This is a genomic window from Leifsonia sp. Leaf336 (assembly GCF_001423695.1).
In the GTDB taxonomy this organism is placed as follows: domain Bacteria; phylum Actinomycetota; class Actinomycetes; order Actinomycetales; family Microbacteriaceae; genus Leifsonia.
The window spans coordinates 1748232-1803172 of record NZ_LMOZ01000001.1 but is presented as its reverse complement, the minus strand read 5'-3'; the positions used below and the strand labels follow the sequence as shown (position 1 = coordinate 1803172).

Genomic DNA, 54941 nt, shown 5'->3' with positions numbered 1-54941 from the left:
GCGTCAGCGCGGGCACGAACGAGGTGAGCAGCGCGGCCACGCTGTAGGCCACCGAGAGCGCGCTGTAGCGGATCGGGCTCGGGAACAGATCGGACATGAGCCCGCCGAGTCCCGCCCAGGAGAGCGTCGGAAGGATGCCGCCGATGATCATGCTGGCGACGAGCACACCGAAGGATGCCGACTGCAACACGAAATACATCGGGAAGGCGACGACCAGCGTTCCGATCGCTCCGATCGCGACCACGCGCGCCGAACCGATCTTCGTGGCCCAGAGCCCGAACAGCGGGATGGTGACCAGCTGCAGCAGGCCGCCGATGGTGGTGGCCACCAGGAGGTCCTGGAACTTGAACCCGAGCACCGCGGTGCCGTAGTCGACCATGTAGGTGTTCATCAGCGAGTACGAGCCGATGCCGAGCACCGCGGCGCCGATCGCGATCACGAAGGCGGTCGGGGCCTTTCTGAACACGTCGATGACCGGGAAGCGGTCGCGCCGGCCGGTCTCGACGAGCTTGCGGAACACCGGCGTCTCGTCGATCGACCAGCGCAGGTAGAGCGAGACCAGGAGCAGTGGGAACGCCGTCAGGAACGGGATGCGCCATCCCCACGCCGCGATGTCGGCCTGCGACATCGTGAGTGTCAGCACGATGAACACGACGGCGCTGAGGATGGAGCCGACCGGCGAGCCGAGCTGGGGGAGGGCGGCGTAGAAACCGCGGCGCTTCGGGTTGGCGTACTCGGTCGCGAGCAGGATCGAGCCTCCCCACTCGCCGCCGAGCGAGAGTCCCTGCACGAGCCGGAGCAGCACGAGGACGACGCCGCCGAACCAGCCGGCCGCCGCGTAGGTCGGCAGGACGCCGACCAGTCCGGTGCTGATGCCCATCAGCAGGATCGTCATGAGGAGGACGGGACGCCGTCCGATGCGGTCTCCCAGGTGGCCGAAGACCACGGCGCCGACCGGGCGGATGACGAACCCGGCCGCGATCGCGAGGAAGCCGGCGAGCACACCGCCGAACGCGCCGAGCGGCGTGAAGAACAGCGGGCCGACGAAGAACGCGGCGAAGTACGCGTAGAGGTAGAAGTCGTACGATTCGAGGGAAGTTCCGACGAACGAAGCGATGGCGACGCGGCGAGCCGTGCCCGGGGTGATCCCGGGGCGGTCGGTCTCGCTTGCGGCGAGCGTGGGGGTGGAGGTCACGGGTGTCCTTCTGACAGGGGTATCTGAACCGGGTCCAATATTAGGCGTGAGGAGACAACGCACGATGACACCCCGTCATTCCAGCGGCCACGGCACCGCCGGATCGGGGCGCCCGCGCGCCTCGTCTCGCGGCATGCTCGCGGAGGCCGCGGGCGAGCTCTTCCTCGAGCAGACGTACGCGGGCACCACCGTCGACGACATCGCTCGCAGGGCCGGAGTGAGCCGGGCGACTTTCTTCAACTACTTCTCCTCCAAGAGCGACCTGCTCTGGCTGGAGGTCGACGAGTCGCTGGCGGCGTTCCCCGCCATGCTCGCCGCGGCGGGCGACGACGTGGAGCCCATGACGGCCGTGCTCGCCGCCGTCGTGCGGCTGGCCGACGGCTTCGGCCCTGAGCGGCTTCCGCTCGCGGTGACGCAGGTCGAGCTGATGGGCACCGACGGCGAGCTCCAGGCGTCCGCCCTCCCGCGCTTCCTGACAGTGGTGCGCCAGGTGGAGGCCGCGATCGCCCGGCGGACGGGCGACGACCCCGGCGGGCTCCTCCCGCGGGCGGCGGCGACCGCGGTCGTCGGCGCAGCGGTGGCCGCGGCGGGCGTCTGGGCCCGCGCGGGCGTGGGCCGTGGCCCCCTCACCCCGGTGATGCGCGACGCTGTCGAGCCGGTCTGCGCGGGCTTCGCGACCGTGCTCGCCAACCGATAGACTGGTGCGAACGACGTCGACCCGGCTATCACCGGCGAGTCTTCGGAAGAACGGCGGGCACTCGCCCGCTCAGTAGAACCGAACGGGGCAGGCCCGTCACAGCCGCAGACGAGTGGTTCTCTTCGGCGCCGGAGGCGGAGGGGGCAAGCGGGGTGGTACCGCGGCGGGCGCAAGCGTCCGGCGTCCTCGTGCAGAGTCGAGAACTGCCAGGAGAGAGATGCCGTACCCCAAGTCCGCACCGGATGGTCCCGCCGAGCCCGGGCGCGAGCCGCGTCAGGATGTCACGCCGTCGCCGGTGTTCCCGGAGATCGAGACGGACGTCCTCGCTTTCTGGGCCGAGGACGGCACGTTCCGCGCCTCAGTCGAGAACCGCGAGGGCGCTCCCGAGTGGGTCTTCTACGACGGTCCTCCGTTCGCGAACGGCCTCCCGCACTACGGTCACCTGCTGACCGGGTACGCGAAGGACGTCTTCCCGCGCTTCCAGACCATGCGCGGCAAGAAGGTCGAGCGCCGGTTCGGCTGGGACACGCACGGTCTCCCCGCCGAGCTGGAGGCCGAGCGGCAGCTGGGCATCACCGACAAGAGCCAGATCGAGGAGATGGGGCTCGCGGCGTTCAACCAGGCCGCGAAGGACTCCGTGCTGCGTTACACGCGCGAGTGGCAGGAGTACGTCACCCGCCAGGCGCGCTGGGTCGACTTCGACAACGACTACAAGACCCTCGACACCTCGTACATGGAGTCGGTGATCTGGGCGTTCAAGCAGCTGCACGAGAAGGGCCTCGCCTACGAGGGCCACCGCGTGCTGCCGTACTGCTGGCGCGACCAGACCCCGCTGTCGAACCACGAGCTGCGCATGGACGACGACGTCTACAAGATGCGCCAGGACCAGACCGTCACCGTGACGTTCCCGCTCACCGGCGCCAAGGCGGAGGCTCTGGGCCTCACCGGTGTCCGCGCCCTCGCCTGGACGACGACACCGTGGACGCTGCCCACCAACCTCGCGCTGGTGGTCGGCCCCGACATCCGGTACGCCGTCGTCCCCGCCGGTCCGAACGGCGCTGCGGACGTGCACGGACGCGCGAGCGGCCGGCACGGCGCCGGCCTTCAGGAGGAGTCGCTGAGCGGCGAGTACCTGCTGGCGGTCGACCTGGTCGGCAACTACGCGAAAGAGCTGGGCTACGGCTCCCCGGAGTCGGCGCGCGAGGCGGTCACCCGCACCATCGTCGGCCGCGAGCTGGAGGGCGTCACCTACGACCGGCTCTGGGACTACTACGCCGACACCGAGAAGTACGGCACGCAGAACGCGTGGCAGATCCTCGTCGACGACTACGTGACGACGGAGGACGGCACCGGCATCGTGCACCAGGCGCCCGCCTACGGCGAGGACGACCAGCGGGTCTGTGAAGCCGCGGGCATCCCGGTGATCATCTCCGTGGACGACGGCGCGCGCTTCCTCCCGGAGGTGCAGGACGTCGCCGGCCTGCAGGTGTTCGAAGCCAACAAGCCGCTCACGACGCTGCTGCGCGAGGAGGGCCGCCTGCTGCGTCAGGCGAGCTACGAGCACTCGTACCCCCACTGCTGGCGCTGCCGCAACCCGCTGATCTACAAGGCGGTGTCGAGCTGGTTCGTGCGCGTCACCGAGTTCCGCGACCGCATGGTCGAGCTGAACCAGGGCATCAACTGGGTGCCCGAGAACGTCAAGGACGGCCAGTTCGGCAAGTGGCTCGCCGGCGCCCGCGACTGGTCGGTGTCGCGCAACCGTTACTTCGGCTCGCCGATCCCGGTGTGGAAGAGCGACGACCCCGCATACCCCCGAGTCGACGTCTACGGATCGCTGGAGGAGCTCGAGCGCGACTTCGGGAGGTTGCCGGTCAACGCCGCGGGCGAGCCCGACCTCCACCGCCCGTTCATCGACGAGCTCGCCCGGCCCAACCCCGACGACCCGTCGGGCCGGTCGACGATGCGCCGCATACCCGACGTGCTCGACGTGTGGTTCGACTCGGGGTCGATGCCGTTCGCCCAGGTGCACTACCCGTTCGAGAACCACGACTGGTTCGACAGCCACAACCCCGCGGACTTCATCGTCGAGTACATCGGCCAGACCCGCGGCTGGTTCTACCTGCTGCACACGCTCGGCACGGCGCTGTTCGATCGGGCGGCGTTCAAGAACGTGATCTCGCACGGCATCGTGCTGGGCAGCGACGGGCAGAAGATGTCCAAGTCGCTGCGCAACTATCCCGACGTCAACGAGGTCTTCGACCGCGACGGCTCCGACGCGATGCGCTGGTTCCTGATGTCGAGCCCCGTTCTGCGCGGCGGCAACCTGATCGTGACGGAGGAGGGCATCCGAGAGGGCGTCCGCCAGGTGCTGCTGCCGCTGTGGAGCACGTGGTACTTCTTCTCGCTGTACGCCAACGCGACGGGCTACGAGGCGAAGCACTCCACCGCCTCCACCGACGTGCTCGACCGGTACCTGCTCGCCAAGACGCGCGACCTGGTGGAGGCCGTGACCGTCGACCTCGAGGGTCTCGACTCCACGCTCGCCGCGGCGAAGCTCCGCGACTTCGCCGACGTGCTCACCAACTGGTACGTGCGCCGCTCTCGCGACCGGTTCTGGGTCGGCGTCTCGGAGGACGGAGCCGGCACAGAGGCCTTCGACACGCTGTACACGGTGCTCGAGACGATGACGCGGGTTGCGGCTCCACTGCTCCCCCTGGTCTCCGAGCGCATCTGGAAGGACCTCACCGGCGGGCGCAGCGTCCACCTCACCGACTGGCCGGAGGCCGACGTGTTCCCCGCTGACGACGCGCTCGTCGACGCGATGGACCGCATCCGCGCGATCAGCTCGACCACGCTCTCGCTGCGCAAGCAATCGGGGCGCCGGGTGCGCCTCCCGCTGGCGTCGCTCACGGTGGTCGCCGCCGACGCGGACGCCCTGCGTCCGTTCGAGGCGATCCTCCGCGACGAGCTGAACGTCAAGGCCGTCGAACTGGTCGAGCTCGCCGACGACAGCGCGGCCTCCTACGGCATCACGAGCCGGCTGACGGTCAACGCGCGCGCGGCCGGCCCGCGGCTCGGCAAGCAGGTGCAGCAGGTCATCCAGGCGGCGCGCTCCGGTGACTGGTCGGAGCACGACGGAGTGGTTACCGTGGGCGGCGTGGAGCTCGTCGAGGGCGAGTACGAGCTGGTCCTGGAGACCGCTCAGACCGACGAGGACGCCTCGTCGGCCCTGGCGCTGCTCCCGGGCGGAGGCTTCATCCTGCTCGACACCGCCACGACGCCCGAACTCGAGGCCGAGGGCCTGGCCCGCGACGTCATCCGCGCGGTGCAGGACACGCGCAAGGCGGCCGGGCTCGACGTCAGCGACCGGATCGAGCTGAGCGTCGCGTTCGAGCACGACGACGACGCCCGGGCGATCGCTCTCGCCGGCGACGCCGTCGACATCGCGGCCGAAACCCTGGCTCTGGAGTTCGCGTTCGCGTCGGCGAGCGACGTCCTCGACGACGACGGAGACGGGTTCGTGAAGGAGTTCGGCGCTGGCCAGTTTGCGAATGCGGGCCGGTTCACCGTCGGGGTGACGAAGGTGGAGGAGACCCGATGACCGACGACGAGGAGCTGCGAGAGGAAGCGGAGGCCGTCTACCAGGCGCTGCTCGCGCGCGTCGGCGAGGGCGCTCCGGAGCGTCGGCTGGACGCCACCCGCCGGGCCGTCGAGCTGCTGGGGGACCCGCAGCGGGCGTACCCGATCATCCACATCACCGGCACCAACGGCAAGACGTCGACCAGCCGCATCGCCGAGAGCCTCCTGCGCGCCTACGGACTGCGCACCGGTCTGCTCACGAGCCCGCACCTGGTGCGCTTCAACGAGCGGATCACGATCGACGGCCAGCCGATCTCCGACGAGGCGCTCGTGCGCAACTGGGAGGACGTGCGTCCGTACCTGGAGATCGTGGACTCCGAGCTGGAGGCCCAAGGCAAAGCGCCGCTGACGTTCTTCGAGGCGCTGACGGCACTCGCGTTCGCCGCCTTCGCCGACGCCCCCGTCGACGTCGCGGTGATCGAGGTCGGCATGGGCGGCGAGTGGGACTCCACCAACGTCGGAGACGGGCAGGTGGCGGTCTTCACGCCGATCTCGCTCGACCACACCCGGCAGCTGGGCGACACGGTCCGCGAGATCGCCCGCACCAAGTCGGGCATCATCAAGCCCTCCGCCGACGTCGTCACCTCGGCCCAGGTGCCGGAGGCCATGGCCGAGCTGGAGGAGGCGGCCCGGCTCACCGAGTCGACCCTGGCCGCGCAGCCGCAGGCGTTCGACGTCGTCGACACGCGGGTCGCGGTCGGAGGCCAGCTCGTGACCGTGCGCGGTCGCGCGGCGACGTACGAAGACGTCTTCCTCCCGCTGTACGGCGACCACCAGGCGCAGAACGCGGCCGTGGCCGTCGCGGCGGTGGAGACGTTCCTGGGCCGCGGCAGCCAGCCGCTCAACGCCGAGCTGGTCGAAGAGGGCTTCGCCACGTCGAACTCGCCCGGGCGGCTGCAGCTCATCGGCGTCGAGCCGACCATCCTGGTCGACGCCGCCCACAACCCGGCGGGCGCGTCGACGCTCGCCGAGGCGGTGCGCCGCTACTTCGATTTCGACGAGCTCACCTTCGTGCTCGGCAGCCTCGCCGACAAGGACGCGCGCGGCGTGGTCCGGGCGCTCACCCCCGCGGCCGCTCAGTTCTTCGTGACGGAGCCGGCCTCCGACCGCGCGCTGGCGGCCGACGAGCTCGGCGACATCGTCCGCGAGGAGGCGGGGGACGAGGCGACCATCGTCTACTCCGACGCGCTCGACGCGTTGGAGGCCGCCCGTGAGTGGGCGGGCGAGGAGCCCCGGCGCGCCGTGGTCGTCACCGGCTCGATCGTTCTGGTGGGCGCCGCGATGGCCTACGCCGACGAGCAGGGCTGGAAGGACGCGACCGCGTGACCGGCGAGACCCCTGCCGGCCCGGACGAGCCCGCCAAGCCTCCACGTGCCCGGCGGCAGCGGACGCTGCGCGAGAGCCTCGGCTCGATCGTGCTGGGCTTCGAGCTCATCGTCGTCTTCCTGGGAGCCCTCGTGCTCTTCGGGCTCAAGAGCCTGCCCGCGTGGATCGCGCTGGGCGGGGGAGCGGTGGTCGTCGTCCTGATGATCGTCGCCATCGGGCTGATGCGGAACCGCGTCGGTGTCGTCCTGGGCTGGATCGTGCAGCTCGTCGTCGTCGCCGCCGGTTTCCTCGTGCCCGCCTTCTTCATCGTGGGGGCGATCTTCACGGCCATGTGGACCTACTGCATGATCGCCGCCTCCCGCATCGACCGCAACAACCGAACGGAGACCAGATGACCACCGCTGTCGAAGAGACCCTCGTCCTCGTCAAGCCCGACGGAGTCGCCCGCAACCTCACGGGCGAGATCCTGCGTCGCATCGAGGCGAAGGGCTACTCGCTCGTCGACGTGCGCATGCTGCAGGCCGATCGCGAGCTGCTCGCGAAGCACTACGCCGAGCACGAGGGCAAGCCGTTCTACGAGCCCCTCGTCGAGTTCATGGAGTCGGGGCCGATCGTCGCCCTGCGCGTCGCAGGCAACCGCGTGATCGAGGGCTTCCGCTCGCTCGCCGGTGCGACCGACCCGACGACGGCCGCACCCGGCACGATCCGCGGCGACCTGGCTCGCGACTGGGGTCTCAAGGTGCAGCAGAACCTGGTGCACGGCTCCGACTCGCCCGAGTCGGCGCAGCGCGAGCTCGCGCTCTGGTTCGGCTGAGCGCGCGCTCTCCCACACCAGAAGGGCTCCCGACCATCCGGTCGGGAGCCCTTCTGCTGTGTTCGGGCGGCTCAGACGAACGCGCGGTGGATCCAGTCGAGCTGGATCTGCGCCAGGATCGCCACGATCGCGTAGCTGACGATCGTGATCAGGGGCACCCAGCTGTAGAGCGTGCCGAAGAGCTTCCTCGCACGCTCGGGCAGCGGGATGTTGCCCTCCTTGAGGTTGTAGAGCGTCACGGCCCAGAAAGTCGGGATCGTCACCGTCCAGGTGACCATGCACCAGGGGCACAGCACGTTGAGCACGGTGATCGACTGGGTGATCAGGAAGATGACGAGCACGAGGGCGAGCACGACGCCGACGTTGAAGGCGATCCAGTACCAGCGGGCGAAGCGGCCGGCGGCGAAGAGCCCGACGCCGACGGCGATCGTCGCTGTCCAGCCGCCGAGGCCGAGGATCGGGTTCGGGAAGCCGAGCAGGGAGCCCTGCCACGAGTTGAGGTTCTTGCTGCACCCGACCAGGACGTTGAAGTTGCACGAGAGCTGAGCGTTCGCGTTCTCGAGCAGGTCGAATTTGTCCACCGTGAGCATCCAGGCCGCCCAGAGGCCGATCACGCCGGCGACGATCAGGAAGATCGCGAGTGCGGTCGGACGACGGTACGGCGCGGGTGCGGGTTCGGTCGTCGGTGCGGTGGGCGCGGTCTTCGAGGCAGGCACAGTCGGATTATGGCATGACGCGGCGCGGCGCTTCTGTGAACGCGGGTCGCACCGGTCCAAAGCTCCCGACATGCGATAATCATTGGATAAGTCGTGCCGACAGCTCGTCGGCCGACACTGAAGAAGGCTTAGGGCGCCAAGTGCGTCCGAATGAACAGCCGGTCGCTCACGACCGGCACGAGACAAGTGAAGCCGGACGGACGGTGCCACGAGCACCCGCCGTCCGATCAAGGATTACGGAAGGGCCGCATGCGGCGCCTCCGACGGAGAGTACCCGGCGAGCGGGTTGCCGCAGCCGGTCGAGGAGTGCACCAGCGATGGTGGAAAACGAGAATATCGACAACACGAACAGCAACGATCAGAGCTCAGGAGGACGCAGGCGTCGCAGCATCTTCGGCGGCAGGCGGGTCACCAGACCGGCCGGCACGGCGGAGACTCCTGTGTTCGCCGAGGAGCGCGAGGTCGCGGCCGAGCAGGTCGCCGTCGAGCAGGCTCCAGACGAGGAGCAGGTCGCCGCAGTCACCGCTGAGACCCCGGACGCGACGATCGCGCTGACCGAGGAGCAGGCCGTCGCGGTGGTCGCCACCGCCGACGGTCACGAGCCTCCGGCACTGCCCGACCGCTACGGCGACCAGCCGGAGGCCGCCGCCGCGTACGTCCCGGGCCTCCCGCCGACGACGTTGCTGTTCCAGGCCCCCGACGTCCTGCCGCTGCCGCCGCTCCCCGACGAGGAGCCGACGGGCTCGGTCCGCCGTCGTTCGCGCCGGCGTGCGGGCGAGAACGGCCGCAACGAGGCGAACGACCCGGCGAACACCGTCGTCAAGGTCCGCACCCCGCGCGAGCCCGAGCTGATCACCGAGCCGCAGAAGGTCAAGGGCTCGACGCGGCTGGAGGCCAAAAAGCAGCGCCGTCGCGATGGCCGCGATGCGGGCCGTCGCCGCCCCGTGATCACCGAAGCCGAGTTCCTCGCGCGCCGCGAGTCGGTCGACCGCCAGATGATCGTCCGTTCGAAGGGCGGCCGCATCCAGATCGGCGTCCTGGAGGACAAGGTCCTGGTCGAGCACTACGTCGCCCGGTCGCAGGAGGCCTCCCTCATCGGCAACGTCTACCTCGGTCGCGTGCAGAACGTGCTGCCGAGCATGGAGGCCGCCTTCGTCGACATCGGCCGCGGCCGCAACGCCGTGCTGTACTCCGGCGAGGTCGACTGGGACGCCGTCGAGACGGGCAACCAGCCGCGCCGTATCGAGCTCGCTCTGAAGGCCGGCGACCGCGTGCTCGTGCAAGTGACGAAGGACCCGGTCGGTCACAAGGGCGCCCGGCTCACCAGCCAGATCTCGCTGCCGGGCCGCTACCTGGTCTACGTGCCCAACGGCTCCATGAACGGCATCAGCCGCAAGCTCCCCGACACCGAGCGTTCGCGCCTCAAGAAGATCCTCAAAGAGGTGCTTCCCGAGAACGCCGGCGTGATCGTGCGCACGGCCGCCGAAGGTGCGACCGAAGAGCAGCTCACCCTCGACGTCACGCGTCTGACGGCGCAGTGGGCCGACATCAGCCGGCAGGTCGAGACGCAGCAGGCGCCCGCGCTCCTGCACAGCGAGCCCGACCTGCTCATCAAGATCATCCGCGACGTCTTCAACGAGGACTTCCAGAAGCTGGTCATCGCCGGCGACGACGCGCGCCAGACAATCGAGAGCTACCTCCGCCAGGTCGCTCCGGACCTGATCGACCGCGTGGAGGCCTACACCGGCGACCGCGACGCCTTCGACGAGTTCCGCATCACCGAGCAGATCGAGAAGGCGCTGGAGCGCAAGGTCTGGCTGCCCTCGGGCGGCTCGCTGGTCATCGACCGCACCGAGGCGATGACCGTCGTCGACGTCAACACCGGAAAGTTCGTGGGCTCCGGCGGCAACCTCGAGGAGACCGTCACCAAGAACAACCTGGAGGCCGCGGAGGAGATCGTCCGCCAGCTCCGGCTGCGCGACATCGGCGGCATCATCGTCGTCGACTTCATCGACATGGTGCTGGAGTCCAACCGCGACCTCGTGCTGCGCCGCCTCATCGAGTGCCTGAGCCGCGACCGGACCAAGCACCAGGTGGCAGAGGTCACTTCGCTCGGCCTGGTGCAGATGACCCGCAAGAAGCTCGGCCTCGGCCTGCTGGAGACCTTCAGCGAGGCCTGCGAGGTCTGCGCCGGCCGTGGCGTGATCGTGCACCACGACCCGGTCGTGAAGCACCGTCAGCCGCAGCAGCAGCCGCAGAGCGAGCGCCGCCGCGGTCGCGGAGGCAACGGCGGTGGCCAGGCCCCGTCGACCGCCCAGCACAGCGGCAACGGCACGCACGCCATCACCGACGACGCCAAGAACGCCCTCGCGCAGATCGCGGCCTCCACGCTGCACCTGCACCACGAGGGCGAGGACGCCCCCGCCGGTGATGCTCAGGCACCCGCCGCCGACGACGCACGGACCGCGCAGGCGGCGCCCGCCGCGGACGCCGCGCCCAAGAAGCGCCGGCGCAAGAGCAAGAGCCAGCGCGACGAGCAGCGCAGCGAGACCCCGGAACAGCAGGCCGAGCCGGCAGCGAACGAGGCCGACGCACCGGCTGCAGACGCCGCAGCCGAGCCGGAGGCCGCCTCGGCTGTCGACCTCCCGCTGATCGACCTGCCCGCGCCGACCGAGCAGCACGCTCCTGCGGCCTCCGCCGTGGAGACCGAGCTCCTGCTCGACTCCGTGCTCGACGCCCTCCCGCACCCGAAGGCGGCCGGTCAGGGGCGCAGCCGCGGCCGTCGTGCCAGCACCGCTGTCATCACGGGCGGTGAGCTCGCGGGCGACCAGCGCGACGCCTGATCACCGACCCCAACGCGTCCGCCGTCGCACCTCAGTGACGGCGGACGCGGTCGCGTGCGCGCACGCGGAGGCCGCTGGCGATGAGCCGGGTCACCAGCTCTTTGCCGTCGACCGGCACGGCTCCCGCGGCGACGAGCTCGTCGTAACGGCGGTCGGGCACGTCGTAATGGTCCAGGTCGAACGCGCGCGCCGGTACCTCCGCCGCCGCGGCGAACGCGTGCAGCTCGTCGAGCGAGGAATCGCTGACCAGGTGCGACCACAACATGCCGTGGGCGGGCCATGCCGGGGGATCGATCAGGACCGTCATACAATGATTGTAGGAACCGGCCCCGTCCAGGGTGCCGGACGGTCTCGACGCCCCCTCGCTGAATTGACGGGTCGTGTGACGTCGGGTAAAGTTGACCGTTGGTGTGTGCCGGTAGGCCGGTGCACCTCCGCGGTTTTCTGAGAGCCACCCGTCGCCATCGATGGGCGAGAGCTCACCAGTAACTCCCTGAACAAACAAGAGCAGGACAGGTCCACGGCTTCGCCGGGAGCTGCTCCCCGACGAAAAGGTACGTGAAAGTGGTTTACGCAGTTGTGCGCGCCGGTGGCCGGCAGGAGAAGGTCGAGGTCGGCACCATCGTGACGATGGACCGCATCAAGGCCGACAAGGACGGCAACGTCGAGCTGGCCGCTGTCCTGCTCGTCGATGGTGACAAGATCACCTCCGACGCGAAGTCCCTCGCCAAGGTGAAGGTGACCGCCGAGGTCCTCGGCGACCTGCGCGGCCCGAAGATCGTCATCCAGAAGTTCAAGAACAAGACCGGCTACAAGAAGCGCCAGGGCCACCGTCAGGAGCTCACGCGCGTCAAGATCACCGGCATCAAGTAGCCGACAGAGAACCTCTCGAGGAGAAGAAGACATGGCACACAAAAAGGGCGCGAGCTCCACTCGCAACGGTCGTGACTCCAACGCGCAGCGCCTCGGCGTGAAGCGCTTCGGCGGCCAGACCGTCAACGCCGGCGAGATCCTGGTCCGCCAGCGCGGCACGCACTTCCACCCGGGCGTCAACGTCGGCCGTGGTGGCGACGACACCCTGTTCGCCCTTGCGGCGGGCTCGGTCGAGTTCGGCAACAAGGGCGGCCGCAAGGTCGTCAACATCGTGGCCGTCGAGGCCTGAGCCTCACCCACGACTGCACTTCACGGATGGGCGGGCTTCGGCCCGCCCATCCGTCGTTTCACCTAGATCTGAGGAGCACCATGGCCACGTTCGTAGACCGCGTGACGCTTCACCTGCGCGCGGGGAACGGCGGCAACGGGTGCGTCTCGGTCCGTCGCGAGAAGTTCAAGCCGCTGGCCGGCCCCGACGGCGGCAACGGTGGCAATGGAGGCGACATCGTCCTCGTCGCCGACCCGCAGGTCACCACGCTGCTGGGCTATCACCGGCACCCGCACCGCTCGAGCGACAACGGCGGCTTCGGCATGGGCGACCACCGCAGCGGCCACACCGGCGGCGAGTTGGAGCTCCCCGTGCCCGTCGGCACCGTCGTCAAGTCGGCCGACGGCGAAGAGCTCGCCGACCTGGACGAGCCGGGCATGCGCTTCGTCGCGGCCGCCGGCGGCCTCGGCGGCCTGGGCAACGCGGCCCTCGCCACGACGAAGCGCAAGGCGCCGGGCTTCGCGCTCCTCGGCACTCCCGGCTGGGAGGGCGACGTCCTCCTCGAGCTGAAGACCGTCGCCGACGTCGCGCTCGTCGGTTATCCGTCGGCCGGCAAGTCGAGCCTCATCGCCGCTCTGTCTGCTGCAAAGCCGAAGATCGCCGACTACCCGTTCACGACATTGCACCCCAACCTCGGCGTGGTGCAGGCCGGCGACGTGCGCTACACCGTCGCCGACGTCCCTGGTCTCATCGAAGGCGCGAGCGAAGGTCGCGGCCTCGGCCTCGAGTTCCTGCGGCACGTCGAGCGCTGCTCCGCGCTGCTGCACGTGCTCGACTGCGCGACCCTCGAGCCCGGGCGCGACCCGCTGACCGACCTCGAGGTCATCCTCGGCGAGCTCGCGGCCTATCCGGTGCCCGAGGGCCAGGTGCCGCTGCTGGAGCGTCCGCAGCTGATCGCGCTCAACAAGATCGACGTGCCCGACGCCCGCGAACTCGCCGACTTCGTCCGTCCCGACCTGGAGGCGCGTGGCTACCGCGTGTTCGAGATCTCCACGGTCAGCCACGAGGGCCTCCGAGCGCTCTCGTTCGCCCTCGCCGAGCTGGTGGAGGACGCTAGGAAGGCCGAGGCCGCCGAGGCCGAGGTGCGCCCGCGGATCGTGATCCGCCCGAAGGCCGTCGACGATTCCGGGTTCACCGTGAAGGTCGAGGGCGGCTCCGACGGCCCGGTGTACCGCATCCTGGGCGCCAAGCCCGAGCGCTGGGTCGCCCAGACCGACTTCGCCAACGACGAGGCCGTCGGCTACCTCGCCGACCGGCTCGCCAAGCTCGGCGTCGAGGACCGCCTGTTCACCGCCGGCGCGGTCGCAGGGTCCACGGTCGTGATCGGCCGCGACAACGGCGTGGTCTTCGACTGGGAGCCCACGCTGACCTCCACCGCCGAGCTGATCGCCTCACCGCGTGGAACCGACGTGCGCATCGACGCGAGCCACCGCCCGACCAGGGCGCAGCGCCGCGAGGAGTACTTCGACCGGATGGACGGCAAGGCCGAGGCCCGCGCCGAACTGCTCCGCGAGAAGGAGGCCGGCCTCTGGCAGGACGACGACTACGACGACTACGACGGCCAGGACTCCGGTTCCCGGAGTGAGGCGGAAGGCGGGACGGGCAGGGAATGACGATCGACGAGCGCGCCCAGGTCCCGACCGCCCGACGGATCGTCGTGAAGGTCGGCTCGTCTTCGATCAGCGGCGAGAACGCCGGGCAGATCGGCCCGCTCGTCGACGCCCTCGCCGAGGCGCACGGCCGGGGGACCCAGGTCATCCTCGTGTCCTCCGGCGCCATCGCGACCGGCATCCCGTACCTGTCGCTCGACGGACGCCCGACCGACCTCGCGACGCAGCAGGCCGCCGCCGCGGTCGGCCAGAACGTCCTCATCTACCGCTACCAGGACAGCCTCGACCGCTACGAGATCGTCGCGGGCCAGGTGCTGCTGACCGCGGGCGACATGGAGAACCCCACCCACCGCAGCAATGCCAAGCGCGCGATGGAGCGACTGCTCGACCTGCGCATCCTCCCCATCGTCAACGAGAACGACACCGTCGCCACCCATGAGATCCGTTTCGGCGACAACGACCGGCTCGCGGCGCTCGTGGCGCTGCTGGTGGAGGCCGACCTGCTCGTCCTCCTCTCCGATGTCGACGCGCTGTACACCAAGCCTCCGCAGGAGGAGGGCGCGGAGCGCATCGAGGTGGTCGGCTGGGGCGACGAGCTCGCCGGCGTGGTGATCGGGTCGACGGGCCTCTCCGGCGTCGGCACCGGGGGAGCGCTGACCAAGGTGTCCGCTGCCCGCCAGGCGGCGGAGCAGGGCACGGCGGTGATCCTGACCGCGACGACGCTCGTCGCGGACGCCCTGCGCGGGGAACCCGTCGGCACCTGGTTCGCGCCCGCGCCGAGCACGGACGACATCGCGGCGGCCCGAGCCGGGTGGCCGGCGGACGCCACGGCCTAGACTTGACCCATGTCTTCGACCATCGCCGTCCCGGTCTCGCTCACCGATCGCCTCACCGCGGCCAAGGCCTCCTCGCTGGCTCTCGCGACGGCGACGACGGATCAGAAGAACGCCGCTCTGCGCGCCATCGCCTCCGGCGTCCTCGCTGCTGAGCAGAGCATCCTCGCGGCGAACGAACTCGACCTCGCGAACGGCCGTGAGAACGGTCTCTCCGCCGGCCTCCTCGACCGTCTGACGCTGACGCCCGCGCGCCTCCAGAGCCTGGCGGACGCGGTGCTGGAGGTCGTGGGCCTGACCGACCCGGTCGGCCAGGTGGTGCGCGGCAGCGACCTCCCGAACGGCGTGAAGATCGCGCAGACGCGTGTGCCGTTCGGCGTCGTCGGGGCCATCTACGAGGCGCGTCCCAACGTCACCATCGACATCGCGTCGCTCGCGATCAAGAGCGGCAATGCCGTCGTCCTCCGCGGAGGCACGGCCGCACTCAACACGAACCAGGTGCTGGTCGGCGTCGTGAGGGAGGCCCTTGCCGGCGCCGGTCTGCCGGCCGACGCCGCCCAGACCATCGACGAGTTCGGGCGCGACGGGGCGAACGAGCTGATGCGGGCGCGTGGACTGGTCGACGTGCTGATCCCACGCGGAAGCGCGGATCTCATCCAGACCGTGGTGACCCAGTCGAGCGTGCCGGTCATCGAGACCGGCGCCGGCGTCGTGCACATCGTGCTCGACGAGAGCGCCCGTGAAGACTGGTCGGTCGACATCGTCCGCAACGCCAAGGTGCAGCGTCCGAGCGTGTGCAATGCGGTCGAGACGCTGCTGGTGCACCGGGCGGCGGCCGAGCGACTGCTCCCCGCCGTGCTCGGCTCGCTCGCCGAGGCCGGGGTCACCATCCACGCCGACGAGACGGCTCTGCCGTACGCCCCGGGCGGCGTGCCGGTGACCGACGAGGACTACGCCACCGAGCACATGAGCCTCGACATCTCGGTGCGGGTCGTCGACGACCTCGACGCCGCGATCGCGCACATCCGCCGCTATTCGACCCAGCACACCGAAGCGATCGTCACGAACGATCTCGGCAACGCCGACCGCTTCCTCGCGGAGGTCGACTCCGCAGTCGTGATGGTCAACGCGTCGACGCGGTTCACCGACGGGGGAGAGTTCGGCTTCGGTGCCGAAGTCGGCATCTCCACCCAGAAGCTGCACGCACGCGGCCCGATGGGGCTGCCGGAGCTGACGAGCACCAAGTGGATCGTCCGCGGGTCCGGCCAGATCCGCGGGTGACCGACCACTAGACTGAACAACGGCCACGCGCCACAGCGCCCCGAAAGGAACACCACCGATGTCCCACTTGACGACCATCCTCGCCGCAGCGGAGACCCACGTCGAGCTGCCGATGCCCACCTGGGCGTACGGCACGATCGCCATCGTCATCTTCCTGGCGCTGCTCGGTGTCCTCTTCAGCTACCGCGACGTCGCGAACCGCCACAGCCACCGGTCGGCGTCGGATGCCGCGTCGCACGCGGGCGCGCCGGGTGCCACGCACCACGGCACCGGCCACCCGACCCAGGGGCACTGAGCCGCCTCCCGGCATGGAGCTGACCGAGAAGAGCCGCCCGCGCATCGGCGTGATGGGCGGCACGTTCGATCCGATCCATCACGGCCACCTGGTCGCCGCGAGCGAGGTCGCGCAGTCGTTCGACCTCGACGAGGTCGTGTTCGTCCCGACCGGTCGGCCCTGGCAGAAGGGGGAGGTCACTCCCGCTGAGCACCGTTATCTCATGACGGTGATCGCGACGGCCTCCAACCCGCGGTTCACGGTGAGCCGCGTCGATGTCGACCGGGTCGGGCCGACGTACACCATCGACACCCTGCGCGATCTTCGCGATGAGCGCCCGGACGCCGAGCTGTTCTTCATCACCGGTGCGGATGCGATCGCCCAGATCCTGAGCTGGCGCGACATCGACGAGCTCTGGAAGCTCGCGCACTTCGTGGCTGTGAGTCGTCCGGGACATGACCTCAATATTTCTGGATTGCCGAAACAAGACGTAAGCTTGTTGGAAGTTCCGGCCCTGGCGATCTCGTCCACCGACTGCCGGAGCCGGGTGAGCAGGGGATTCCCCGTCTGGTACCTCGTCCCCGACGGGGTGGTCCAGTACATCTCCAAACATCACTTGTATCGGAGCGTGGCATGACGTCTTGGCCTGAAGAGCCAGCGGAAGCGAGCCAGCCGCCGCAGACACGGCGACAGGCCAGGGAGAACGAGCGTACCGCCGCGCGCCAAGCGTCGCGTCGTGCAGGTACCTCCGAGACGACTCCTGCGGGTCAGATCCCCGAGATGTCGACCACTCCGGGAGCCGCGCAGGCCGAGGAGTCGCCCGCGATTCCGGCCTCCGCGTTCGCCGAGCCGGGCGTGTCGTCGCCGTCGGGCTCGGGCAGCTTCGACAGCCTCCTCTTCAGCGTCCCGCAGCGCGCTGATGCCGACGCCGGCTCCGATGCCTCCGCGTTCGACCTGTTCCGGCAGGCGCCCGATCCGTCGAAGCCCGAGCCCGTGACGCAGCCGATGGCGGTCGTGTCCGCTTCGGCTTCCAACCCGGCCTCGTTCGCCGGTGCGGAGGCTCAGGACTCCGACGATGCGAGCGAGTCGACGGGGGAGCGCACGCTGACCCGTCGCGAGCTGCGAGCGATGCTGCAGGCCCAGGCGGCGAACCAGCAGGCGAACCACTCGCCGACGATCGCCGACCCGGTGTTCCCGGTGACCTTCACGCAAGACGCGGATGCGGCGCCGGCCGAGCCTCGCACGGCTTCGCCGAGTGCACGCACGTCCGAGTCGACGCCCGACACCGACGTGAGTTCGTCCCCGACGTCCGTCTTCACGGCGTTCGGCGCCCCCACGGCGTCGGCGCCCGTGGCCGCCGCTCCTGCTGCCGCTCCGGCTGCTCAGCCGGTGCCGGTGGAGGTCGGCGACACCGACGAGGACGTCTCGGCGCAGGAGCGCCGCCCGTTCACGCCGCCGACCGGGCACTGGTCGACCGCGGCCGAGCTGGAGGACGGCTCGGAGCCGATCACGTCCCGCAACGTCGGGCACTCCACGGCGGCCACCACGACCAACGCCCTGATCCTCCCTTCGCTCCCGCAGGCCGACGCGACCGGCCCGCTGACCAGCACGGGCGAGATCCTGGTGACGGGCTCGATCGACCTCCCGCGCACGCTCGGTTCGACGGGCGCCCACGACCGCATCGACTCGTCCGACATCGACCGTCTGCTGGACGGCGAGGAGAACGAGTTCAACACCTCCGAGGTCGCGCCCGTGCGCGCCTCGCGTGCCATCAGCACGCACACGTCGACGCGTGGAGTGATCGCGCCGCCGAAGAAGCGAGGCAACACGCTTCCGGTCGTGCTCATGGTCACGGCGGGTGTGCTCGCGGTCGGCGTGATCGGTCTCCTGATCGCGGCCTACGTGCTCAACGTGTTCTGATGACGCGTCTTCCGATGACCCGCTCGACGTCGTCTCGCTCTACAATGAAGGACTCTCTGTGACCGCCTCCCCGCACGCCCGGGACATCCTGCAGATCGCGGCAGCCGCCGCCGACGCGAAGGGGGGCATCGATCTCGTCGCGCTCGACGTGTCGGGCCCGCTCCCGTTGACGGATGCCTTCCTGCTGGTCTCCGGCTCGGTGGAGCGCAACGTCATCGCGATCGCTTCCGAGGTGGAGGATCGCCTCAACGACGCGGGCGTGCGCACGCTGCGTCGCGAGGGCAAGTCGGAGGGCCGCTGGATCCTGCTCGACTTCGGCGACCTCGTCGTGCACGTGTTCCACGAGGAGGACCGCATGTACTACGCGCTCGAGCGCCTGTGGAAGGACTGCCCGGTGCTCCCGCTCGAGCTGCCGGTGCACACCGCGGAGTAGCCACGCCCGGGCTGCGCGTCCGATTTTCGTTGCGCAGCTCGCGTGTAGTACGCTGAATGAGTTGCCCGGGGAGCCTCGGGAAGCACGGAATGAACTGAATACGGGTCTGTGGCGCAGCTGGTAGCGCACCTGCATGGCATGCAGGGGGTCAGGGGTTCGAGTCCCCTCAGATCCACCGAACGAACACGAGAGCCCCGGTCCGCCGGGGCTTTTTGCTGTGCTCGGCGCACCCTCATCGGTGTTCGCATCTTCCTCCCTCGCCGACGCCGCCGCTACGATCGGCGCGGAGGGACAATGCGGCGGAGGGGGAGTGCGGGCGTGCTCGCGGTGGCCGTGGCCGTGGCCGTGGCGACCGTCCTGTCCGGGTGCAGCGGCTTCGGCGCGATCACCCTGCGGACGTGCTTGCCGGCCCGGCTCCACGTCGCGCCCGCGATCGCCGCTCCGGGCGGGGCGGTCACCGTGTCGAGCGGGCCTGCGGATTGCGATCTCGGCTACCAGGACGGACACGTCTACACGCTCAGCATCGTGGTGCCACGGCACCGGTCCCCGGCGGAGACCGTCACCGTCGACGCCAGCGGCAGGTTCACCGCCACTCTGACGGTCCCCGCAGAGTTCCCGGAGGGAGACGCAGCCGTCGTCGTCGACGGCAGCCCGTACGACCACTGCGACGACACGGGCGCCTCGTGCGCCGGGTACACGGCAGCGCTCGCGATCCGTCGCAGCTCCGACTGACGTTCGCACAGCGACGTGGGCGCCGGAGCTAGAGGGTACGGGCGGAAACCAATGGTGCCCGGCGGGTGTCCAGCTCGAGCGCCGCACGATTCTGGCGCGCGAACGCCGGGTTCACGGGTGCGGCGGCGAGGGCGAGAGCCCGCAGGACCGGCCGCGGAACGTGACGGAGGGAGCCGTGCCAGTCGCGTTGCTCCTGCAGCTCTCGCGCGAGACCGTTCATCGTCATCGGTTCCCCGTGTACCTCGAGGGTCCGCCCACGAAGAGTCGTGTCGGTCGCCGCGGCGACCACGACATCGGCGACCTCGGCGGCGCGCGCGAAGGGAATCGGCTGATCGCCGCGGCCGAACACGACGGGGCGACCGGATGAGCCCGCTGTCTCGGCCAGGATGGTGAGCCAGGTCTCGAGGTACGCGGGCGCACGGACGATCGTCCAGGGCGTGCTGCTCGACCGGAGGTACTGCTCCGCCGCGTACTTCGCCCGAAAGAGGTCGACGGGGTGATCCGGCGCCGCGCCGCAGACGGACGTCAGAACGAACCGCGCCCCGGTCGCCCCGGCGGCGTCGATGAGGTTCACGTTGCCCCAGTGGTCGACATCGATCGGGCCGGCGCCTCGCCCGCCGAGGAAGCCGTGCACGGCGGATATGACGCAGTCCGCTCCGGCAACGGCGCCGGCCAGTCCCTCGCGGCGGCGCACGTCACCGCCCACGACGGCTACGGCTGATCCGAGCGCCGACCGGGCGCGATCGGCATCCCGCACCAGGACGACCACGCGCTCCTCGAGCGAGAGGAGGCGATCCACCACCAGCCGGCCGAGCAGTCCACTGCCGCCCACGACGACGATCATCGTGGATCGCCCGCGTGCACTTGGGCGGACACCGCTTGGCCGACCGTCGACTCCGCATCGTCGACGGGCTCGAGATAGAAGCGAGCGGCGTTGGCGCGATCTCCCTCGAGGGTGAAGATGATCACTCCACGCATGAGATGGAGGCTCCCGTCGAGACGCCTGCCGCGCATCTCCCACTCCGACCAGATCGCGTTGCCATCGACAGCGTCGCGGACGACGGTCGTCTCGATGTCCGGGACGAAGGCGAAGATCTGGGTCCAGTTGTCGCGCACCTGTGCGGTGCCTTCGAAATCGCGACCCGGATGGACGGGTGTCTCGTTCCGGTAGTCCGGCGCGAAGCAGTCGACGAGGGCGTCGAGATCGTGGCGGTTCGTCGCGGCCTGGAGCCGCTGGAGGAACGGATGGACAGCTCTGGACATTGCGGCCTCGATTTCGTTACAGTCATCTGTAACTATTAATTCGAGTATGGAGCGCAGGGTGACGGGCGTCAAGCGGCAATATGACGGGGAGGCCCGCCGCGCGCGGGCGGAGCAGGTGCGCCTCCGCATCCTCGAGGAGGCCAGGGAGATCCTTCTCCGCGACGGTTACGCCGGTCTGACCATTCCCGGCGTCGCCGGGGCGTGCGAAATCTCCGCCGAGTCGGTCTACAAGCGGTTCGCCGGTCGGGCTGCGCTCACTCGGGCGGTGGTCGAGCACGCGTTGCTCGGCCTCGGGCCCGTGGCCGCCGAAACGCGCTCGGATGCCCTTCCGTCCGACGACCTGAAGACGCTCCTCGATGGATGGGGACGCCTCACGGCCGAAGTCGCTCCCCGCGTGGCGCCCATCCTCCTGCTCCTGGAGGCGGCCGCCGGCCACGACGCCGAACTCGCCGCACTCGATCGTGGGCTCGCCGATGAGCGGCGTCGTCGGATGCGACAGAACGCACGTCGTCTCTCGAGCGGAGGTCACCTCCCCGCGGGTGTCTCCATCGAGCGCGCGACCGACGTCCTGCTCGTCCACAGCTCGCCGCAGCTGTACGAGATGCTGGTGGTCGATGGCGGGTGGGGGCTGGAGGAGTACGCCCGCTTCGTCAGCGTCGGGATCGCAGCTCAGTTGTCCGCCGATGCGGGGTGCGCGGACCGTGCGCGCCCCGCAGCCTCCGAATAGTCACCATCGTTTAGGATTCTGGCAGCCACGTATTCGACCGCCGGGGGTTCCCTCATGACCGATCTGCCTCGCCGCCATCAGCGCGCGCGCGGACCGGCGCCGGTCCGGCACGGCAGGCTGCCGCGGCGGCGGGTCGGCATTTCGGCGGTCAAGCTGTTCGCGGGCGTCGTGGCCGTCGTCCTGGTGAGCAGCGTCTCCGTGGCCGCGTACGCGGTGTGGGACGTGGCCCGTTCGGTCAAGCCGGGCGTTCACCTGGCGGCGCTGCCCGGTCACACGGCCATCCCTCAGGACATCCCGAACGTCGGCGCGATCGCGGGCGGAGTGAACCTGCTGCTGGCCGGCACGGACACCCGGAGCGGGCTGGGCGGCGTCTACAACTCCTCCGACGAGCAGGACGCCAGCACGGGGGAGGGCAACAACGACGTCACGATGCTGCTGCACATCGCCCAGGACCACAAGAGCATGATGGTCGTGAGCTTCCCCCGGGACCTGATGGTGCGGATCCCGACCTGCCCGGCGCCGGACGGCAACGGGACCGTGAGCGGCTCCTCCTACGCTCAGTTCAACACCGCCCTCTCGCGCGGCGGCCTGGCCTGCGTCGTGCTGACCGTGGAGAAGCTCACAGGGCTCACCATCCCGTTCGGAGCCGTGATCAACTTCAACGGCGTGAGCGCGATGTCGACGGCGGTCGGCGGGGTCCAGGTCTGCCTGGCCTCTCCGGTGACGGACGACTACACCAACCCGCCGCTCGACCTCCCCGCCGGGCAGAGCACTCTGGTCGGCGATGAGGCGCTGTCGTTCCTGCGGAGCCGTCACGGCGTGGGCGACGGCAGCGACCTGGGCCGGATCTCGAACCAGCAGGTCTTCCTGTCGGCGCTCGCCCGCAAGATCGTGAGCGGAGGGGTGCTCTCCAATCCGGTGGCGCTCTACGCGTTGGCCAAGGCGGCGGTACAGAACGTCACGCCGTCGGACACGCTGACGAACCCGACGACTCTCGTGCAGATCGCACTCGCGCTCAAGGACACCGGGCTTCAGAACATGGTGTTCCTGCAGTACCCGGTGGTCTCGGATCCGGACAATCCCAACCGCGTGATCCCGGACGACAACGCGTCCTCGGCGGTCAACGACGCACTGGTCAACGACCAACCGGTCGCGCTCACCGGAACCACGGGCCGCGCGGCGGAGGACCCGACCGCAACGGCCACCCCGACGCCGACGGACTCGTCGACACCCTCCGACTCTGCGAGCCCCGCACCGGGCGATTCCGGCTCGGGGACTCCGGCGCCGTCGACGACGTCCGGGCCGGTCGAACTGCCGTCGAGCGTCACCGGTCAGACGGCGGCGCAGCAGACCTGCACCAAGGGAAACAACTGACCGCTCCTGCTCAGGACGGCGGGGTCACCAGGAAGTGCCAGCCCAGCCACCACCAGAACAGCAGGATGGTGAAGCGCGCCGCGCGGTCCGTCATCACCCTGTCGAGGAGGGTGCCGACCGGTGCGATCCGGTCGGGCCTCCGGTGCGACTGCACGACGAGCGCGACGATGAGCAGACCGCACAGGACGAAACCGCCGATGGTCACCCACCTCACGACTGTCGCCCCCTGCGCAGCAGGGCATAGCCTCCGAGAAGCCAGCACGCCACGAGGACGACCCGCGCATGCGGCCACGCGAGCAGCGGGTCGAGCAGGTCGGACAGTGCCGGGAAGGCGTTCTCGCTCCCGGTGAGGTCGCGACCGAGGAAGAAGATCCCGATCTCCCACAGGCAGCCGAAGACGATCACGATCGACCAGGCGACCGCGGTGCGGCGGATCACGGCGGAGAGGGGCTGGGGCGCCGCGCCGCCGCGGTCGGCCCAGGCCACCGGGAGCAGCAGGACGCCGAGGCCCACGACGATGGCGGTATCCGCCGGGCTGTAGAGGCGCGTGACGCCCAGAGTGAGCGACGCCACCGCGATCAGGGTGCCTGCGATGACCCTCCGTGAGACGGTGTCGCGATCGGGTGGCATCCGGAGCGGAATGCGCAGCCAGCCGAAGGCGTCGAAGATCAGGACGACGGCGCCGAGGGCGTAGATGGCGGCGTCGACCGGCGCACCGCGGACGACGTGGAAGACGGCCGTGATGAGCAGCACACCCGTCCAGCCGGCGCGCATGATCACCGTCGCCGACAGTCGGCGGCGGCTCGGCGGCGGCACGGAGCGTTGCCCCTGATCCACGCGTCCCACGCTACGCCTGCACGTGCCGATGCTTGCGTCGAAGCGCGCCGGGTCGTTGAATGAGTCCATGGCCGGGGAGAAGATGACGTCACTGCAACTCCGAGTCCTCGTCATCGCCATCCTCGCCAGTTTCGTCGCCTTCCTCGACGGGGCGGTCATCAACGTCGCTCTGCCCGCGATCGACAAGGAGCTCGGCGGCGGGCTGCCGCTCCAGCAGTGGGTGGTCGACGCCTACCTCGTGACGCTCGGCTCCCTGATCCTGATCGCCGGTTCGCTCTCGGACGTCTTCGGACGCAAGCGCATCCTCTACGTCGGCCTGGTCGGTTTCGCCATCACCTCGTTGCTGTGCGCGTTCGCGCCGACCGGCGTCTTCCTGGTGTTGTCGCGGGCGCTGCAGGGCGTCGCGGGCGCGTTGCTCGTCCCGAGCTCGCTCGCGATCATCATCTCGCGCTTCGAAGGACCTGCTCAGGCGAAGGCGATCGGCCGCTGGACCGCCTGGACCGGAGTCGCGATGATCGCCGGCCCGGTCGTCGGCGGGTTCTTCGTCGACGCACTGTCCTGGCGGTGGGTGTTCGTCATCAACGTGATCCCGATCGCCGTGACGCTCGTCCTCATGCTGACGCTCGGCGACACGGACAAGGGCATGGGAGGCCGGATCGACATCATCGGCGCCGTGCTCGGGTCGGTGGGCCTGGCGGGCACGGTGTTCGCCCTCATCGAGCAGGGCACCTACGGATGGGGGAGCCCGCGGGTCTGGATCCCGTTCGTGGTGGGTGTGCTCTGCCTGGTCGGCTTCTTCATCGCGGAGACCCGCGTGAAGCAGCCGATGCTCCCGCTCGGGCTGTTCTCGGTGCACAACTTCTGGGTCGGCAACCTCGCGACCGCGTTCGTTTACGGCGCGCTGTCGTTCGGCCCCTTGATGGTCACGCTGTTCCTGCAGCAGGTCGCGGGCTTCTCGGCGTTCGTCGCGGGCTTCGTCTTCATTCCGTCCACGCTGTGCATGCTGCTGCTCTCGAGCTTCTTCGGAGGCCTGGCCGGCAAGTACGGTCCGCGCTTCTTCATGGCGTTCGGGCCGATCCTGGCCTCGTTGGGCTTCATCTGGCTGCTCATGCTGGGCACGAACGTGAACTACTGGACGCAGCTGCTGCCGGCCGTGCTGCTCTTCGGCGTCGGCCTCTCGATGACGGTCGCACCGCTCACCAGCGCGATCCTCGGCTCCATCCACCCCGGCCAGGCGGGAATCGGGTCCGCGGTGAACAACGCCGTGGCCCGCATCGCCGGCCTCCTCACCGTCGCCATGGCGGGCATCGTGATCGGCCAGAAGCTCGACGTCGCCGGGATGCACCGGGCGATGCTCGCGACGGCGGGCCTCCTGATCGTCGGCGGCGTCGTCTCGGCGATCGGGATCCGCAACCACGAGCCGGCAGCGGAGCCGATTCAGACCACGGCGATCGACTGACCCGCCAGGGCGAGCATCACGACGTCGACGATCGCGCACGTCATTATGAGCTGCATCAGCAACCGGGTCGGGCTCCTGCGGATCAGCAGCACCACTCCGGCGACGACCGCGGCGAGGCCGATGACGAGTCCGACGACCAGCAGCGGACGCACGGGGATGCCGGGGCCGAAGGTGATGAGAGTGGTCGCGACCGCGAGGCACGCGAACGCGAGCAGGCCGCTCGCTTTCGCGCCGAGCCGGTGCGGGAGGCCACGGATGCCGGTCCGCGCGTCATCGGCCAGATCGGGCAGCACGTTCGTGACGTGCGCGGCGACACCGAGGAGGGCGCCGGCCGCGAGCACCCAAGGCGCCGGCCACGCCGGCACAGCCTGGCCGAGGGTCGCGATCGCCGGGAGGAGGCCGAAGCTCACCGCGAACGGCACGAACGAGAACGCCGTCGACTTGAGGCCGAGGTTGTACGCCCATCCGCCCGCCAGCGCGATCGCGTGCGCGAGGAGCGCGCCGAGTCCGAGCAGCGCCGTGACCAGCAGGGCCAGCACGAGGGCGACGAAGGCCGACGCCCGCACGACCGGTGTCGGGATATCCCCGCGCGCGGCGGGCTTGTCGGCGCGGGCGACCTCCCGATCGCGCGCGGCGTCGAGCCAGTCGTTCGACCAGCCGATCGAGAGCTGACCGAGCAGGATGGCGAGCGCCAGGAGGCCGAGACGGCCGGGCGGGTATCCGAGTCCGATGCCGAGGACGGTCGCCACCACGGTGACGACGACGGTCGGCCCAGGGTGGCTGGCGAGCAGCAGCGAGATCGGCTTGGACGCCATGTCGCCATCGTAAGCCGTGCACGGGTGCGGTCGATGCGACGCCATACCCGAAGATCGCACACGAGTTTTGCGTCGATCTGCAAAGAATTTCGTAAACTGTTCGCATGTCGAAACGTCTTGCGGAGGTCGCCCGGAAGGTGGGCGTCAGCGAAGCGACGGTGAGCCGCGTCCTCAACGACAAGCCGGGAGTGTCGGACACCACGCGGCAAGCCGTCCTCACCGCGCTCGACGTGCTCGGTTACGAGCGCCCCACCAAGCTGCGAGGCGAGCGGGCACGGTTGGTCGGGCTCGTCCTCCCGGAGCTGCAGAACCCGATCTTCCCGGCGTTCGCCGAGATCATCGGAGGCGCACTCGCCCAGAACGGCTACACACCGGTGCTCTGCATGCAGACCGCCGGCGGGATATCGGAGGCCGACTACGTCGAGCTGCTGCTGCAGCAGCAGGTGTCCGGAGTGATCTTCGTCGGCGGCGCCTACGCTCAAGAGGGCGCCTCGCACGAGCACTACGCGCGGCTGACCGACCTCCATCTGCCCACGGTGCTGGTGAACGCTCCGGTCGACGGGATCCGGTTCGCGACCGTGTCGTGCGACGACTCCGTCGCCACCGCGCAGGCCCTCGGTCATCTGCGCTCGCTCGGCCACGAGCGCATCGGCCTGCTGCTGGGCCCACGCGACCATGTGCCGTCGCAGCGCAAGCTGGCCGAGGCACGGCGGCTGTTCGCCGAGGAAGGTCGAGAGTTCGACGACGAGCTGGTCGTCCATTCGCTGTACTCGCTGGAGGCCGGGCAGGCGGCCGCGACCCGCCTCCTGAACGCCGGGGTGACGGCCATCGTGTGCGCGAGCGACCCGATGGCCCTCGGCGCGATCCGCGCCGTCCGCCGAGCCGGACTGAGTGTGCCGCGCGACGTCTCGGTCGTCGGCTACGACGACTCGGCGCTCATGAACACCACGGAGCCCCCGCTGACCACGATCCGTCAGCCCATCGAGCCGATGGGACGCACGGTCATCGAGCTCCTGCTGCGCCAGATCTCGAGCGACTCGGCATTGCACGACGAGTTGTTCTTCGAACCGGAGCTGGTGGTGCGGGGCTCGACGGGCCCCGCGAAGCAGAGCGCCTCGTAGCGCCGGCGGCCCTGCGCGCGTCCGCGGAGGTTCGAAGGTGTCGCCAAGGGACGCCGGAGTACGATCGGTCGATGCGCCGCGCCCGATGGATGACCGCCGCCGCCCTCCTCATCGCCGCTTCGACGCTCGCAGGGTGCGCGGCAGAAGGCTCGGCGCACCCTCGAGACGCTGCGAGCGGCGGTCCTCCGGCCACGAACTCGCCGTCGTCCAGGGCGACCGTCGACCCGGTCGCGGCCGCCGCCGATCAGCGGCTGCGCAACCTCACTCTGCGCCAGAAGGTCGCGAGCCTGTTCATGCTGCACGTCGCGGGAACCGATCCGGCCGTGTTGCGGGAGTTCGTCGAGCGCTACGGCCTCGGCGGCGTGATCCTGATGCCCGACAACATCCCGGCCACACCGGAGGCCCTGGCCGCGGAGACCGCCGCGACGCGTGCCTCCGACCCCGGCCTGCCGCCCCTGGTCGGGATCGACGAGGAGGGCGGTGACGTCACCCGGCTGCCGTGGGACGGGCAACCGGGGGCCGAGACGCTGCGGGCGCAGCCGCCGGCGGCCACGCGGGCAGCGTTCGCCGCCCGGGCGGCACTGTTGAAGCAGGTCGGTGTGAACCTCAACTTCGGCACGATCGCCGATGTGACGGCGGACCCGCACTCGTTCATCGCCGACCGCATCCTCGGCACCGACCCGGCGTCGTCCGCCGCGCGGGTGGCCGCCTCGGTGTCGGGGGAGCGCGGCACGGTGCTCAGCACGCTGAAGCACTTCCCCGGCCATGGTGAGACGGAGGCCGACTCGCACCGCACCGTGCCGACGGCGGCCGTCGACCACGCGCGCTGGGCGACGCAGGACGCGCCGTCGTTCCGTGCCGGCATCGCAGCAGGGGCGGAAGTCGTCATGTTCGGCCACCTGGCCTACAGCGGCGTGGACGCGGCGCCGGCCTCACTGTCGCCGACCTGGCATCGCATCCTGGTCGACGAGCTCGGCTTCCACGGCGTCACGATCACCGACGACCTGCGCATGCTGCAGGACACCGGTCTCCCGCAGTACGCGGACGCCGGAGCGGATGCGGTCGCCGCGATCGCGGCGGGCAACACGATGGTGCTGATGATCCAGGGCGCGGACACCGATCCGGACGCTCTCATCGACGCGGTGGTCGCGGCTGTGGACGACGGACGCATCCCGGCCTCCCGGATCGACGCGGACGCTCGCGCACTGCTGGAGCTGCGCGGCTCGATCGCCTCCAGAGGGTGACGCGTCAACTTTTTTCCGATTTCCGGAATAGCCTCCGCGTGTATGCAGTTGCATGGATCTGACAGCGTCAGACACACAAGCTTCCAGCAAGGAGAACGGAATGACCATCGACATCCCCGGATACAAGGCAGGCACCTGGACCATCGACCCCGCGCACAGCGAGGTCGGCTTCAGCATCCGTCACCTCATGATCAGCAAGGTCAAGGGCGTCTTCGAGAACTTCGACGCCACGTTCGTCACCGCCGAGAACCCGCTCGAGTCGAAGGTCTCCGCGAAGGCGCACGTCGCGTCCATCAACACCAAGAACAGCGACCGCGACGCGCACCTGCGCACCGGCGACTTCTTCCTCGCCGAGGAGTTCCCGACGATCGACTTCGTGTCGACCGGCGTGCGTCACGAGGACGGCGAGTTCCTCGTCGACGGCGACCTCACGATCAAGGGCGTGACCAAGCCCGTCACCTTCGAGTTCGACTTCGGCGGCTTCGGCCAGGACCCGTACGGCAACTACAAGGCCGGCGCGACCGCCAAGACCAAGGTGAACCGTGAGGACTTCGGCCTCACCTACAACGCGGCCCTCGAGACCGGCGGCATGCTGCTCGGCGACGACGTCGTGATCACCCTCGAGCTCCAGGCCGTCCTCGACCAGGCCTGAGCCCGATTCGAAAGCGCCCTCGTCCCTGCGACGAGGGCGCTTTCGTCGTTCCGGACGGGTCGTCAACGGAAGTCCCGCGACACCGTCCGGATAGTGGTCTCCAGGGGCTCCAGGCGGTCGGCGAGCACGTTGACCACGCCCTCCTCGCTGCGCTCAAGGATGCCGCGCACGATCATCGCAGGAGCCTGCCTGGCCACCCGGCGGTAGCGGTTCCACACACCGACCGGGCAGATCACGTTCACCAGGCCCGTCTCGTCCTCCAGGTTGAGGAAGGTCACCCCGGCGGCGGTGGCCGGCCGTTGCCGGTGCGTGACCACGCCGCCGACCTCGATGCGGCGCCCCGACTCGGCGACGGCGAGCGCGTCCGCCGCCAGCACCCCGCGCGCGGCGAGCCCCGGGCGCAGGAACCGGATCGGGTGATCGTCGGGGGAGATCCCGGTGGCCCACAGGTCGCTCGCGAGCTGCTCGGCGGGGGAGAGCAGCGGCAGCAGGGGAGGCTGGACGGTGATCGCCGTGCCCGCGAGGTACTCGGGGCGCTCCTGAGCAGCGTTGCCGGCCTCCCAGATCGCCTGGCGGGGGCTCAGGCCGAAGCCCTCGAACGCGCCGGCCGCGGCGAGCGCCTCCAGCTGCGCCGCGGTGAGACCGACGCGTCGGGCGAGGTCGCCCAGGTCTCGGTACGGGCCGGAGGCCTCCCGCTCGGCCACGATGCGCCCGGCGAGCGTCTCGCCGATGGAGGTCACTCCCGCCAGTCCCAGCCGCACGGCGTGACCGGCGTCGCGGCGGTGCGCGGAGAAGTCGAGCGGCACGGAGCGGTCGAAGTCGCCGACCGGGGGCTGGTCGGGCTCGAGGCACGGGTCCGTGCCCGTCGGGCCCGGCCTCGCCTCGTCGATCGCCTCCAGCAGCGGGAACACCCCGGAGAGCTGGATGTCGGGCCTGCGCACCACCACGCCGTGCCTCCGCGCGTCGGCGGTGAGGGTGCGCGGTGAGTAGAACCCCATCGGCTGCGCGCGCAGCAGCGCCGCGAGGAACGCGCCGGGGTAGTGCAGCTTCATCCACGAGCTCACGTAGACCAGCAGCGCGAAGCTGATCGCGTGGCTCTCCGCGAAGCCGAAGTTGGCGAACGCCTCGATCTTCTCGTAGATCGCGTCGGCGTCGGCGCCCACGATCCCGTTGTGCGCCATGCCCTCGTAGAGCTTGGCCCGCAGCGCGCCGATCTTCTCGACGCCGCGCTTGGAGCCCATCGCCCGGCGCAGCAGGTCGGCGTCTTCGGCGGTGCAGTCGCCCACCGCGACGGCCATCTGCATCAGCTGCTCCTGGAACAGCGGCACGCCCATCGTGCGCTCGAGCACCGGCACCAGCGCGGGGTGCAGGTAGGTCACCTCCTCTTTGCCGAGCTTGCGGCGGATGTAGGGGTGCACGGCGCCGCCCTGGATGGGGCCGGGGCGGATGAGGGCGATCTCGATGACGAGGTCGTAGAAGCTGCGCGGCTGCAGGCGCGGCAGCGTGCCGATCTGCGCGCGGCTCTCCACCTGGAACACCCCGATCGAGTCGGCGCGGCACAGCATGTCGTAGACGCCCGCCTCCTCCTTCGGGATGCTGTCCAGCGTCCAGGCCTCACCGAGCGACGCCTCGATCGTGCGCATCGCGTAGTCGAGCGCCGAGAGCATCCCGAGCCCGAGGAGGTCGAACTTCACCAGTCCCATCCAGGCGCAGTCGTCCTTGTCCCACTGCAGCACGGTGCGGCCCTCCATGCGCGCGTGCTCGATCGGGCAGACCTCGCCGACGGGCCGGTCGGTGAGCACCATCCCGCCCGAATGGATGCCGAGGTGCCGCGGGAACTTCAGCACCTGCTGGGCCAGGTCGACGACGGCCTCGGGGATGTCGTGCTCATCGGTCGTCGTGACCGTGCTCCAGGAGTCGATCTGCTTGCTCCAGGCGTCCTGCTGCCCGGTGGAGTGGCCGAGCGCCTTCGCCATGTCGCGCACGGCGTTCTTGGGGCGGTAGGTGATGACGTTGGCGACCTGGGCAGCATTGTGCCTGCCGTACTTGGCGTAGACGTACTGGATGACCTCCTCGCGGCGGTCGGAGTCGAAGTCGACGTCGATGTCGGGCTCCTCCTCGCGCATGGAGGACAGGAACCGTTCGAACGGGAGGTCGTACTTGATCGAGTCGACGGCGGTGATCCCGAGCAGGTAGACGACCGCCGAGTTGGCCGCGGAGCCGCGCCCCTGGCAGAGGATGCCGCGCTCGCGGGCGAACTTCACGATGTCGTGGACGATGAGGAAGTAGCCAGGGAAGTCCTTCGCCTCGATCACGTCGAGCTCGCGCTCGATGCGCTCCCGCTTGGCCGGGTCGCGGTCGAGGTCGGGGTAGCGCTCGGCGGCTCCGCGCCAGGTGAGCTCGCGCAGCCAGCTCATCGGGGTGTGGCCGGGAGGCACCTCCTGCTTGGGCAGTCGCGGCCGGGCGCTGCGCAACCGGAAGGCGAGGTCGTCCGCGATGTCGGCGGTGCGCTCCACAGCGCCGGGGTAGCGGGCGAACCGCGCTGCCATCTCACGGCCGCTGCGCAGGTGCGCCGCCGCCGAGGCAGGCAGCCAGCCGTCCATCTCGTCGAGGCTCCGGCGGGCTCGCACCGCCGAGATCGCCGTCGCGAGCGGATACTGGGCAGGCGTGGCGTAGTGGACGTTGTTGGTGGCGACCACCGGCAGGCCCAGCCGGCCGGCGATCCGGGCGAGGACGTCGTTGTCGGTGGTGTCGCGGGGCGCGCCCTGGTCGATCAGCTCGACCAGCACGTTGTCGTGGCCGAACAGCTCGGCGAGCCGGGCGACCTCCCGTTCGGCGGCGCGTTCGCCGTGCTCGGCCAGCGCGAGGCGCACGTCGCCCTTGCGGCAGCCGGTGAGCACCATCCACTCGCCGCCCGATTGCTCGGCGAGCTCGGGGAGGTCGTACAGCGGCCGGCCCTTCTCTTCTCCGGCGAGCTGGCCGGCCGTGATGGCGGAGGCCAGCCGGTGGTACCCGGACTGCTGCCGGGCGAGGAGGACCAGGTGGCTGCCCTCCGGGTCGGCCTCGCCGTTCTGCGGCCTGCTGAGCGACAGCGAGAGCTCGGCGCCGAACACGGTCTTCACACGGTCGTAGGCCTCCGCGGCCTCGGCGAGCCGCACCACGCCGTAGAAGCCGTCGTGGTCGGTGAGCGCGAGGCCGTGCAGCCGCAGCCGGGTCGCCTCCTCCAGCAGCTCCTCGGGTGCGCTGGCGCCGTCGAGGAAGCTGAAAGTGCTGTGCGCGTGCAGCTCGGCGTAAGGGACGTGGCCGGCGTCCGGCTCTTCCGGCATCGGCTGCGCCACGTACTTCTGCCGCTTGCGCGACGACGGCCGCTCCGGCTGCTCCTGCTCGCTCGTGCGCCGCCCGCTCAGCCGGCGCTCGAACTCGGCCCAGGGGATGGGCGGGTTGTTCCAGCCCATCAGTCGTACCTCGCCTCGGCGAACCAGGCGGTGCCGGTGAGGGAGAGCAGCCAGGCGGTGCCGTCGGCGTCCACCAGCTGGAAGCGGTGCATCGCGCGGGCGAGCGTCGCGTCCCACCAGCGCTCGCGCACCGGCCACGGTCCGGCCCAGGAGTCGACCGGCCGGGCATCCCGAGCGGCGCCGGTGGGCGAGAACGACGCGATCGGGGCGGTGAGGTCGCCGCGGTCGGTGACCTCCACCGGCTCGCCGGACTCCGTCAGCACCGCCACCGGCCGCGGGATCTCGAACACCGTGGAGGGCGCGGGCGCCGGCAGCGATCCGGGCCACGGCCGGTCGGAGCGGGCGACGCCCACCGGCCGGTCGCCCCACGGCACGAGCACCTGCCGGTCGGACAGCGCGCGGCCGCCGCCGATGGTCGCCGTGAGGACGGCGTCGTGCCCGAGCATCCCCTGCACCCGGGTGAGCCCGTGGTGGATGCGCTCGTCCGCGCCGCCTCCCCACAGGCCGTCCTCGTGGTGGCCGATGTCGTCGACCGCCTCGGGGGCGACCGTCACCCGGCTGATCGGCGAGGCCAGGCCGGACTCGATCGACCCGGCGCCCTGCAGCTGCCAGCGCACCCGGTCGACGACATCCGATGCCGAGAACAGCCGGGGGTGCAGCCAGGTGCGGTCGCTGACCCTGCCGCCCTCGTCGGTCACCTCGATGCGCAGCGAGGTGCAGACCAGGCCGGCCTTGGTGAGACCGGCCACGAACTGCTCCGCCGTCGCGCGGAAGGCGAAGGTCACCTGGTCGACCCGGTCGAGGGGAGGCTCGAACTCGATCGCCCGGTCGAGCACCTTCGGCGGGACACGCGGGACGACCGCGGCGCCGTCCATCCCGCTCGCCAGGTCGTGGGCGTGCTCGCCGCGCTCTCCGAACCGCTCCCGAACATCCACCCGGTCGAGGCGGGCCAGGTCGCCGAGCGTGCGCAGGCCCAGCCGGCGCAGCAGCGGCGTCAGCTCGACGAGCCCCAGCTGGGCGACCGGCAGAGGCGCCAGGAAGGCGGGGGAGTCGCCGGCCGGCACGATGCGCACCCGGTCGGCGCCGGTCGACCGCGCCGCCTGCTCGGCCGCGAAAGGCCCGTCGGCGATGCCGGCGCGCACGTCGCCGAGGGCGAGCCCTGCAGCGTCCGCCAGCTCCTCCAGGCGGCGCAGCAGCTCGGCCGCCGCGGCCTCCTCGCCCCCGTAGTACCGCGCGGGGCCGCGCGACCGCAGCATGCAGGTGCCCGGTCGCACCGCCTGCACGCCGGGGGTGATCTCCTCGATCGCGGTCAGCACGGGCTCGAAGGCCCGGGCGTCGAGCACCGGGTCGTAGGGGACGATCTCCAGCTGCGGGCAGCGCGACTGCGCCTCGCGCACGCGCAGGCCGCGCTTGACGCCGTCGGCCCTGGCCTCCGCGGAGCAGGCGAACACCATGCCCTTCTCGACCAGCGCCAGCGGAACCTCCGCGGGCAGCTCGAGACGCTGCCGGGCGGCGATCACCGGCCAGTCGGGGCACCAGAGCACGATCGCGCGGGTGACCTGGCGCATCGTGGGGGACATCGCTAGCTCACCGCCTCCAGGCGGGTGGGGCCGGAGGCCCGGAACGTCTCGTCGAGCGCGGGCAGCCAGAGCTCGGCGCGCCTGCGGGGGCCCGCGCCGCCGCGCGGGGCGGCCTCCACGGTCACCCGGCGCGACGAGAGGTAGCCGGCGCCGGCGCCGAGACCGTCCCAGCCGCTGCGGACGACGGAGAGGGCCGCCTCGGGCTGCGGCCAGTCGCCGGCGACGAGGAGGGTCGACTCCCGCTGGCGCAATCGCGCGCTCAGCCGGGCCACATCGCCGTTCGCCGGCCGCTCGGGCGGCGCGACCGCGACGACGCCGAGCACGTCCGCCATCGCCGCGGTGACCGTCAGCCACTGCGGCCCGGGATGGGGGACCAGCACGAGCCGCTCCAGGTCGATGCCGAACCGCCCTGCCGCCTCCGCCCCGAAGTCGGGCATCCCGACGACGCCGCACCAGGCTCCCGCCGCGCTCGGGCCGGCGAGCATCGCCATCAGCAGCGTGGTGGAGCCGTGCACCGTGTAGGCGGCGCCGGCTTTGAGCGCTCCGCCGGGCAGCAGTGGGGCGAGGGCGGGATGCGTCTCCAGCCGGCGCGCGTCGAGCTTGGTCGCCTGCATCTGGCGGATGCGCGTCTGCAGCTCGTGCACCTGCGCGCGGTCGGCGGCCGGCCCGGGGAGGGCCGGGTCGGCGATGGTGCGCGCAGCTGCCAGGGACATACACTTATTTTCGAACACATGTTCGAATACCGCAAATGTATTTGAGTATCCGGGCGAGTGCCCGGGCAAGCCTCGGCAGCGCGGCTCGCCGTGCGTCAGAGGCTACGCCGGCTCGGTCACGAAGTCGATCAGTCGCTCCACCCGGCCGAGCAGCTCCGGCTCCAGATCGGCGAAGGTGCGCACGCGGCCCAGGATGAGCTTCCAGGCCCGTGCGATGTCGGCCTGGGTCTCATGGGGGAGGCCCAGCGCCGCGCAGATCCCGTGCTTCCACGGCACCGAGCGCGGGATCGACGGCCAGGCCTCCAGGCCGACCCTGGCGGGCTTCACGGCCTGCCAGATGTCGATGTAGGGATGCCCGACGACCAGCACATGGGCGCCGAACGGGCCGCGGGCGACCTGCTCGGCGATGCGGCTCTCCTTCGAGCCGGGCACCAGGTGGTCGACGAGCACGCCGATGCGCCGCTCACGATCGGGGGCGAACTCGCGCACGATCGCGTCCAGGTCGTCCACGCCCTCCAGGTACTCCACGACGACGCCCTCGACCCGGAGGTCGTCGCCCCAGACCCGCTCGACCAGTTCGGCGTCGTGCCGGCCCTCCACGAAGATCCGGCTGGCGCGGGCGACGCGCGCCTTCTGCTCCCCGACAGCGAACGACCCGGAGGCCGTACGGCCGCGTCCGGCGGGGGCTCGACTCGGGACGACCAGCCGTACCGGCTCCCCGTCGATCAGGAAGGAGGAGCCGAGGGGGAACACCCGCTTGGCGCCGAAGTAGTCCTCGAGCTCGACGGTCTGCGCCTCCAGCCGTACGATCGCGCCGCAGAACCCGGTGGAGGCCTCCTCGATCACCAGGTCGCGCACGGCCTCCACCGTCGGAACGGCTTTGCGACCCGCGTTCTTCCAGTCGGTCGCCAGCACATCGGATCCGTAGCGGTCGTCGTCCATCACGAGGACAGAGGTTAGGCGATCGCGCGCCGGTCGCGAGGGAGGCTCCCCGCGACGTCGCGGATACGCCCGTGAGACGGATCAGTCGAAGATGCGCACCAGATGCCAGCTGCGGTCGTCGGCGTCGTGGCGGACGTCGAACACGTGCGCCACACCACGCTCGCTGGTGGCCTGGAACCGCCAGCCGCCGATCTCCCGCGGCAGAGTGCCGACCCCGTAACGGTGCTCGCCGAACGGCCGCCACCAGGCGCAGATCTCGGCCCACACGGTCGGGGTGTCGCTCACCCGGTAGCGCGTCGAGCGCCAGACCAGACGGGTCGGAACGCCCTCCTCCGTCGTCCAGACGTCGACCGCTTCGTCGATGTCGGTCATGGCCACCTCCCTCGCAAATCGAACATACATTCGAATGCAAGTGTACGCCGGACGACCGACGCGGGCACCCATGGCGCTCGCGAACAGGTGGAGTCAGTGCATGGTCGCGGCCGCGGTGAAGTCCGTGGGCTCCGGACGGAAGCCGAGCACCTCGTACGTGCCGGCGAGGTCGTAGGTGCGGTCGAGGCCGAGTTGGAGCACGGCGTACTCCGACAGGGTGGGCTCGCGGGAACCGGCGAGCCGTCCGACCACGCGTCCAGCGTGCCGCGCGAGGCCGAGGGGCACGTCGATGATGCGTGTGTTCCTGCCGAGAACCTGAAGGATGGCATCACGGACACCGACCGGCTCCGGATCGGTGATGTTGAACGTGTGGACTCCGGCCAGGCGTACCGCGACCGCCTGCACGATCGCCTGCACGAGGTTCTCGACGGACGTGAAGGCGTGGACGGCGCGGCCTCCGCCGGGAAGAGGGAGCACGCCGCTGCGGGCGGCGCGCCGGAGCCGCGGTGCCAGCGTCGTGTCTCCGGGGCCGTAGACGGCGTGCGGGCGCAATACCGTGACGTCACGGCCGGCCCGGGACAACACGCGCTCCGCGGCCAGCTTCGACGGCCCGTACGAGTTGAACCACGGGTAGTCTCCGGTCGCCGCGCTCACGGGAGTGCCGACAGACGGTTTCGAGACGTCATAGACCGACGACGACGACACATGGATGAGAGGGCCGTCGGAGAGGCGAAGCGCCGACTCGGCCAGCAGGACATTGGTGGCCGCCACGTCGGCGGAGAAGCCGTCCCGTGTGGCCGCCGCGCAATGGACCACCGTCGCTCCGCCGAAGTGCGGGAGGGAGGCATCCCGAGTCAGGTCAGCATGGACGAACTCGTCCGGGGTCGAAGCGCCGACGCGACGACCGACCACGATCACGTGCTCGCCCTCCCTCCGCAACCGGTCGACGAGGTGCCTGCCCACGAACCCGGATGCGCCGGTGACGACGATCACGGCACGACCCCGTGCTCTGTCGCGAGGCGGACCAGAGCCTGCATGTCGCGTTTCCTGGCCCGACCGGTGACGGGCATCGCCGGGATGGCGATCACGTGATCGGGGATCGCCTCCGTATCCATGTGGCCGGGAGCCTCCCGGATCACTCGAAGGCGCACCGCCTCCGTGTCGTGTCCTGGCTCAGGGACGATGAACAGGTAGACGACGTCATCGCCGTACTCGTCGGGCACGCCCACGATCGCGGCATCGGCGACTCCGTGGATGACGGTGATCGCCGGCTCGTACAGGCTCGGGTAGATGTTCTGGTCGCGCCGGATGAGCATGTTCTTCTTGCGGCCGAGCATGATGAGCTCACCGTCCTCGGTGAGCTCGCCGTAGTCACCGGTCGCATGCCATTCGGCGCGTTCCTTCCCGAAGTACCGATCCATGAGGCCGGAGCCGGTGACGACGATCTCGTTGTCGGCGGCGATACGGATGCGGGTGTCGCCGATGGGCGAACCGAGGAGATCGCCTCGGACGGTCTCCAGCTTCCGGCGCGCGTCGCCGACGGCGACGGGCAGCATCTCGGTCATGCCGTAGACGTTGAGGATCCGGGTCGCCTCCCCGAATGTGCGGGAAACACGAGTGACGAGGGACGGGAGGACGGGAGCGGCGCCGGTGGCCACGGTACGGATCTTCGGGGTGCGTCCGCTGCGGTCGACACGGTCGAGGAAGTCGAGCACGTCCGTGGGAACGCCGAAGTAGACGTCCGCGTCGGGGATGCGGTCCCGGCGGTGGGGGATGTGCCAGGTCGCAGCACGGGCGAGTGCGACCGCGCCGACTGTCATCGGTTCCGAATAGACCTGCTGCCCGTGCTGGAGGTCGAGCGCGTCGGCGAAGGCCTCCACGTTGGAGGAGAGGGTGGCGAGCGTGTGCACGACGCCCTTCGGATCGGAGGTCGTCCCTGACGTGAAGGTGATGACGGCGTCCGCGCCCGGGTCGAGCTCCGGCAGCCCGACGTCGGGCGCGGGGGTGGTCAGCCAGGCGTTCATGCTGACGCTCTGCGGGGGGACGCCCGGGAGCCTTCTCCCGATATGGAGGTGTGTCGCCTCCACGGCGGAGTAGTCGCAGATGCTGACGTTCTTCCAGCGTCGGGCCGGCGCCAGGCGGCGGTGACCGAGTGTGTACAGCACGGCGTCGGCGAGGGTGTAGCGGGGACGGACGGTCTGGGCGCGCGAGGCGAAGAGGTCAGGGCTGGTGAACGGGTCCACGAAGACCAGCGTCAGTCCCGCGCGGAGCAGTCCCAGGGTGATGGTCAGCGAAGTGGGCGACGGGCGAGCGGCGAAGAGGAACCGGTCGCCTGCTGAAGCTCCGGCGGCGATCGCGTGGCGTGCGACACGGTCGATGCCCGTCGCCAGCTCCCGGAAGGTGATGCTGTGCTTCCGGTGACGGATCGCCGGAAGGTCCGGGTGGGCTGCCGCCGACGCTTCGATGAAGGTCAGGATGGTGTGCATTCGAGTATCAGTTCTTGGTAGCTGGCGGCGATGGTGCGTGTCTTGTAGCGCTTCGAGACGATGCGGAGCGGCGTCGTCGCGTGGATATCGGCGAGCGTCGCGGCGAAGGTCGTCGCCTCGAGAGTCGCCAACGCCATTCCGATGCAGAAGTGCGCGCCGGCGCCGAACCAGAGGTGCCGCATCTCTGCGGGAACGAGACGGTCCGGGTCGAAGTCCCCGGCACGATTGCAGGCCATGACCGTCGACAGGATGATCCGGTCGCCTGGTCGCACCCTTCGGCCGCCGACGGTGGTCGCCTCCGCGACCGCGCGGATCATCACCGGGGAGGGCACGGTGACCCGCAGCCCTTCGTTCACGGCGGCGTCGACGCCCGACGGATCGTCGGCCAACCGGTCGAGGTGTCCGGAGGTGATGAGCAACTGCGCGAGCCGGGGGAGGAACGAGACGATGGTCTCGGTTCCGGCGATGACCAGCGCGGAGATCACAGCGATGGCATCGTGTTCCCCGAGCCCCTGCGACCTCAGCAATCCGGGGACCGTCTCCCTGTCGGCCTCCCGGTAGGCGGAACGGGCGATTGTGGTCAGTTCCGACAGCTTCGCGCGCATGGCGGCGAGGGTCGCCCCTTCGAACCGCCGCGTGGTGAGCTTCGCGTAACGGAGGAGCTCCCGGGCGCGTGCGAGCTGCGCGGTCGCCGCGTCGGCGTCCGCCGGGTAGCCGGTGAGCCGGCAGATCACCAGGGCGGCGGCTCGTTCGGCGTAGCCGACCACGTCCGCTCGACCCATCTCGCCGAGCTGCCGCCGGAACGCGTCGAGTTCCGGTTCGAGGATGTCTCCGACGATCCTGCTGAGGAAGCGCGGGGTGAACAGCGGGCCGAGCTTGCGACGCAGCTGCGTGTGAGCCGGGCCGTCCATGTTCAGGAGGGCGTTCCCGCCGATGACGGGAGTCCACAACTCGGACGATCCGCCCGGGCCCACTTTGGCGAAGTGCACATCGTCGAGGAGGATCTGCCGGATGAGTGCGGCGTCGTTGACGACGAGCCCGACTCCGGGCACGCGGACGGCGTCGCCCAGCGCGTTGATGCTGCTCAGCGCGAGGTAGCCGGTGGTGTGTGCGCGCCGTACGACGCGGCGGTCCTCCCGGGTGGCGATGCGCGCGGTCATCTCAGATCCACCAGCTCGGGCCGGAAGTAGTGGCCCGCGTACCACAGAAGCGATCGGACGATTCCCCACTGTTCGATCCTCCGGGCGGACGCATAGACGACGACATCTCGGTGGAGGCGGTAGCGATGGGTGGCCCGGCGGACGGCCTGGATGAGTTCTCGGTCTTCGTGAACGTCTTCGATGGCGGTGCGAGTGAACCCTCCGACGGCCGCGTACAGCTCGGCCGTGATGGCGAGGTTGTTTCCCGAGGTCATCATGTACGGGCCCCGGTACCGACTCCCGAAGTTGGACGGGCGGATTCGTCCGAACCAGATCGCCACCTCGTTGACGACGGTGAGGACGCGAGCACGTCCGGGGCTGATGCCCGTGTCGTCGGTGCGCGGGTAGCTCACTCCGGCGACGAAGTGCGGAGTGTCCGATCCGCGAGCGCCGACGGTGCTGAAAGCTCTCTTGATGCTCTGGATCCACTCGTGCGCGGGCAGGCAATCCGCGTCGGTGCGGGCGATGTGGGTCGCGCCGCGCCGGATCGCCTCCCGGGCCGCGCTGTCGGCTGCCGCGCCGGTGCCCTTCTGCGTCTCGGTGATGACCGTCCAACCGAGTTCGTGCTCTGCGATGACAGCGTCGATCGCGCGACGGGTCCCGTCGGTGGAGGCGTTGTCGCAGATCACGACGTCGAAGTCGCGGTCTGGCGAGTGCGCGAGGCGGCGGAGCGTGTCCGCGATCGTCGCCTCCTCGTTGTAGGCGGGGATGATGACGGCGAGTTTCATACCGTGAATACCCCCAGCCCGGTGGAGATGCCGCCGGCGAAGCCGATGAACGCGAAGTCGTCGCCGGGGCGGAGGGTGCCTGCTCCCATGGCGAGTTCGAGCTGCAGCGGAAGGCTCAGCGAGGTGACGTTGCCGTAGTGCGCGATGGTGTTCACCAATCGCCCCTGTGGCACGCCGAGCATGTGGCAGATGTTCGCCAGGTAGGGGAGGGAGACCTGGTGCATGCCGATCGCGGCGAAGTCGTCCCAGTCCTTTCCCGTCTCCTCGAGGGTCTCCTGCAGGATGCTCGGCCCGAGGCTCAGGAACGCGTCGTGAAGCTTGCGTCCGTCCATGTCGAAATAGGTCGCGTCGAGCTCTCGGGGCGCGCGCGACCCGCCGGCGCCGAGGGTGCCCGCGTCCCATTGGGACGAGTCCGACCGGAATGCGATCCGGTGGATCGAGTTGCTGCTGTCGGCGACGACGACCATCGCGGCGCCGCCATCGGTCATGCTGAACCCGGGGATGGCACGCGTGAACTGGCTCTTGTCGTTGCACGCCCACCGGATGGCCATGCTCGGGGTCTCGCCCGAGACGACGAGCACGCGGTGGTACTGCCCGCTGCGGATGAAAACGTCGGCCATGTGGAGGCCGCCGAGGAAGCTGTTGCAGGCGTTCTTGACGTCGAAGACAGGGATGTACCGGCCGCCGAGTAGATCGGAGACGATGTGGGAGGTCGCCGGTTCGATCAGGTCTTGCGACGCCGACGCGAACAGGAGCAGGTCGATGTCGTGAATGGTGAGCCCGGCGCGTTCGAGGGCGGTCGTCGCGGCCGCCGCTGCAAGGTCGGACGCCTGTTGCCAGGGGTGTCTGTGGTAGACGGTCCGCACTCCGGTGAGCCGGTTGATGTAGCCGACGGGGAGCTTGGTGGGTGACGCGTCGAGGACGCGGTCGGCGATGGTGTCGATGTCGAGTCGGTTCGGCGCGAGCTCGGTGGCGACGGAGAGGATGCGAGTATGCGGCAAGGTACGTCCTTCAGGTCGGGAGCGAGTGTACCGGGACAGCGGGCCGCTGCTTCACGGCCGGAACGCGTCGTGGCCGGTGGACACCGAGATGGACTCTCCGTCGGTGCGAGCACCTGCGATACTGGGCCGCATGACAGACTTCGGGGACCCGTCAGGCGCATCGCTGCGCCTCAGCAACGACGAGAGGGAACGCGCCGTCGCCGCCCTCCAATCGCACGCCGCGCAGGGGAGGCTGAGCGACGCCGAGCTGCAGTCGCGCACCTCCGCGGCCCGCGAGGCCGTGACGCGCGGCGATCTCGCACCGCTCTTCGCCGACCTGCCCGGTGCGCTGCACCTCGACGGCGCGACGCCGCGACCGGGTGCTGCCGCGTGGCAGGCGTCCGAACCAGGCCCGAGCCCGTACGGCTACCCTCCCGTTCCCGGCGAACACGGCCGCCCGGTCAACCGCTGGGGCCTCCTGGTCGTGTCGATCATGCCTTTCGTCGCGGTCATCCTCTTCTTCGTGACCGGGTTGGCGTGGGGCTACCAGTACAGCTGGCTGTGGTTCCTGCTCATCCCGCTCGCCGGGGCGATCGTCTACGGCGTCGACGGCGGTGACCGCCGACGGCGCTGAATCCGCTCGGCCCGAGGATCAGCCGACGGTCGCGCCGAAGAGCAGGCCGAGCAGGTAGGTCGCCGCGGCGGCCCCATAACCGATCGCGAGCTGGCGCAACGCGCGCTTGAGCGGGGAGGCTCCCGAGAGCAGTCCGACCACGGCGCCGGTCCCGAGCAGCACGAGGCCGACGAGCACGGCCGCGACGATGATGGCGGCGGTGCCGGTCAGGCCGAACAGGAACGGCAGGATCGGGATGAGCGCTCCGGAGGCGAAGAAGCAGAAGCTCGAGACGGCGGCGCTCCAGCCGTTGCCGATCGCCTCGTGCTCGTCGCCGGTCGGGCTCTGGACGGCGACGGGGGAGGTGTAGGCGCTGAGTGTGGAGAGCACCTCCCGCGCGTGCTCCTCGGCATCCGCCTGCTCCATCCCACGCGCTCGGTAGACCAGGGTCAGCTCGTTGGCGTTCACATCGAGGTGCGACAGCGCCGAGCTGGTGGCGGGGTTGGGGCTGGAGGCCTCCAGGAGCTCGCGCTGCGACCGGACCGAGACGTACTCTCCCGCCCCCATCGACAGCGCGCCGGCGAGCAGACCCGAGATGCCCGTGAGCAGCACTACGTGCGTCGGAACCCCGCTCGCGCTGACACCCAGCACGAGCGCGAGGTTGCTGACGAGGCCGTCGTTCGCGCCGAACACGGCGGCGCGGAAGGTGCCGGAGAGACGCTGCCGGCCGCGTGCGGCGAGCGCGCGCACGACCTCCTCGTGCACCTGCTCGTCGGCGGCCATCTGGGGGGTGGCGTCGACGTCGTCGGCATACGGAGACCGGGCCTCCGCCCGCTGTGCGAGCGCCAGGACGAACACCGAGCCGAAGCTGCGGGCGAGGAACCCCAGCATGCGGGTACGGATGTCGCCGCGGAGCGGGCGGCCGACCTGGTCGCCGAGAAGCCCGAGCCAGTGCTGCTCGTGGCGGCCCTCCGCCTCGGCGAGCGCGAGCAGGATCTCACGCTCCTCCCCGTCGCGGCGGCCGGCCAGATCGCGGTAGACCGCGGCCTCGGCGCGCTCATCGGCCAGATACCGCCGCCAGCGCTTGATGTCGGCGGGGGAGGGGGTGCGTTCGGTGGAGGTCATCGGTTGACGAGTCTAGTTGCGGCGCCGAACCGTCGCCCCCAGAGCTCGGCCAGCTCGCGCACCTCGTGCGGACCCTCGATGGTGAAGGGCGCATCGACGGCCGCGAGGCCGAAGAGCGCCCATTCGGGCGTGTCGGCGGTGAGCCGCACGCGCGTGCGCGTCGGCCCGTCGGCCTCGGCCGTCGCCCAGCGTCCGATCTTCTGCTCGACGTATGCGAGCGGGGCCTCGATCACGGCGTCCACGACGAGCTGGTCGGTCGCGCCCGCCAGCGAGTCCCTCACGTACTCGGCCGCGTCCGCCGCCGGAAGCGTGCGCGACCGGAAGCGCGCGCCCGTCGGCCGCGGCTCGGCGATGCGGTCGAGCCGGAAGCTGCGCCAGTCGTGCCGGTCGAGGTCGTACGCCACGAGATACCAGCGGCGGCCCACCGACACGAGCCGGTGCGGCTCGACAACACGCCGGGAGGCCTCCCCATCGCGCCGGACGTACGAGAACGCGATCCTCTCCTCGTCCCTGCACGCCTGCGCGGCGACGGTGAGCGCCTCTGCATCGACGACGGGCCCTGGCCGCAGCTCCGCCGCCAGGGTGGCCACGCGGAGCGCGTCCACGCGGCGCTTCAGGCGCGGCGGCATGACCTGCGCCACCTTCGCGAGCGCGCGGACGGAGGCGTCGGCGACGCCCGAGATGCCGCTCTGGGCGGCGGTGCGCAGCCCCACGGCGAGCGCGACGGCCTCCTCGTCGTCCACCACGAGGGGAGGAAGCGAGGCGCCCGCGGCGAGCTGGTAGCCACCGGCGACACCGCGTGTGGCGTCCACCGGGTAGCCGAGGTCGCGCAGTCTCTCGACATCGCGGCGGAGGGTGCGCGGTGACACCTCCAGCCGGTCGGCGAGCTCCTGCCCCGGCCAATACCGGTGCGTCTGCAGGAGCGAGAGCAGCTGGAGCGTGCGGGATCCCGTGCTGGCCATGACCCCAGTCTGGTCCCTGAAGCGGTCGGAATGTGGCCGCTATGCGATGTTCGACGTGCCGGGGTCGTCGAGCACCAGCGCCGGCGCGTTGCGGCGGGAGAGCGTGAGCACGGCCTCGGCCACGTGCTCGTCGCTCTCCAGCGCCTTCTCGACCGCGTAGAGGTCCTCCGCGACATCGGACTCCCTGTCGTTCCCGATCAGGTCGACGGCCGCCACAAGGAACACGCGCTCGGGCCCGACGTACTCCAAGTGCAGGTAGGTGACCCTCTCGACCTCGGGATGCCGCAGGATCGCGGCAAGCGCCGCCCGGGTGACGCGGTCGGGCGTCTGCTCGCCGAGCAGGAACCGTCGGTTGCGATCGATGAGCACCACCGCGACGACCGCGAGCAGCACACCGACCAGGATCGAGCCGACCGCGTCGAACACGGCGTTGCCCGTCAATTCGTGGAGGAGGACCCCCAGGAAGGCGATGACGAGCCCGATCAGCGCAGCGGCGTCCTCCGCGAAGACAGCCCGCAGCGTCGGGTTGGAGGTGCGGAAGACGTGCTCGAGCGTGCCGGTCTCGCGTTCGGCGGCCATCGAGCGCGCCTGACGGAACGACTGGAGGAACGAGATGCCTTCGAACACGAACGCCACCGCGAGCACGATGTAGTTGATGAGGTAATCGGTATTCGCTTCGTCCGCGCCGAGCGCCGTGATGCCGTGCAGGATCGACACAACCGCACCCGCGGTGAACAGCCCCACCGCGGCGAACAGCGACCAGACGTACGTCTCCCGGCCGTATCCACTGGGATGGGAGGCGTCCCTCGGCCGCTTCGCGCGACGCTCGGCCTGGATCAAGAACACCTCGTTGCCGGAGTCCGCCCACGAGTGCGCCGCCTCCGCAACCATCGACGCGGATCCGGTGATCATGGCGGCGACGGTCTTCGCGATCGCGATGATCAGGTTCGCGCCGAACGCGAGGAGCACCGTGAAGAGACTCTCCGAGGACCGCTTCCGGGACGCCATGGCAGTCACACTACGGCGGCGCAGGGGAACAGCCCAGGCCTGGAACGGACGAAGGCCCCGATCTCTCGATCGGGGCCTTCGCCTCGTGGTGTCCGAGGGGGGACTTGAACCCCCACGCCCTATACGGGCACTAGCACCTCAAGCTAGCGCGTCTGCCATTTCCGCCACCCGGACAGGTGTTTTCCGGCGGCCGAAGCTTCCGGCTGCCGAAGAAAGACATTAGCACGAAACCGACCACCGGTTTCACATCGTGGCGCAGCCCGGGCGTGGCGGAACGGCCCCCGGTAGCGTTGGGGCATGACCGACGCCCACAACACCTCCGACCTGGCCGCTTCCGGCTCGGCCGGCTTCGACGAGGCCGGCCTCGATGAGACCGCGATCATCGCGCGCGACCTCATCCGGTTCGACACCACCAACTACGGTGAGGGCCGCTCCAACGGGGAGGCCGACGCGGCCGAGTACGTCGAGGCACGGCTGCGCGACCTCGGCCTGGCGCCGCAGCTGTTCGAATCCGACCCCGGCCGCACGAGCGTGGTGGCGCGGGTGGAGGGCCGCGATCGCAGCAAGCCCGCCCTGGTCGTGCACGGCCACCTCGACGTGGTGCCGGCCGACCCGCGCAACTGGTCGGTCGACCCGTTCGGCGGCGTCATCCGCGACGGCCTGCTCTGGGGGCGCGGAGCGGTGGACATGAAGAACATGGACGCGATGATCCTCACGGCGGTCGGCGACATCCTGAGCGCGGGGGAGCAGCCGGAGCGCGATCTCGTCCTGGGCTTCTTCGCCGACGAGGAGGACGGCGGTCGCCGCGGCTCGCACTTCCTCGTCGACACGCAGCCCGAGCTCTTCGCCGGGGCGACCGAGGCGATCAGCGAGGTGGGAGGCTACTCCATCGACCTCGCCGGCCGGCGCGCGTACCTGCTGCAGACCGGTGAGAAGTCGCTGGTCTGGATCAAGCTGATCGCCCGCGGGCGCGCGGCGCACGGGTCACGGCTCATCCGCGACAACGCACTGACGAAGCTCGCGGAGGCCGTCGTCGCGATCGGACGACGCGAGTGGCCCGTGCAGCTCACCGACACCACGACGCGGCTCATCGCCGAGCTGGGACGGCTGCTCGACGTCGACCCCGAGCGCGTCGGTCCCGACGAGGTCGTGCTGCGCACGGGCACCGCCGCGGGCTTCATCCTCGCGACGCTGCGCGCCACGAGCAACCCGACCCTGCTGGAGGCCGGCTACAAGCACAACGTCATCCCCGACACGGCGGAGGCGCTGGTCGACATCCGCACGCTGCCGGGCGACGAGGACCGCGTGCTCGCCGAGGTGCGCGAGCTGGTCGGCGACGACATCGAGATCGAGATCGTGCATCGCGACATCGGCCTGGAGGCGGCGTTCGGCGGCGACCTCGTCGACGCGATCACCGGCACCCTCGAACGGCACGACCCCGGCGCCCCCGTGCTGCCCTATCTGCTGTCCGGGGGTACCGACAACAAGGCGCTCAGCCGGCTCGGGATCACCGGCTACGGCTTCGCGCCGCTGCGACTCCCGAGCGACCTCGACTTCCCGGGGATGTTCCACGGCGTCGACGAGAGGGTCCCGCTCGACGCGCTAGTGTTCGGCAGGACCGTTCTGCGCGACCTCCTGCGCAGCTACTGAAAGAGCACATGGACTTCATCAACGCCGTCATCCTCGGGCTCGTCCAGGGACTGACCGAGTTCCTGCCGATCTCCTCGAGCGCACACATCCGCATCGTCGGGGAGCTCCTCGGCACCGGCGCCGATCCGGGCGCCCGCTTCACCGCGATCATCCAGCTGGGAACGGAGGCCGCGGTCCTCCTGTACTTCTGGAAGGACATCACCCGGATCGTCTCGCGCTGGTTCCTCTCGCTGTTCGGCCGCGTTCCGCGCAACGATCCCGACGCCCGCATGGGCTGGCTGGTCATCCTCGGCAGCATCCCGATCGTCGTGCTGGGTCTTCTGTTCCAGAACGCGATCGAGACGACGTTCCGCTCGCTCTGGATCGTCGCGACGACCCTCATCGTCTTCGGCATCCTTCTGGGCATCGCCGACTGGGTGGGCGCCAAGACGCGGCGGTTGCGGGAGCTCACCTGGGGCAACGGCATCATTTTCGGGTTCGCGCAGGCGCTCGCGCTGATCCCGGGGGTGTCCCGCTCGGGAGGTACGATCACGGCCGGCCTGTTCATGGGCTATCAGCGCCGTGCAGCCGCCCGCTATTCGTTCCTGCTGGCGATCCCCGCCGTGTTCGGCAGCGGTCTCTACCAGCTCTACAAAGCGTTCAAGGAGCCCTGCACGAAGGCGCTGGAGGCGGCGGGGACGTGCACGCCCGAGGTGTTCGGCCCGGCCGAGACCGCAGTGGCGACCGTCGTCGCCTTCGTCGTCGGCCTGCTCGTGATCGCCTTCTTCATGGGCTACATCTCGCGCAGGAGCTTCCTGCCGTTCGTGATCTACCGGATCGCACTCGGCGTGCTCCTGATGATCCTGCTCGGCACCGGAGTGCTCGCCGCCTGAGTCGACCGCCGGGTCGGCCGGGTGAATCCCTGCGCGGTATCAGCCGCGGCGCGGGTCGTCGCCGGCGTGGCCGTCGCGACCGTCACCACGCCGGCGCAGGTACCGCTCGAACTCCTGCGCGATCGCCTCGCCGCTGGCTTCGGGGGAGTCGACAGTGTCGCGCGCCTGCTCCAGCTGCTGGATGTACGCGGCCATCTCCTCGTCGTCGGAGGCCAGGGCGTCGATGCCCGCCTCCCACGCTGCGGCCTCCTCGACGAGCGAGCCGCGCGGGATGGTGACGTCGACGAGCTCCTCGAGCTTGTCGATCAGGGCGAGGACTGCCTTCGGGCTCGGCGCGTTGTGCACGTAGTGCGGCACGGAGGCCCAGATCGAGACCGTCGGGATGCCGACGTCCTCCGCACCCTCGGAGAGCGCGCTCAGGATGCCGACAGGGCCCTCGTACGTCGACCGCTCGATGCCGAGCTCCGCGCGCACCGCGGCCGACTCGCTCGAGGCGAACACCGAGATCGGGCGGGTGTGCGGAACGTCGGCGAGCATCGCCCCGAGGAACACGATCACGCCGATGTCCTCCGCCAGGGCGGCGTCCATGATCTCGGCGGTGAAGCTCCGCCAGCTGCGCGAGGGCTCGGTGCCCAGCAGCAGGAAGATGTTGCCCGCGTTGTCGCCCGTGACATCGAGTTCGGCGTCACCCGCGAGCGCGTCGCCGACGCGCCCGGGGCGCGCAGGTCCGAGCATGACCGCGGAGGGCCAGATCAGCCGGCGCCGGCCGTCGTCGTCGGCCACGACCGGACGGTTGAACTGGAAGTCGAAGTACAGCTCGGGGTCGACCTCGGCGATCGGGACGACGTCGAGCTGCTCCTTCAGCGTCTTCACAGCGCCGCTGGCCGCCTCGCCGGCGTCGTTCCATCCTTCGAAGGCCACCACGAGGATGCGGCCGCCGAGGATGTTCTTCGCGTCAGTCACGTGGCTTACTCGTCCTCTCGTCGGCGACCGGGCGGGCGCCATCCATCCAGGATAGGCCCGACCCCGTCACGATAGACTTGCCGGTCGTGACCGAATTGACCACGCATGCGATGCCGGCGGCCGTCCTCTGGGACATGGACGGCACCCTCGTCGACACCGAACCGTACTGGATGGCCTCCGAGCAGGAGCTCGTCGGCTCGTTCGGCGGCACCTGGACCCACGACGACGGCCTGCTGCTGGTCGGGCTCGGACTCTGGAACTCCGCCGCGATCCTGCAGTCGCGCGGCGTCGAACTCTCGGCCGACGAGATCGTCCACTGGCTGACCGAGCGGGTGCGCGAGAAGCTCGTGAGCGAGGGCGTCCCGTGGCGCCCAGGCGCCCGCGAGCTGCTCAAGTCGTTGCGGGAGCGCGGGGTGCGCACCGCGCTGGTGACCATGTCGGTCCGCAGCATGGCGGAGCAGATCGTCGCGGCCATCCCGTTCGACGGCTTCGACATCATCGTCAGCGGCGACGAGGTCACCGAGCCCAAGCCGCATCCGGAGCCCTATCTGCGGGCGGCCGAGCTGCTCGGCATCGAGCCGAGCCAGGCGGTCGCGATCGAGGACTCGCTCGTCGGGCTCTCGTCGGCGGTGGCCTCCGGGGCCACGACCATCGGCGTCCCGCACATCGTCCCGCTGCCGCAGTCCGACGAACACACGCTGTGGGAGTCGCTCGCCGGCCGCACGGCCGACGACATCGCCGCCGTCGCTGCGGCACGGGAGGAGGCGCGATGAGCGTCGATCGCCGCAGCTCAGGACCGTTCCGCGTGGGCGACCGGGTGCAGCTCACCGGGCCGAAGGGGCGCATGAACACCATCACGCTCGAGCCGGGCAAGCTGTTCCACAGTCACCGCGGCGTGCTCGCCCACGACTCCATCATCGGGTTGCCGGACGGCTCGGTCGTGACCAACAATGCCGGCGTCGAGCACCTCGCCCTGCGCCCGCTCCTGAACGACTTCGTGATGTCGATGCCGCGGGGCGCCGCGATCATCTATCCGAAGGACGCCGCCCAGATCCTGGCGTTGGCCGACATCTTCCCCGGGGCGACCGTGGTGGAGGCCGGCGTCGGCTCCGGCGCCCTGTCGCTGTGGCTGCTGCGCGCGATCGGCGAGGAGGGCCGGCTGTTCTCGTTCGAGCGCAGGGACGAGTTCGCCGACGTCGCGAAGGCGAACGCGGCGACCTTCCTCGGCTCCGACCCCGAGAACTGGACGGTCACCGTCGGCGACCTGCAGGACGCACTTCCGGCGGCCGTCGAGCCGGCGAGCGTCGACCGCGTCGTGCTCGACATGCTCGCGCCCTGGGAGACACTCGACGTGGTGACCGAGGCGCTCAAGCCCGGGGGAGTCGTGCTCTGCTACGTCGCGACCGTGACGCAGCTCTCGCGCGTCGCCGAGGCGATCCGGGCGACCGGTCACTACACGCACCCGCAGTCGAGCGAGACCATGGTGCGAGGCTGGCACGTGGAGGGCCTGGCGGTCCGCCCGGACCACCGCATGATCGCGCACACCGGCTTCCTGATCACGGCACGCCGGCTCGCGCCGGGCACCGTCCTCCCCGAGCTCAAGCGGCGGCCGTCCAAGAGCGACTACGACGACGCCGACGTCGAGGCCTGGACGCCGGGCGCCCTCGGAGAACGCCAGTCCAGCCCGAAGAGCCTCCGCAAGCGCATGCGGGAGGCCACGGCCAGCGCCGAGCTGGCCCGCGCAACCGGGTCGGAGGCGGATTCCGGCGCCGACGGCGTCCCCCGTGACGAGCGCGACCCGCACGTCGACTAGCATGAATGAGGTCGTGAGGCGTGTGCCTCCCCGCCTCCCCACCGATCGCATCGAAAGAGGACCCGTGCGCAGAATCACCGCACTCGGAAGATCGTCCGCTGCCCTCCTCGCTGTCGGCATCGCCGCCGTGGCGCTCACCGGCTGCTCTTCCAACCCGAACGCCGACTGCAGCACCGCCCTCAAGAGCGGGCAGGCGTCGTCGCTCGTGACGGCGACGGGACCGATCGGCAAGCAGCCGAAGATCACCATGCCGACGCCGATCGACGCGTCGACGTCGCAGCGCACGATCCTGACCGAGGGCACCGGACAGCCGGTGATCAACGGCCAGATGGTCGAGATCCAGTACACGCTGCTCGACGGCCAGACCGGACAGGTCGGTGAGAAGGGCACCTACGGCGGAGACACCACGCCCATCACCATCGGCAACTCCAACGCCGCGATCAGCAAGGGGCTCCTTTGCGCTCCCGTCGGCTCGCGCGTCGCCGTGGCGATCTCGCCCAAGGACGCAGGTGGAGCGGGCTCCGGCAACACCACCATCCTGGTCGCCGACATCGTCGGCGCCTACCTCCCGGCCGCGAACGGCGCCGTCCGTCCGTCCGTCTCCGGCTTCCCGACCGTCGTGCTCGCGCCGACCGGTCAGCCGGGCATCACGATCCCGTCGTCGGGAGGCGCGCCCAAGCAGGTGCGCAGCGAGGTGCTCAAGCAGGGCGATGGCGCGACCGTCAAGAAGGACTCGCAGGTCGTCCTGCACTACACGGCGGTCGGCTGGGAGAACAAGAACGTCGTCATGAGCAGCTGGCAGAGCAAATCGCCCGACATCGTCGTGATGAACACCGGGCAGAGCGCGCTCAACCAGGCCCTCCCTCAGGAGGTCCTCAAACCGCTGATCGGTCAGAAGGTCGGCTCCCAGCTGGTCATCGAGGCTCCCGCCAACGGCAACGTGCCGGCCTCGGCCTGGGTGGTCGACATCCTCGGCGTCCGCTGAGCCGCGCTGCCCCTAGCTGCACCGCGCAGTCTAGGATGGACGGGTGCCCCGATCCTCGTCTTCGCCGCCGCGCGTCCCGGTCGAGGAGCGTCTGTTCAGCCTCGTGCTGGCGCTGCTCGCGACCGAGAACGGCCTGACCAAGAGCGAGATCCTCTCGACGGTGCAGGGCTACCGTCAGCGGTACGAGGTGCACGGCGACAACAGCAGCCTCGAGCGCCAGTTCGAGCGCGACAAAGACGACATCCGTGAGCTCGGCGTTCCGCTGGAGACCGTGGAGTCGCCCGAGGCGGCCGGAAACAACCAGCTGCTGCGGTACCGAATCCCGAAGGGCGCCTACGACCTCCCGCAAGACGTCGTGTTCTCCCCGGAAGAGATCACCCTGCTCGGCCTCGCCGCGACGGTGTGGCGCGAGGGCTCGCTGTCCGGGGAATCACGGCGTGCGTTGATGAAACTGCGCTCGCTCGGCGTGGAGGCCGACGACCCGGTGGTCGGTTACGCGCCGCGGCTGCGCGCGCGGGAGAGCGCTTTCGAGCCGCTGAGCCAGGCGCTGGAGCGACACGCCATCGTCCAGTTCCCTTACCTCAAGCCCGGCGAGAGCGCGTCGCGCGTGCGCACGGTCGCGCCGCTGGCGCTCGTGCAGCACCAGGGTCGCTGGCACCTGCAGGGCATCGACCAGGACGCCGGCGGATCCCGCACCTTCCTGCTCTCGCGGATGGTGGGTGCCGTGAAGGTCACCTCGCGCACCTTCCAGCCGGAGGGCAGCGACTTCGCCGAACGCGCTCTCGAAGATCTCGAGCGGATCTGGACGGCGAACGTCGCCGAGATCGAGGTCACCGCCGGCACCGACGCCGCGACCCGGCTGCGCAAGCGCTACGGCGACGCGGTTCCCGCCGCCCACGAGGGCGAGGCTTTCCGGCTCACCGTGAACTTCTCCGACATCAACATCCTCGCCGATCAGCTCGCGGCCTTCGGGCCGGAGGTGCTGGTCGTCTCCCCGGCCGAACTGCGCGAGAAGGTCCTGGAGCGCCTCCTCATCGTGGCGCGGGCGCACGAAGACCGGCGGGAGGGCTCCGATGGCTGAGCGCAGACGCCCGATGCAGGCGCAGGACAAGCTCGCCTTCCTGCTCGCTCTCGTGCCCTATCTCATGGATCGCGACCGTGTCAGCGTCGCGGAGGCGGCGGAGCACTTCGGCGTCGACGAGGAGAGCATGCGCGACGCGGTGCGGCTGATCGCGGTCTCCGGCATCCCGGGCGAGACGAACGCGTATCAGCCGGGCGACCTCTTCGACATCTCTTGGGACGACTTCGAGGACAACGACCGCATCGTCCTGACGCATCAGGTCGCGATCGACGACTCGCCGCGGTTCTCGGCCCGGGAGGCCGCTGCGCTGATCGCCGGCCTCCAGTATCTGACCGCGCTGCCCGAGAACGCGGACCGCGACGTGATCGGTTCGCTCATGGCCAAGCTGGCGCGCGGCGCGTCCGCGGAGCCCAGCCAGGTCGCGGTGGCGCGCTCGGAGTCGGACGAGGCGCTGGCGACGATCCGCGAGGCCGTCCTCGCCGGCACGCAGCTCGAGTTCGACTACCTCAACTCGCGCGGTGAGCGCGAGCGGCGGCGCGTGGATCCGCTGCGCGTCGAGTCGGCCGACCAAGACTGGTATCTGCGCGGCTGGGACCATCTGCGCACCGCGATCAGGACGTTCCGCCTCGACCGCATCGACGGACTCATGACGACCGACGATCCGATCACGTACCGTCCGGGCGACCTCCGGCTCCCCGAGACGCTGTTCGAAGGGACCCCCGAGGATCAGCTCGTCAGCATCGAGGTGTCGGCCTCGGCCATCCCGCTGATCGAGGACTACATCCCGGAGGGCGCCGCCCGCGAGGAGCGGGACGGCCGGGTGCGCACGAGTGTGCGCGTCGCCCACTTCCACGGACTCAAGCGGCTGGTGGCCGGTCTCGCCGGTGTGCTGACGGTGCTCGACCCTCCCGAGGCGCGCACGATCGTCGCCGAGTGGGCGCGTGCGGGCGCCGACCGCTACCGTTAGGCTCCCAGCATGCCGTGGTGGTCGTGGGTCGTCATCTGGGCCGTGCTCGTGCTCGGCCTCCTCGGCATGCTCGCCTACTTCGGGTGGTCGCTGTTCCGCAAGGTGATGGCCGCGGCGCGGGAGGCTGGCGCGCTGATGGAGAAGGCCGCGATCCTCAGCGAACGCTCGGGTGACATGCGGTACACTGAGTTTCACAGCGCGGTCTTCGAAGACCCGGATGCACTCCGGGCAGAACGGGAACAGGCCATCGCCGATCGACGTGTCGCTCGGCAAGCTCGCAGAGATCAGCGGGTCCGGCGCGGTAAAATACTTGTTACGGCGGATCCGTTCCGCTACTCGTACTTAGGCAAAAGGACGTAAATCATGCTCGGCGGCCTCACCGGATGGCACCTGCTCATCATTCTCGCGGTCATCCTCCTTCTCTTCGGTGCGCCGAAGCTGCCCGCCCTGGCGCGGAGCATCGGCCAGTCGATGCGGATCTTCAAGGGCGAGGTCGACGAGATGAAGAAGGACGGCAAAGACAGCAAGGGCGGCAGCGACGACGCCGACGCCACGTCCGCGACCACCGACACGACCGATTCCAAGCCGAAGCAGTAACCGCGTGGCCTCCGCCAAGCGAGGCAAGAACCGTGAAGGCCGGATGTCGCTGGCCGAGCACTTCATCGAGCTTCGCAAACGTCTCTTCCGTGCCGCACTCGGTCTCCTGGTCGGCGCGGTCGTAGGTTGGCTCCTCGCCGACCCCGTGATGAACGCGCTCCGCGGTCCCATCACAGAGATCGCCAAGCAGCAGGGCCGCGAGGCGATGCTCAACTACGGCACCATCACCGGTGCGTTCGACCTCAAGATGCAGGTCGCCATCACCATCGGTGTCGTCATCTCCAGCCCCATCTGGCTGTGGCAGATCTGGGCGTTCTTCGTGCCGGCGCTCACCCGCAAAGAGCTCAAGTACGCATTCGGGTTCTTCTTCACGGCGGTGCCCTTGTTCATCGCCGGTGGCGTCGTGGGCTGGCTGCTCGTCCCGCACATGGTGGGGCTGCTGACCAGCTTCGCCCCCGAACAGGACTCGGCGATCATCGACGCCAAGACCTACATCGACTTCGTGACCAAGCTGGTGATTGCCGTCGGCGTCGCCTTCGTGCTGCCGGTCTTCCTGGTGTTGCTCAACTTCGTGGGCGTGCTGAGCGCCAAGTCGATCATCGGCTCGTGGCGCTGGGCGATCATCCTGATCGCGCTGTTCACCGCGATCGCCACGCCTGCGGCCGACGTCCTCTCGATGTTCCTGCTCGCGGTGCCGATGGTGGTGCTGTACTTCGCCGCCTACGCGGTGTCGTGGCTGCACGACCGCCGGGCCACGAAGGCCGCGATGAAGCTGGAGGCCGAGCTCGCGGCATAGGCTGGTCGCGTGACCGACCAGCAGCAGCTCTCTCCGGCCGAACGCTTC

Annotated in this window: 56 protein-coding genes and 2 tRNA genes (2 of these 58 cut by a window edge); 35 read left to right on the top strand and 23 right to left on the bottom strand. The window is 70.1% G+C overall.

Features of this window, described 5'->3' with window-relative positions; translation table 11 throughout:
• Positions 1-1195, bottom strand: partial view of an MFS transporter gene (locus tag ASF88_RS08660; protein ID WP_055916398.1) — the 5' portion only. Its footprint begins 167 nt before the window's first position; the window shows 1195 of its 1362 coding nt (coding positions 1-1195); it begins with the start codon at positions 1193-1195; the stop codon falls past the left edge of the window.
• Between the two features lie 64 nt (positions 1196-1259).
• Here ASF88_RS08660 and ASF88_RS08655 point away from each other — a divergent pair, with 64 nt between their 5' ends.
• From ASF88_RS08655 to ndk, 5 genes are all read left to right on the top strand, one after another.
• Positions 1260-1892, top strand: a complete 633-nt coding sequence (locus ASF88_RS08655; protein WP_055916396.1) for a TetR/AcrR family transcriptional regulator — start codon at positions 1260-1262, stop codon at positions 1890-1892.
• A 217-nt stretch (positions 1893-2109) separates the two neighbouring features.
• Positions 2110-5493, top strand: a complete 3384-nt coding sequence (ileS, locus tag ASF88_RS08650) for an isoleucine--tRNA ligase (protein WP_055916394.1) — start codon at positions 2110-2112, stop codon at positions 5491-5493.
• Complete coding sequence (locus ASF88_RS08645; protein ID WP_055916393.1) at positions 5490-6857, top strand: bifunctional folylpolyglutamate synthase/dihydrofolate synthase; 1368 nt, start codon at positions 5490-5492, stop codon at positions 6855-6857. The genes ileS and ASF88_RS08645 overlap by 4 nt, the downstream gene beginning before the upstream one ends.
• Positions 6854-7252 (top strand): DUF4233 domain-containing protein, encoded by a 399-nt coding sequence (locus ASF88_RS08640; protein ID WP_055916390.1) that lies wholly within the window; start codon positions 6854-6856, stop codon positions 7250-7252. Before ASF88_RS08645 ends, ASF88_RS08640 begins: the two co-directional genes overlap by 4 nt.
• Positions 7249-7671 carry a nucleoside-diphosphate kinase gene (gene ndk, locus ASF88_RS08635; RefSeq protein WP_055916388.1) on the top strand — a complete coding sequence of 141 codons (423 nt, stop codon included), beginning with the start codon at positions 7249-7251 and terminating at the stop codon, positions 7669-7671. Before ASF88_RS08640 ends, ndk begins: the two co-directional genes overlap by 4 nt.
• A 71-nt stretch (positions 7672-7742) precedes the next feature.
• On the opposite strand, the gene ASF88_RS08630 is transcribed toward ndk, so the two are convergent.
• Positions 7743-8387 carry a vitamin K epoxide reductase family protein gene (locus ASF88_RS08630; RefSeq protein WP_235493339.1) on the bottom strand — a complete coding sequence of 215 codons (645 nt, stop codon included), beginning with the start codon at positions 8385-8387 and terminating at the stop codon, positions 7743-7745.
• 317 nt (positions 8388-8704) lie between these two features.
• Here ASF88_RS08630 and ASF88_RS08625 point away from each other — a divergent pair, with 317 nt between their 5' ends.
• On the top strand, positions 8705-11230 hold the full coding sequence (locus ASF88_RS08625; RefSeq protein ID WP_055916386.1) for an Rne/Rng family ribonuclease: 2526 nt from the start codon (positions 8705-8707) through the stop codon (positions 11228-11230).
• Positions 11231-11261: 31 nt separating this feature from the next.
• Here ASF88_RS08625 and ASF88_RS08620 read toward each other — a convergent pair whose 3' ends face one another.
• Positions 11262-11537 carry a DUF4031 domain-containing protein gene (locus ASF88_RS08620; RefSeq protein WP_055916384.1) on the bottom strand — a complete coding sequence of 92 codons (276 nt, stop codon included), beginning with the start codon at positions 11535-11537 and terminating at the stop codon, positions 11262-11264.
• Between the two features lie 257 nt (positions 11538-11794).
• Here ASF88_RS08620 and rplU point away from each other — a divergent pair, with 257 nt between their 5' ends.
• The 11 genes from rplU (at position 11795) to ASF88_RS08565 (ending at position 19514) form a co-directional block, all read left to right on the top strand.
• On the top strand, positions 11795-12103 hold the full coding sequence (rplU, locus tag ASF88_RS08615; RefSeq protein ID WP_055916382.1) for a 50S ribosomal protein L21: 309 nt from the start codon (positions 11795-11797) through the stop codon (positions 12101-12103).
• A 31-nt stretch (positions 12104-12134) separates the two neighbouring features.
• Positions 12135-12392, top strand: coding sequence for a 50S ribosomal protein L27 (gene rpmA, locus ASF88_RS08610; protein ID WP_055916380.1), 258 nt, complete (start codon positions 12135-12137; stop codon positions 12390-12392).
• Between the two features lie 80 nt (positions 12393-12472).
• The gene (gene obgE / locus ASF88_RS08605; protein WP_055916378.1) at positions 12473-14044 is read left to right on the top strand and encodes a GTPase ObgE; all 1572 of its coding nucleotides are present in this window, start codon (positions 12473-12475) and stop codon (positions 14042-14044) included.
• On the top strand, positions 14041-14877 hold the full coding sequence (gene proB / locus ASF88_RS08600) for a glutamate 5-kinase (RefSeq protein WP_055916375.1): 837 nt from the start codon (positions 14041-14043) through the stop codon (positions 14875-14877). The genes obgE and proB overlap by 4 nt, the downstream gene beginning before the upstream one ends.
• Before the next feature lie 9 nt (positions 14878-14886).
• On the top strand, positions 14887-16155 hold the full coding sequence (locus tag ASF88_RS08595) for a glutamate-5-semialdehyde dehydrogenase (RefSeq protein ID WP_055916373.1): 1269 nt from the start codon (positions 14887-14889) through the stop codon (positions 16153-16155).
• A gap of 58 nt (positions 16156-16213) precedes the next feature.
• Positions 16214-16450, top strand: coding sequence for a hypothetical protein (locus tag ASF88_RS08590; protein ID WP_055916371.1), 237 nt, complete (start codon positions 16214-16216; stop codon positions 16448-16450).
• A 13-nt stretch (positions 16451-16463) separates the two neighbouring features.
• The gene (gene nadD / locus ASF88_RS08585) at positions 16464-17066 is read left to right on the top strand and encodes a nicotinate-nucleotide adenylyltransferase (protein WP_055916369.1); all 603 of its coding nucleotides are present in this window, start codon (positions 16464-16466) and stop codon (positions 17064-17066) included.
• Between the two features lie 143 nt (positions 17067-17209).
• Complete coding sequence (locus ASF88_RS08580) at positions 17210-18349, top strand: hypothetical protein (protein WP_055916367.1); 1140 nt, start codon at positions 17210-17212, stop codon at positions 18347-18349.
• Between the two features lie 58 nt (positions 18350-18407).
• Positions 18408-18782 carry a ribosome silencing factor gene (rsfS, locus tag ASF88_RS08575; protein ID WP_055916366.1) on the top strand — a complete coding sequence of 125 codons (375 nt, stop codon included), beginning with the start codon at positions 18408-18410 and terminating at the stop codon, positions 18780-18782.
• 102 nt (positions 18783-18884) lie between these two features.
• Positions 18885-18957, top strand: a tRNA-Ala gene (locus ASF88_RS08570).
• 143 nt (positions 18958-19100) lie between these two features.
• Positions 19101-19514, top strand: coding sequence for a hypothetical protein (locus ASF88_RS08565; protein ID WP_055916364.1), 414 nt, complete (start codon positions 19101-19103; stop codon positions 19512-19514).
• Between the two features lie 28 nt (positions 19515-19542).
• Here the strand turns inward: ASF88_RS08565 and ASF88_RS08560 are convergent, their stop codons facing one another.
• Together ASF88_RS08560 and ASF88_RS08555 are read right to left on the bottom strand one after the other, a co-directional pair.
• The gene (locus tag ASF88_RS08560) at positions 19543-20358 is read right to left on the bottom strand and encodes an SDR family oxidoreductase (protein ID WP_055916362.1); all 816 of its coding nucleotides are present in this window, start codon (positions 20356-20358) and stop codon (positions 19543-19545) included.
• A complete protein-coding gene (locus ASF88_RS08555) occupies positions 20355-20777 on the bottom strand; it encodes a nuclear transport factor 2 family protein (protein ID WP_055916360.1) in 423 nt (140 codons plus the stop codon). Before ASF88_RS08555 ends, ASF88_RS08560 begins: the two co-directional genes overlap by 4 nt.
• 46 nt (positions 20778-20823) lie before the next feature.
• On the opposite strand from ASF88_RS08555, the gene ASF88_RS08550 reads away from it, so the two are divergent.
• Positions 20824-21504 carry a TetR/AcrR family transcriptional regulator gene (locus tag ASF88_RS08550; RefSeq protein ID WP_082518810.1) on the top strand — a complete coding sequence of 227 codons (681 nt, stop codon included), beginning with the start codon at positions 20824-20826 and terminating at the stop codon, positions 21502-21504.
• A 54-nt stretch (positions 21505-21558) separates the two neighbouring features.
• Positions 21559-22878, top strand: coding sequence for an LCP family protein (locus tag ASF88_RS08545; RefSeq protein ID WP_055916356.1), 1320 nt, complete (start codon positions 21559-21561; stop codon positions 22876-22878).
• Positions 22879-22888: 10 nt separating this feature from the next.
• On the opposite strand, the gene ASF88_RS08540 is transcribed toward ASF88_RS08545, so the two are convergent.
• Together ASF88_RS08540 and ASF88_RS08535 are read right to left on the bottom strand one after the other, a co-directional pair.
• Complete coding sequence (locus ASF88_RS08540) at positions 22889-23083, bottom strand: DUF6186 family protein (RefSeq protein WP_157498258.1); 195 nt, start codon at positions 23081-23083, stop codon at positions 22889-22891.
• A 5-nt stretch (positions 23084-23088) separates the two neighbouring features.
• Positions 23089-23715, bottom strand: coding sequence for a hypothetical protein (locus ASF88_RS08535; protein ID WP_157498257.1), 627 nt, complete (start codon positions 23713-23715; stop codon positions 23089-23091).
• A 67-nt stretch (positions 23716-23782) separates the two neighbouring features.
• Here ASF88_RS08535 and ASF88_RS08530 point away from each other — a divergent pair, with 67 nt between their 5' ends.
• On the top strand, positions 23783-25174 hold the full coding sequence (locus ASF88_RS08530; protein WP_157498256.1) for an MFS transporter: 1392 nt from the start codon (positions 23783-23785) through the stop codon (positions 25172-25174).
• On the opposite strand, the gene ASF88_RS08525 is transcribed toward ASF88_RS08530, so the two are convergent.
• On the bottom strand, positions 25153-25989 hold the full coding sequence (locus ASF88_RS08525) for a UbiA family prenyltransferase (RefSeq protein ID WP_055916347.1): 837 nt from the start codon (positions 25987-25989) through the stop codon (positions 25153-25155). The genes ASF88_RS08530 and ASF88_RS08525 overlap by 22 nt on opposite strands.
• 104 nt (positions 25990-26093) lie before the next feature.
• On the opposite strand from ASF88_RS08525, the gene ASF88_RS08520 reads away from it, so the two are divergent.
• The 3 genes from ASF88_RS08520 to ASF88_RS08510 all read left to right on the top strand — a co-directional run bounded on the left by ASF88_RS08520 (position 26094) and on the right by ASF88_RS08510 (position 29006).
• The gene (locus tag ASF88_RS08520; RefSeq protein ID WP_055916345.1) at positions 26094-27110 is read left to right on the top strand and encodes a LacI family DNA-binding transcriptional regulator; all 1017 of its coding nucleotides are present in this window, start codon (positions 26094-26096) and stop codon (positions 27108-27110) included.
• Positions 27111-27181: 71 nt separating this feature from the next.
• Complete coding sequence (locus ASF88_RS08515) at positions 27182-28354, top strand: glycoside hydrolase family 3 N-terminal domain-containing protein (protein ID WP_055916344.1); 1173 nt, start codon at positions 27182-27184, stop codon at positions 28352-28354.
• A gap of 100 nt (positions 28355-28454) precedes the next feature.
• Positions 28455-29006, top strand: a complete 552-nt coding sequence (locus tag ASF88_RS08510; protein ID WP_055916342.1) for a YceI family protein — start codon at positions 28455-28457, stop codon at positions 29004-29006.
• Positions 29007-29068: 62 nt separating this feature from the next.
• Here the strand turns inward: ASF88_RS08510 and ASF88_RS08505 are convergent, their stop codons facing one another.
• From ASF88_RS08505 to ASF88_RS08460, 10 genes are all read right to left on the bottom strand, one after another.
• Positions 29069-32461, bottom strand: a complete 3393-nt coding sequence (locus ASF88_RS08505) for an error-prone DNA polymerase (protein ID WP_055916340.1) — start codon at positions 32459-32461, stop codon at positions 29069-29071.
• A complete protein-coding gene (locus tag ASF88_RS08500; RefSeq protein WP_055916338.1) occupies positions 32461-34041 on the bottom strand; it encodes a DNA polymerase Y family protein in 1581 nt (526 codons plus the stop codon). Before ASF88_RS08500 ends, ASF88_RS08505 begins: the two co-directional genes overlap by 1 nt.
• A 2-nt stretch (positions 34042-34043) precedes the next feature.
• Complete coding sequence (locus ASF88_RS08495) at positions 34044-34754, bottom strand: hypothetical protein (protein ID WP_055916336.1); 711 nt, start codon at positions 34752-34754, stop codon at positions 34044-34046.
• A gap of 102 nt (positions 34755-34856) precedes the next feature.
• Entirely contained in the window at positions 34857-35696 is an 840-nt protein-coding gene (locus tag ASF88_RS08490; RefSeq protein WP_055916334.1) for a DUF3097 domain-containing protein, read from the bottom strand.
• A gap of 81 nt (positions 35697-35777) precedes the next feature.
• A complete protein-coding gene (locus tag ASF88_RS08485; protein ID WP_055916332.1) occupies positions 35778-36068 on the bottom strand; it encodes a DUF6504 family protein in 291 nt (96 codons plus the stop codon).
• 93 nt (positions 36069-36161) lie between these two features.
• Positions 36162-37061, bottom strand: coding sequence for an NAD-dependent epimerase/dehydratase family protein (locus tag ASF88_RS08480; RefSeq protein WP_055916330.1), 900 nt, complete (start codon positions 37059-37061; stop codon positions 36162-36164).
• On the bottom strand, positions 37058-38554 hold the full coding sequence (locus ASF88_RS08475; protein ID WP_055916327.1) for a class I adenylate-forming enzyme family protein: 1497 nt from the start codon (positions 38552-38554) through the stop codon (positions 37058-37060). The genes ASF88_RS08480 and ASF88_RS08475 overlap by 4 nt, the downstream gene beginning before the upstream one ends.
• The gene (locus ASF88_RS08470; protein ID WP_055916325.1) at positions 38539-39714 is read right to left on the bottom strand and encodes a cytochrome P450; all 1176 of its coding nucleotides are present in this window, start codon (positions 39712-39714) and stop codon (positions 38539-38541) included. Before ASF88_RS08470 ends, ASF88_RS08475 begins: the two co-directional genes overlap by 16 nt.
• Positions 39711-40481 (bottom strand): glycosyltransferase, encoded by a 771-nt coding sequence (locus ASF88_RS08465; protein ID WP_055916323.1) that lies wholly within the window; start codon positions 40479-40481, stop codon positions 39711-39713. The genes ASF88_RS08470 and ASF88_RS08465 overlap by 4 nt, the downstream gene beginning before the upstream one ends.
• Positions 40478-41482 (bottom strand): 3-oxoacyl-ACP synthase III family protein, encoded by a 1005-nt coding sequence (locus ASF88_RS08460; RefSeq protein ID WP_055916321.1) that lies wholly within the window; start codon positions 41480-41482, stop codon positions 40478-40480. The genes ASF88_RS08465 and ASF88_RS08460 overlap by 4 nt, the downstream gene beginning before the upstream one ends.
• Positions 41483-41612: 130 nt before the next feature.
• Between ASF88_RS08460 and ASF88_RS08455 the strand changes: the two genes are divergently transcribed.
• The gene (locus tag ASF88_RS08455; protein WP_055916945.1) at positions 41613-42095 is read left to right on the top strand and encodes a DUF1707 SHOCT-like domain-containing protein; all 483 of its coding nucleotides are present in this window, start codon (positions 41613-41615) and stop codon (positions 42093-42095) included.
• A gap of 18 nt (positions 42096-42113) precedes the next feature.
• Here ASF88_RS08455 and ASF88_RS08450 read toward each other — a convergent pair whose 3' ends face one another.
• From ASF88_RS08450 to ASF88_RS08435, 4 genes are all read right to left on the bottom strand, one after another.
• Positions 42114-43199 carry a VIT1/CCC1 transporter family protein gene (locus ASF88_RS08450; RefSeq protein ID WP_055916319.1) on the bottom strand — a complete coding sequence of 362 codons (1086 nt, stop codon included), beginning with the start codon at positions 43197-43199 and terminating at the stop codon, positions 42114-42116.
• Positions 43196-44161: a helix-turn-helix transcriptional regulator gene (locus ASF88_RS08445; RefSeq protein ID WP_055916317.1), complete on the bottom strand. Its 966-nt coding sequence runs from the start codon at positions 44159-44161 to the stop codon at positions 43196-43198. The genes ASF88_RS08450 and ASF88_RS08445 overlap by 4 nt, the downstream gene beginning before the upstream one ends.
• Positions 44162-44200: 39 nt before the next feature.
• Complete coding sequence (locus ASF88_RS08440; RefSeq protein WP_055916315.1) at positions 44201-45169, bottom strand: cation diffusion facilitator family transporter; 969 nt, start codon at positions 45167-45169, stop codon at positions 44201-44203.
• Between the two features lie 86 nt (positions 45170-45255).
• Positions 45256-45343 (bottom strand) — tRNA-Leu (locus tag ASF88_RS08435).
• Between the two features lie 123 nt (positions 45344-45466).
• On the opposite strand from ASF88_RS08435, the gene ASF88_RS08430 reads away from it, so the two are divergent.
• Together ASF88_RS08430 and ASF88_RS08425 are read left to right on the top strand one after the other, a co-directional pair.
• Positions 45467-46819: a M20/M25/M40 family metallo-hydrolase gene (locus ASF88_RS08430; RefSeq protein WP_055916313.1), complete on the top strand. Its 1353-nt coding sequence runs from the start codon at positions 45467-45469 to the stop codon at positions 46817-46819.
• 8 nt (positions 46820-46827) lie between these two features.
• Complete coding sequence (locus tag ASF88_RS08425; RefSeq protein ID WP_055916311.1) at positions 46828-47691, top strand: undecaprenyl-diphosphate phosphatase; 864 nt, start codon at positions 46828-46830, stop codon at positions 47689-47691.
• 39 nt (positions 47692-47730) lie between these two features.
• On the opposite strand, the gene ASF88_RS08420 is transcribed toward ASF88_RS08425, so the two are convergent.
• Complete coding sequence (locus tag ASF88_RS08420) at positions 47731-48654, bottom strand: proteasome assembly chaperone family protein (RefSeq protein ID WP_055916309.1); 924 nt, start codon at positions 48652-48654, stop codon at positions 47731-47733.
• Positions 48655-48764: 110 nt separating this feature from the next.
• Here ASF88_RS08420 and ASF88_RS08415 point away from each other — a divergent pair, with 110 nt between their 5' ends.
• The 9 genes from ASF88_RS08415 to ASF88_RS08375 all read left to right on the top strand — a co-directional run.
• Positions 48765-49427, top strand: coding sequence for an HAD family hydrolase (locus tag ASF88_RS08415; protein ID WP_055916942.1), 663 nt, complete (start codon positions 48765-48767; stop codon positions 49425-49427).
• Positions 49424-50467: a tRNA (adenine-N1)-methyltransferase gene (locus ASF88_RS08410; protein WP_055916307.1), complete on the top strand. Its 1044-nt coding sequence runs from the start codon at positions 49424-49426 to the stop codon at positions 50465-50467. Before ASF88_RS08415 ends, ASF88_RS08410 begins: the two co-directional genes overlap by 4 nt.
• A gap of 64 nt (positions 50468-50531) precedes the next feature.
• Entirely contained in the window at positions 50532-51452 is a 921-nt protein-coding gene (locus ASF88_RS08405; RefSeq protein ID WP_055916305.1) for an FKBP-type peptidyl-prolyl cis-trans isomerase, read from the top strand.
• 43 nt (positions 51453-51495) lie between these two features.
• Entirely contained in the window at positions 51496-52533 is a 1038-nt protein-coding gene (locus tag ASF88_RS08400) for a helix-turn-helix transcriptional regulator (protein ID WP_055916303.1), read from the top strand.
• Positions 52526-53500 (top strand): helix-turn-helix transcriptional regulator, encoded by a 975-nt coding sequence (locus tag ASF88_RS08395; protein WP_055916300.1) that lies wholly within the window; start codon positions 52526-52528, stop codon positions 53498-53500. Before ASF88_RS08400 ends, ASF88_RS08395 begins: the two co-directional genes overlap by 8 nt.
• 9 nt (positions 53501-53509) lie before the next feature.
• Complete coding sequence (locus tag ASF88_RS08390; protein WP_055916298.1) at positions 53510-53860, top strand: hypothetical protein; 351 nt, start codon at positions 53510-53512, stop codon at positions 53858-53860.
• Positions 53861-53863: 3 nt separating this feature from the next.
• On the top strand, positions 53864-54097 hold the full coding sequence (tatA, locus tag ASF88_RS08385) for a Sec-independent protein translocase subunit TatA (protein ID WP_055916297.1): 234 nt from the start codon (positions 53864-53866) through the stop codon (positions 54095-54097).
• Positions 54098-54140: 43 nt separating this feature from the next.
• Positions 54141-54893 carry a twin-arginine translocase subunit TatC gene (tatC, locus tag ASF88_RS08380; protein WP_055916939.1) on the top strand — a complete coding sequence of 251 codons (753 nt, stop codon included), beginning with the start codon at positions 54141-54143 and terminating at the stop codon, positions 54891-54893.
• Between the two features lie 9 nt (positions 54894-54902).
• Positions 54903-54941: the beginning of a DEAD/DEAH box helicase gene (locus ASF88_RS08375; protein WP_055916294.1), read on the top strand. It continues 2397 nt past the right edge of the window; 39 of the gene's 2436 nt are visible here — the first part of the coding sequence; it begins with the start codon at positions 54903-54905; the stop codon falls past the right edge of the window.

Excerpts from the sequence above, each read along its gene's own strand:
- ASF88_RS08440 (WP_055916315.1), bottom strand. The coding sequence starts at position 45,169 with ATGGCGTCCCGGAAGCGGTCCTCGGAGAGTCTCTTCACGGTGCTCCTC.
- obgE (WP_055916378.1), top strand. The coding sequence starts at position 12,473 with ATGGCCACGTTCGTAGACCGCGTGACGCTTCACCTGCGCGCGGGGAAC.
- ndk (WP_055916388.1), top strand. The coding sequence starts at position 7,249 with ATGACCACCGCTGTCGAAGAGACCCTCGTCCTCGTCAAGCCCGACGGA.
- ASF88_RS08505 (WP_055916340.1), bottom strand. The coding sequence starts at position 32,461 with ATGGGCTGGAACAACCCGCCCATCCCCTGGGCCGAGTTCGAGCGCCGG.
- ASF88_RS08620 (WP_055916384.1), bottom strand. The coding sequence starts at position 11,537 with ATGACGGTCCTGATCGATCCCCCGGCATGGCCCGCCCACGGCATGTTG.
- ASF88_RS08500 (WP_055916338.1), bottom strand. The coding sequence starts at position 34,041 with ATGTCCCCCACGATGCGCCAGGTCACCCGCGCGATCGTGCTCTGGTGC.
- ASF88_RS08490 (WP_055916334.1), bottom strand. The coding sequence starts at position 35,696 with ATGGACGACGACCGCTACGGATCCGATGTGCTGGCGACCGACTGGAAG.
- tatC (WP_055916939.1), top strand. The coding sequence starts at position 54,141 with ATGTCGCTGGCCGAGCACTTCATCGAGCTTCGCAAACGTCTCTTCCGT.
- ASF88_RS08560 (WP_055916362.1), bottom strand. The coding sequence starts at position 20,358 with ATGATCGTCGTCGTGGGCGGCAGTGGACTGCTCGGCCGGCTGGTGGTG.
- ileS (WP_055916394.1), top strand. The coding sequence starts at position 2,110 with ATGCCGTACCCCAAGTCCGCACCGGATGGTCCCGCCGAGCCCGGGCGC.
- ASF88_RS08425 (WP_055916311.1), top strand. The coding sequence starts at position 46,828 with ATGGACTTCATCAACGCCGTCATCCTCGGGCTCGTCCAGGGACTGACC.
- tatA (WP_055916297.1), top strand. The coding sequence starts at position 53,864 with ATGCTCGGCGGCCTCACCGGATGGCACCTGCTCATCATTCTCGCGGTC.
- ASF88_RS08430 (WP_055916313.1), top strand. The coding sequence starts at position 45,467 with ATGACCGACGCCCACAACACCTCCGACCTGGCCGCTTCCGGCTCGGCC.
- ASF88_RS08515 (WP_055916344.1), top strand. The coding sequence starts at position 27,182 with ATGCGCCGCGCCCGATGGATGACCGCCGCCGCCCTCCTCATCGCCGCT.
- ASF88_RS08445 (WP_055916317.1), bottom strand. The coding sequence starts at position 44,161 with ATGGCCAGCACGGGATCCCGCACGCTCCAGCTGCTCTCGCTCCTGCAG.
- rpmA (WP_055916380.1), top strand. The coding sequence starts at position 12,135 with ATGGCACACAAAAAGGGCGCGAGCTCCACTCGCAACGGTCGTGACTCC.
- ASF88_RS08595 (WP_055916373.1), top strand. The coding sequence starts at position 14,887 with ATGTCTTCGACCATCGCCGTCCCGGTCTCGCTCACCGATCGCCTCACC.
- ASF88_RS08470 (WP_055916325.1), bottom strand. The coding sequence starts at position 39,714 with ATGACCGCGCGCATCGCCACCCGGGAGGACCGCCGCGTCGTACGGCGC.
- ASF88_RS08510 (WP_055916342.1), top strand. The coding sequence starts at position 28,455 with ATGACCATCGACATCCCCGGATACAAGGCAGGCACCTGGACCATCGAC.
- ASF88_RS08545 (WP_055916356.1), top strand. The coding sequence starts at position 21,559 with ATGACCGATCTGCCTCGCCGCCATCAGCGCGCGCGCGGACCGGCGCCG.
- ASF88_RS08475 (WP_055916327.1), bottom strand. The coding sequence starts at position 38,554 with ATGCACACCATCCTGACCTTCATCGAAGCGTCGGCGGCAGCCCACCCG.
- ASF88_RS08555 (WP_055916360.1), bottom strand. The coding sequence starts at position 20,777 with ATGTCCAGAGCTGTCCATCCGTTCCTCCAGCGGCTCCAGGCCGCGACG.
- ASF88_RS08550 (WP_082518810.1), top strand. The coding sequence starts at position 20,824 with ATGGAGCGCAGGGTGACGGGCGTCAAGCGGCAATATGACGGGGAGGCC.
- ASF88_RS08395 (WP_055916300.1), top strand. The coding sequence starts at position 52,526 with ATGGCTGAGCGCAGACGCCCGATGCAGGCGCAGGACAAGCTCGCCTTC.
- ASF88_RS08530 (WP_157498256.1), top strand. The coding sequence starts at position 23,783 with ATGGCCGGGGAGAAGATGACGTCACTGCAACTCCGAGTCCTCGTCATC.
- ASF88_RS08390 (WP_055916298.1), top strand. The coding sequence starts at position 53,510 with ATGCCGTGGTGGTCGTGGGTCGTCATCTGGGCCGTGCTCGTGCTCGGC.
- proB (WP_055916375.1), top strand. The coding sequence starts at position 14,041 with ATGACGATCGACGAGCGCGCCCAGGTCCCGACCGCCCGACGGATCGTC.
- ASF88_RS08645 (WP_055916393.1), top strand. The coding sequence starts at position 5,490 with ATGACCGACGACGAGGAGCTGCGAGAGGAAGCGGAGGCCGTCTACCAG.
- ASF88_RS08495 (WP_055916336.1), bottom strand. The coding sequence starts at position 34,754 with ATGTCCCTGGCAGCTGCGCGCACCATCGCCGACCCGGCCCTCCCCGGG.
- nadD (WP_055916369.1), top strand. The coding sequence starts at position 16,464 with ATGGAGCTGACCGAGAAGAGCCGCCCGCGCATCGGCGTGATGGGCGGC.
- ASF88_RS08450 (WP_055916319.1), bottom strand. The coding sequence starts at position 43,199 with ATGACCTCCACCGAACGCACCCCCTCCCCCGCCGACATCAAGCGCTGG.
- ASF88_RS08655 (WP_055916396.1), top strand. The coding sequence starts at position 1,260 with ATGACACCCCGTCATTCCAGCGGCCACGGCACCGCCGGATCGGGGCGC.
- ASF88_RS08525 (WP_055916347.1), bottom strand. The coding sequence starts at position 25,989 with ATGGCGTCCAAGCCGATCTCGCTGCTGCTCGCCAGCCACCCTGGGCCG.
- ASF88_RS08465 (WP_055916323.1), bottom strand. The coding sequence starts at position 40,481 with ATGAAACTCGCCGTCATCATCCCCGCCTACAACGAGGAGGCGACGATC.
- ASF88_RS08580 (WP_055916367.1), top strand. The coding sequence starts at position 17,210 with ATGTCGACCACTCCGGGAGCCGCGCAGGCCGAGGAGTCGCCCGCGATT.
- ASF88_RS08415 (WP_055916942.1), top strand. The coding sequence starts at position 48,765 with ATGCCGGCGGCCGTCCTCTGGGACATGGACGGCACCCTCGTCGACACC.
- ASF88_RS08410 (WP_055916307.1), top strand. The coding sequence starts at position 49,424 with ATGAGCGTCGATCGCCGCAGCTCAGGACCGTTCCGCGTGGGCGACCGG.
- ASF88_RS08455 (WP_055916945.1), top strand. The coding sequence starts at position 41,613 with ATGACAGACTTCGGGGACCCGTCAGGCGCATCGCTGCGCCTCAGCAAC.
- ASF88_RS08625 (WP_055916386.1), top strand. The coding sequence starts at position 8,705 with ATGGTGGAAAACGAGAATATCGACAACACGAACAGCAACGATCAGAGC.
- ASF88_RS08485 (WP_055916332.1), bottom strand. The coding sequence starts at position 36,068 with ATGACCGACATCGACGAAGCGGTCGACGTCTGGACGACGGAGGAGGGC.
- ASF88_RS08520 (WP_055916345.1), top strand. The coding sequence starts at position 26,094 with ATGTCGAAACGTCTTGCGGAGGTCGCCCGGAAGGTGGGCGTCAGCGAA.
- ASF88_RS08590 (WP_055916371.1), top strand. The coding sequence starts at position 16,214 with ATGTCCCACTTGACGACCATCCTCGCCGCAGCGGAGACCCACGTCGAG.